At 65.4% G+C, this 56,017-nt stretch carries 54 protein-coding genes, 1 other RNA gene and 2 pseudogenes (1 of these 57 cut by a window edge); 35 read left to right on the top strand and 22 right to left on the bottom strand.

All coding sequences use genetic code 11. The features are described 5' to 3' along the window. Together FG93_RS21975 and FG93_RS21970 are read right to left on the bottom strand one after the other, a co-directional pair. Positions 1–652, bottom strand: the start of a protein-coding gene (locus FG93_RS21975) for an acyl-CoA synthetase (RefSeq protein ID WP_043238470.1). 977 nt of this gene lie to the left of the window's left edge; the window shows 652 of its 1,629 coding nt (coding positions 1–652); it begins with the start codon at positions 650–652; its stop codon lies off the left edge, out of view. Positions 653–861: 209 nt separating this feature from the next. Beyond that, positions 862–1,626, bottom strand: coding sequence for a sulfite exporter TauE/SafE family protein (locus tag FG93_RS21970; protein WP_043238469.1), 765 nt, complete (start codon positions 1,624–1,626; stop codon positions 862–864). A gap of 165 nt (positions 1,627–1,791) precedes the next feature. On the opposite strand from FG93_RS21970, the gene FG93_RS21965 reads away from it, so the two are divergent. From FG93_RS21965 to FG93_RS21955, 3 genes are all read left to right on the top strand, one after another. Then, positions 1,792–3,708 (top strand): propionyl-CoA synthetase, encoded by a 1,917-nt coding sequence (locus FG93_RS21965; protein ID WP_043238467.1) that lies wholly within the window; start codon positions 1,792–1,794, stop codon positions 3,706–3,708. A gap of 151 nt (positions 3,709–3,859) precedes the next feature. Further along, positions 3,860–4,108 (top strand): hypothetical protein, encoded by a 249-nt coding sequence (locus FG93_RS32535; RefSeq protein WP_152579561.1) that lies wholly within the window; start codon positions 3,860–3,862, stop codon positions 4,106–4,108. Between the two features lie 22 nt (positions 4,109–4,130). Beyond that, positions 4,131–5,834, top strand: coding sequence for a methyl-accepting chemotaxis protein (locus tag FG93_RS21955; RefSeq protein ID WP_052514033.1), 1,704 nt, complete (start codon positions 4,131–4,133; stop codon positions 5,832–5,834). 48 nt (positions 5,835–5,882) lie between these two features. On the opposite strand, the gene FG93_RS21950 is transcribed toward FG93_RS21955, so the two are convergent. From FG93_RS21950 to FG93_RS21940, 3 genes are all read right to left on the bottom strand, one after another. Continuing rightward, positions 5,883–6,764: an MBL fold metallo-hydrolase gene (locus FG93_RS21950; protein WP_200878140.1), complete on the bottom strand. Its 882-nt coding sequence runs from the start codon at positions 6,762–6,764 to the stop codon at positions 5,883–5,885. 43 nt (positions 6,765–6,807) lie between these two features. Further along, a complete protein-coding gene (locus tag FG93_RS21945) occupies positions 6,808–7,533 on the bottom strand; it encodes a DUF1013 domain-containing protein (RefSeq protein ID WP_043238461.1) in 726 nt (241 codons plus the stop codon). Positions 7,534–7,789: 256 nt separating this feature from the next. Then, on the bottom strand, positions 7,790–8,791 hold the full coding sequence (locus FG93_RS21940; protein WP_200878139.1) for an NAD(P)H-quinone oxidoreductase: 1,002 nt from the start codon (positions 8,789–8,791) through the stop codon (positions 7,790–7,792). Positions 8,792–8,911: 120 nt separating this feature from the next. On the opposite strand from FG93_RS21940, the gene FG93_RS21935 reads away from it, so the two are divergent. Beyond that, entirely contained in the window at positions 8,912–9,112 is a 201-nt protein-coding gene (locus FG93_RS21935; protein ID WP_043238458.1) for a DUF1192 domain-containing protein, read from the top strand. A 419-nt stretch (positions 9,113–9,531) separates the two neighbouring features. After that, the gene (locus FG93_RS21930; RefSeq protein WP_043238456.1) at positions 9,532–10,062 is read left to right on the top strand and encodes a DUF1465 family protein; all 531 of its coding nucleotides are present in this window, start codon (positions 9,532–9,534) and stop codon (positions 10,060–10,062) included. Positions 10,063–10,180: 118 nt separating this feature from the next. Here FG93_RS21930 and rpmE read toward each other — a convergent pair whose 3' ends face one another. Beyond that, positions 10,181–10,414 (bottom strand): 50S ribosomal protein L31, encoded by a 234-nt coding sequence (rpmE, locus tag FG93_RS21925; RefSeq protein WP_043238453.1) that lies wholly within the window; start codon positions 10,412–10,414, stop codon positions 10,181–10,183. A gap of 145 nt (positions 10,415–10,559) precedes the next feature. On the opposite strand from rpmE, the gene FG93_RS21920 reads away from it, so the two are divergent. Next, positions 10,560–12,338 (top strand): ABC transporter transmembrane domain-containing protein, encoded by a 1,779-nt coding sequence (locus FG93_RS21920; RefSeq protein WP_043238451.1) that lies wholly within the window; start codon positions 10,560–10,562, stop codon positions 12,336–12,338. Between the two features lie 456 nt (positions 12,339–12,794). Next, positions 12,795–14,384: an EAL domain-containing protein gene (locus tag FG93_RS21915; RefSeq protein WP_043238448.1), complete on the top strand. Its 1,590-nt coding sequence runs from the start codon at positions 12,795–12,797 to the stop codon at positions 14,382–14,384. 12 nt (positions 14,385–14,396) lie between these two features. On the opposite strand, the gene FG93_RS21910 is transcribed toward FG93_RS21915, so the two are convergent. Further along, positions 14,397–15,839, bottom strand: coding sequence for a PLP-dependent aminotransferase family protein (locus tag FG93_RS21910; protein WP_052514032.1), 1,443 nt, complete (start codon positions 15,837–15,839; stop codon positions 14,397–14,399). An 85-nt stretch (positions 15,840–15,924) separates the two neighbouring features. On the opposite strand from FG93_RS21910, the pseudogene FG93_RS21905 reads away from it, so the two are divergent. Continuing rightward, positions 15,925–16,583, top strand: a pseudogene (locus FG93_RS21905) (GNAT family N-acetyltransferase). A gap of 92 nt (positions 16,584–16,675) precedes the next feature. Here FG93_RS21905 and FG93_RS21900 read toward each other — a convergent pair. The 6 genes from FG93_RS21900 to FG93_RS21875 form a co-directional block, all read right to left on the bottom strand. Then, a complete protein-coding gene (locus FG93_RS21900) occupies positions 16,676–17,692 on the bottom strand; it encodes a peptidoglycan -binding protein (protein ID WP_043238446.1) in 1,017 nt (338 codons plus the stop codon). Positions 17,693–17,749: 57 nt separating this feature from the next. Beyond that, the gene (locus FG93_RS21895) at positions 17,750–18,769 is read right to left on the bottom strand and encodes a flagellar motor protein MotA (protein WP_348270492.1); all 1,020 of its coding nucleotides are present in this window, start codon (positions 18,767–18,769) and stop codon (positions 17,750–17,752) included. A 187-nt stretch (positions 18,770–18,956) separates the two neighbouring features. Beyond that, positions 18,957–19,745, bottom strand: coding sequence for an inositol monophosphatase family protein (locus FG93_RS21890; protein WP_043238440.1), 789 nt, complete (start codon positions 19,743–19,745; stop codon positions 18,957–18,959). Between the two features lie 71 nt (positions 19,746–19,816). Beyond that, positions 19,817–20,752 carry a tetratricopeptide repeat protein gene (locus FG93_RS21885; RefSeq protein WP_052514031.1) on the bottom strand — a complete coding sequence of 312 codons (936 nt, stop codon included), beginning with the start codon at positions 20,750–20,752 and terminating at the stop codon, positions 19,817–19,819. Next, on the bottom strand, positions 20,749–21,396 hold the full coding sequence (locus tag FG93_RS33660; protein ID WP_052514048.1) for a thiamine phosphate synthase: 648 nt from the start codon (positions 21,394–21,396) through the stop codon (positions 20,749–20,751). The genes FG93_RS21885 and FG93_RS33660 overlap by 4 nt, the downstream gene beginning before the upstream one ends. Positions 21,397–21,398: 2 nt before the next feature. Next, positions 21,399–22,553, bottom strand: coding sequence for a benzoate/H(+) symporter BenE family transporter (locus FG93_RS21875; RefSeq protein WP_043238434.1), 1,155 nt, complete (start codon positions 22,551–22,553; stop codon positions 21,399–21,401). A gap of 209 nt (positions 22,554–22,762) precedes the next feature. Here FG93_RS21875 and FG93_RS21870 point away from each other — a divergent pair, with 209 nt between their 5' ends. Then, positions 22,763–24,772 carry a PhoX family phosphatase gene (locus tag FG93_RS21870; RefSeq protein WP_043238633.1) on the top strand — a complete coding sequence of 670 codons (2,010 nt, stop codon included), beginning with the start codon at positions 22,763–22,765 and terminating at the stop codon, positions 24,770–24,772. 242 nt (positions 24,773–25,014) lie between these two features. On the opposite strand, the gene fba is transcribed toward FG93_RS21870, so the two are convergent. The 6 genes from fba to tkt all read right to left on the bottom strand — a co-directional run bounded on the left by fba (position 25,015) and on the right by tkt (position 31,327). Next, positions 25,015–26,097 carry a class II fructose-bisphosphate aldolase gene (gene fba, locus FG93_RS21865; RefSeq protein ID WP_043238430.1) on the bottom strand — a complete coding sequence of 361 codons (1,083 nt, stop codon included), beginning with the start codon at positions 26,095–26,097 and terminating at the stop codon, positions 25,015–25,017. A gap of 219 nt (positions 26,098–26,316) precedes the next feature. Then, positions 26,317–26,508 carry a hypothetical protein gene (locus tag FG93_RS21860; RefSeq protein ID WP_043238427.1) on the bottom strand — a complete coding sequence of 64 codons (192 nt, stop codon included), beginning with the start codon at positions 26,506–26,508 and terminating at the stop codon, positions 26,317–26,319. Then, positions 26,505–27,695, bottom strand: coding sequence for a phosphoglycerate kinase (gene pgk / locus FG93_RS21855; protein WP_043238425.1), 1,191 nt, complete (start codon positions 27,693–27,695; stop codon positions 26,505–26,507). Before pgk ends, FG93_RS21860 begins: the two co-directional genes overlap by 4 nt. Beyond that, positions 27,692–28,153 carry a hypothetical protein gene (locus FG93_RS21850; protein ID WP_152579559.1) on the bottom strand — a complete coding sequence of 154 codons (462 nt, stop codon included), beginning with the start codon at positions 28,151–28,153 and terminating at the stop codon, positions 27,692–27,694. Before FG93_RS21850 ends, pgk begins: the two co-directional genes overlap by 4 nt. A 69-nt stretch (positions 28,154–28,222) precedes the next feature. Then, positions 28,223–29,233, bottom strand: a complete 1,011-nt coding sequence (gene gap, locus FG93_RS21845) for a type I glyceraldehyde-3-phosphate dehydrogenase (protein WP_043238422.1) — start codon at positions 29,231–29,233, stop codon at positions 28,223–28,225. A 96-nt stretch (positions 29,234–29,329) separates the two neighbouring features. Continuing rightward, positions 29,330–31,327, bottom strand: a complete 1,998-nt coding sequence (tkt, locus tag FG93_RS21840) for a transketolase (RefSeq protein ID WP_043238421.1) — start codon at positions 31,325–31,327, stop codon at positions 29,330–29,332. A 272-nt stretch (positions 31,328–31,599) separates the two neighbouring features. Here tkt and FG93_RS21835 point away from each other — a divergent pair, with 272 nt between their 5' ends. From FG93_RS21835 to FG93_RS21820, 5 genes are all read left to right on the top strand, one after another. Then, positions 31,600–31,887, top strand: a complete 288-nt coding sequence (locus FG93_RS21835) for a DUF4164 family protein (protein WP_348270491.1) — start codon at positions 31,600–31,602, stop codon at positions 31,885–31,887. Positions 31,888–31,901: 14 nt separating this feature from the next. Next, positions 31,902–32,270, top strand: coding sequence for a cell division protein ZapA (locus FG93_RS21830; RefSeq protein WP_043238417.1), 369 nt, complete (start codon positions 31,902–31,904; stop codon positions 32,268–32,270). Positions 32,271–32,360: 90 nt separating this feature from the next. Beyond that, a non-coding RNA gene (ssrS, locus tag FG93_RS32005) (6S RNA) lies at positions 32,361–32,515 on the top strand. An 8-nt stretch (positions 32,516–32,523) separates the two neighbouring features. Beyond that, the gene (locus tag FG93_RS21825) at positions 32,524–33,102 is read left to right on the top strand and encodes a 5-formyltetrahydrofolate cyclo-ligase (protein ID WP_043238414.1); all 579 of its coding nucleotides are present in this window, start codon (positions 32,524–32,526) and stop codon (positions 33,100–33,102) included. Positions 33,103–33,157: 55 nt separating this feature from the next. Then, complete coding sequence (locus FG93_RS21820) at positions 33,158–33,985, top strand: TIGR00282 family metallophosphoesterase (protein ID WP_043238412.1); 828 nt, start codon at positions 33,158–33,160, stop codon at positions 33,983–33,985. A gap of 19 nt (positions 33,986–34,004) precedes the next feature. On the opposite strand, the gene FG93_RS21815 is transcribed toward FG93_RS21820, so the two are convergent. Further along, positions 34,005–35,330 carry a globin-coupled sensor protein gene (locus tag FG93_RS21815; RefSeq protein ID WP_043238624.1) on the bottom strand — a complete coding sequence of 442 codons (1,326 nt, stop codon included), beginning with the start codon at positions 35,328–35,330 and terminating at the stop codon, positions 34,005–34,007. Between the two features lie 289 nt (positions 35,331–35,619). Between FG93_RS21815 and FG93_RS21810 the strand changes: the two genes are divergently transcribed. After that, a complete protein-coding gene (locus FG93_RS21810) occupies positions 35,620–36,366 on the top strand; it encodes a YebC/PmpR family DNA-binding transcriptional regulator (RefSeq protein ID WP_043238409.1) in 747 nt (248 codons plus the stop codon). A gap of 219 nt (positions 36,367–36,585) precedes the next feature. Here the strand turns inward: FG93_RS21810 and FG93_RS21805 are convergent, their stop codons facing one another. Beyond that, positions 36,586–37,365: a sulfite exporter TauE/SafE family protein gene (locus FG93_RS21805; protein ID WP_052514028.1), complete on the bottom strand. Its 780-nt coding sequence runs from the start codon at positions 37,363–37,365 to the stop codon at positions 36,586–36,588. Between the two features lie 362 nt (positions 37,366–37,727). On the opposite strand from FG93_RS21805, the gene ruvC reads away from it, so the two are divergent. The 6 genes from ruvC to FG93_RS21775 are packed head-to-tail and all read left to right on the top strand — an operon-like array spanning position 37,728 to position 41,477. Next, entirely contained in the window at positions 37,728–38,243 is a 516-nt protein-coding gene (ruvC, locus tag FG93_RS21800; RefSeq protein WP_043238407.1) for a crossover junction endodeoxyribonuclease RuvC, read from the top strand. Between the two features lie 40 nt (positions 38,244–38,283). Beyond that, on the top strand, positions 38,284–38,901 hold the full coding sequence (ruvA, locus tag FG93_RS21795; protein WP_043238403.1) for a Holliday junction branch migration protein RuvA: 618 nt from the start codon (positions 38,284–38,286) through the stop codon (positions 38,899–38,901). Next, complete coding sequence (locus tag FG93_RS21790; RefSeq protein ID WP_043238401.1) at positions 38,898–39,386, top strand: N-acetyltransferase; 489 nt, start codon at positions 38,898–38,900, stop codon at positions 39,384–39,386. Before ruvA ends, FG93_RS21790 begins: the two co-directional genes overlap by 4 nt. After that, entirely contained in the window at positions 39,383–39,892 is a 510-nt protein-coding gene (locus tag FG93_RS21785; protein WP_043238398.1) for a hypothetical protein, read from the top strand. Before FG93_RS21790 ends, FG93_RS21785 begins: the two co-directional genes overlap by 4 nt. After that, a complete protein-coding gene (gene ruvB, locus FG93_RS21780) occupies positions 39,889–40,938 on the top strand; it encodes a Holliday junction branch migration DNA helicase RuvB (RefSeq protein ID WP_043238392.1) in 1,050 nt (349 codons plus the stop codon). Before FG93_RS21785 ends, ruvB begins: the two co-directional genes overlap by 4 nt. 8 nt (positions 40,939–40,946) lie before the next feature. Then, positions 40,947–41,477 carry a DUF3828 domain-containing protein gene (locus tag FG93_RS21775; protein WP_161783864.1) on the top strand — a complete coding sequence of 177 codons (531 nt, stop codon included), beginning with the start codon at positions 40,947–40,949 and terminating at the stop codon, positions 41,475–41,477. 9 nt (positions 41,478–41,486) lie between these two features. On the opposite strand, the gene FG93_RS21770 is transcribed toward FG93_RS21775, so the two are convergent. Beyond that, on the bottom strand, positions 41,487–41,996 hold the full coding sequence (locus FG93_RS21770; protein WP_043238387.1) for a hypothetical protein: 510 nt from the start codon (positions 41,994–41,996) through the stop codon (positions 41,487–41,489). A 152-nt stretch (positions 41,997–42,148) separates the two neighbouring features. On the opposite strand from FG93_RS21770, the gene ybgC reads away from it, so the two are divergent. The 14 genes and pseudogenes from ybgC to FG93_RS32000 form a co-directional block, all read left to right on the top strand. Beyond that, on the top strand, positions 42,149–42,553 hold the full coding sequence (gene ybgC, locus FG93_RS21765; protein WP_043238385.1) for a tol-pal system-associated acyl-CoA thioesterase: 405 nt from the start codon (positions 42,149–42,151) through the stop codon (positions 42,551–42,553). A gap of 52 nt (positions 42,554–42,605) precedes the next feature. Continuing rightward, on the top strand, positions 42,606–43,247 hold the full coding sequence (locus FG93_RS21760; protein WP_043238382.1) for a TetR/AcrR family transcriptional regulator: 642 nt from the start codon (positions 42,606–42,608) through the stop codon (positions 43,245–43,247). A gap of 92 nt (positions 43,248–43,339) precedes the next feature. After that, entirely contained in the window at positions 43,340–43,783 is a 444-nt protein-coding gene (locus tag FG93_RS21755; RefSeq protein ID WP_043238380.1) for a DUF2852 domain-containing protein, read from the top strand. Positions 43,784–44,180: 397 nt separating this feature from the next. After that, complete coding sequence (gene tolQ, locus FG93_RS21750; protein WP_043238377.1) at positions 44,181–44,891, top strand: protein TolQ; 711 nt, start codon at positions 44,181–44,183, stop codon at positions 44,889–44,891. Between the two features lie 11 nt (positions 44,892–44,902). Beyond that, the gene (gene tolR / locus FG93_RS21745; protein ID WP_043238373.1) at positions 44,903–45,352 is read left to right on the top strand and encodes a protein TolR; all 450 of its coding nucleotides are present in this window, start codon (positions 44,903–44,905) and stop codon (positions 45,350–45,352) included. Between the two features lie 27 nt (positions 45,353–45,379). After that, positions 45,380–46,579: a cell envelope integrity protein TolA gene (gene tolA / locus FG93_RS21740; RefSeq protein WP_043238369.1), complete on the top strand. Its 1,200-nt coding sequence runs from the start codon at positions 45,380–45,382 to the stop codon at positions 46,577–46,579. Between the two features lie 5 nt (positions 46,580–46,584). Beyond that, positions 46,585–47,943 (top strand): Tol-Pal system beta propeller repeat protein TolB, encoded by a 1,359-nt coding sequence (gene tolB / locus FG93_RS21735; RefSeq protein WP_081881721.1) that lies wholly within the window; start codon positions 46,585–46,587, stop codon positions 47,941–47,943. Positions 47,944–48,133: 190 nt separating this feature from the next. Beyond that, positions 48,134–48,637, top strand: coding sequence for a peptidoglycan-associated lipoprotein Pal (gene pal, locus FG93_RS21730; protein WP_043238367.1), 504 nt, complete (start codon positions 48,134–48,136; stop codon positions 48,635–48,637). Positions 48,638–48,836: 199 nt separating this feature from the next. Continuing rightward, on the top strand, positions 48,837–49,700 hold the full coding sequence (gene ybgF / locus FG93_RS21725) for a tol-pal system protein YbgF (RefSeq protein WP_244448685.1): 864 nt from the start codon (positions 48,837–48,839) through the stop codon (positions 49,698–49,700). Continuing rightward, the gene (gene tilS, locus FG93_RS21720; protein WP_052514027.1) at positions 49,697–50,752 is read left to right on the top strand and encodes a tRNA lysidine(34) synthetase TilS; all 1,056 of its coding nucleotides are present in this window, start codon (positions 49,697–49,699) and stop codon (positions 50,750–50,752) included. Before ybgF ends, tilS begins: the two co-directional genes overlap by 4 nt. 111 nt (positions 50,753–50,863) lie before the next feature. Then, positions 50,864–52,789: an ATP-dependent zinc metalloprotease FtsH gene (gene ftsH, locus FG93_RS21715; RefSeq protein WP_043238363.1), complete on the top strand. Its 1,926-nt coding sequence runs from the start codon at positions 50,864–50,866 to the stop codon at positions 52,787–52,789. A 300-nt stretch (positions 52,790–53,089) separates the two neighbouring features. Then, positions 53,090–54,433, top strand: a complete 1,344-nt coding sequence (gene glmM, locus FG93_RS21710; RefSeq protein ID WP_043238362.1) for a phosphoglucosamine mutase — start codon at positions 53,090–53,092, stop codon at positions 54,431–54,433. Positions 54,434–54,755: 322 nt separating this feature from the next. Continuing rightward, on the top strand, positions 54,756–55,625 hold the full coding sequence (locus tag FG93_RS21705; protein ID WP_052514026.1) for an outer membrane protein: 870 nt from the start codon (positions 54,756–54,758) through the stop codon (positions 55,623–55,625). Between the two features lie 235 nt (positions 55,626–55,860). Beyond that, positions 55,861–56,017 (top strand): annotated as a pseudogene (locus FG93_RS32000) (S-(hydroxymethyl)glutathione dehydrogenase); the annotation flags it as partial.

Raw genomic sequence — 56,017 nt, 5'->3', positions numbered from 1 at the left:
CGACATTGGAGGTCGCGAGCAGATTGGCGCCGCGATGATGATAGACCACACCCTTCGGGTCGCCGGTGGTGCCGGATGTGTAGTTCAGCGAGATCGCGTCCCACTCGTCGACCGGTAGCGTCCAGGCGAAGTCCTGGTCGCCGCTCGCAAGGAAACCCTCGTATTCGACGCTGCCAAGCCGCTCGCCGCTGCCATCATAGACCGGGTCGTCGTAGTCGATGACCAGCGGCTTGACCTTGCAGAGTTCCAGCGCCGCCTTGACCGTGCTCGAGAACTCGCGGTCCGTGATCAGCACCTTGGCCTCGCCATGGTCGAGCGAGAAAGCGATGATGGCGGCGTCGAGCCTCGTGTTCAGCGTGTTGAGCACGCCGCCGGTCATCGGCACGCCGTAGTGACATTCGAGCATGGCGGGAGTGTTCGGCAGCATCGCTGCGACGGTATCGCCCCTGCCGATGCCGTATTTCGCCAGCGCGGAGGCAAGCCTGCGCGATCGCGCATAGAATTCGGCATAGGTCCGGCGCAGCGGGCCGTGGATGATCGCAACATGATTGGGGAAGACGGCGGCGGCGCGTTCGAGGAAGGCCAGCGGCGTCAGCGGCTGGAAATTGGCCGGGTTGCGGTCGAGGTCGATGTCATAGGGCGAGGTCTTCATCGGGGCGCCTTCTTCCGTCGCGTCGCCTTCGGATCTAAAGCATCGGCCCGAAAAGTGGATTGCGGTTTTCGGAAAAGCCGATGCAAACACAGAAGGCCAGATCATCGAACCGGATACGATATCCGGTCCGATGATCTAGCCGGTCCCGCGCTCTCCCGTAATCCATCCCTTTTTCCGATGCGGCGCAATCGACGCAGCTGGACTCGGGGTCAGGGATGGAGGCGCAGCGTCAGGAGCCCGTCGATGATCAGCTTGCTGCCGACGGCAATCAGCAACCAGTAGATGATGGTATAGAAGCGTTCCGCCGGCACGCGGCGCACCAGCCAGACGCCGGCGATGGTTGCGAGGATCGCGACCGGAAACAGCGCCGCCGACGCGGCAAGGTTATCGCGGGTGAACTGGCCGAGCGCGATATAGGGTCCGACCTTCATGAGATTGAGCAGCGCGAAGAAGATCGCGCCCGTGCCAACGAAGGTCGGTGGCGAGAGGCGCTGCGGCATGACGTAGATCTGAAAGGGAGGGCCGCCGGCATGGGCGATCATGCTGGTGAAGCCGCAGACCGCGCCCCAGAAGCTGCCGGGCGCGAAAGCGGCCGTCGTGACCGGCAGCTGAGCCTTGCGGTCGGCGAAGAGCCGGCGGGCCGCGAAGGCAACCGAGATGATGCCGACCGAAAGACCAACCGCGGCATCGGAAACCCGCGATGCCAATGCATAGCCCGCGAGCACGCCGAGGAGGGCGCCGGGCAGCATTGTCGCGAGGTTGCGTCTGTCGAATTCGCGGCGATAGGCCCAGACGCTGACGATGTCCTGCACGATCAGGATGGGCAACATGATCGCGGCCGCCTGGATCGGTGGAAGCACGAGAGCCATCAGCGGCAGCGAGAGCAGGCCCAGGCCCGAGAAGCCGCCCTTGGCGAGCCCGACCAGGATGACGGCAGGCACCATCGCGGCGAGATAGGCTGGATCGAAGCTCATGGCTGTCCGGGGGCGAGGGCGACAGCGGTCGTGCGCAGATGCGTAGCTAAAGTCTGACGGTGGCGTGCTTGCGCGGGCGGGGGAGAGTGAGCACGATCCCGCGCAAAATCGCCCCGACCCGCTTTCCGGGTCTAGGCCAGAACCAGGCGAAGAGGAACGCGTCCGATGAATGCCACGCATGCAAGCCGCTATCGCGAAACCTATGCGCGCTGGCAGGCGGATCCGATCGAGTTCTGGCGCGAGGCGGCAAGCGAGATCGAATGGGTCAAGCCGCCGCAGGTGATCTTCGACGCCGAGGCCGGTGTCTATGGGCGCTGGTTCCCGGATGCGAGCTGCAATACCTGTTTCAATGCGCTCGATCGGCATGTGCGTGACGGGCGCGGCGAGCAGACGGCGCTGATCTATGACAGCCCCGTCACCGGAACCAAGGCGAGCTACAGCTATCGTGAGCTGCTCGGCGAGGTCGCGACGCTTGCCGCCGTGCTGGAGGATCTGGGCGTCGGCAAGGGCGACCGCGTCATCATCTACATGCCGATGATCCCGGAGGCAGCCTTTGCCATGCTGGCCTGCGCCCGGATCGGGGCCGTGCATTCGGTGGTGTTCGGCGGCTTTGCCGCCAAGGAACTGGCGACGCGCATCGATGACGCCAGGCCAAAGGTCATTCTGACCGCGACATGCGGCATCGAGCCGACACGCATCGTCGAATACAAGCCGCTGCTTGACGGCGCGATCGCGCTCGCTGCCCACAAGCCGGAAACCTGCGTCGTGCTGCAGCGTCCCCAGGCGGATGCCTCCATGCATGTCACCCGCGACCGGAACTGGCGGGCGCTGGTCGCGTCAGCCACGGCCTCGGGACGCCAGGCTGATTGCGTCGAGGTCGCCGCCACGGACCCGCTCTATGTGCTCTACACATCAGGCACGACGGGGCGGCCCAAGGGTGTGGTCCGTGACAATGGCGGCCATATGGTTGCGCTGAAATGGACGATGGAGAACCTCTACGGCGTGAAGCCGGGCGAGGTTTTTTTCACCGCATCCGATGTCGGATGGGTCGTCGGCCATAGCTATATCGTCTACGGCCCGCTGCTGCATGGCGCGACTTCGGTGCTCTACGAGGGCAAGCCGGTCGGCACGCCCGATCCCGGCGCTTTCTGGCGCGTCATTTCCGAGCACAAGGCGGTGGCGATGTTCACGGCGCCGACGGCGTTTCGCGCGATCCGGAAGGAGGATCCGCAGGCAACCCATCTCGCACGCTACGATCTGTCGCATTTCCGCACGCTCTTCCTCGCCGGCGAGCGGGCTGATCCCGATACGTTGAAATGGGCCGAGGAGGTGCTGAAGGTCCCAGTCATCGACCATTGGTGGCAGACCGAGAGCGGCTCCTGCATGGTCGGCAATCCGGTTGGGCTGGAGCTCCTGCCGGTGAAGCACGGTTCGCCGACCGTGCCGCTGCCGGGCTATGACGTGCACTGCCTCGACGAGGCCGGGAAACCCGTGTCGGCCGGCACCATGGGGGCGATCGTGGTCAAGCTGCCGCTGCCTCCTGGCGCCCTGCCGACGCTGTGGCAGGACGACGAGCGGTTCCGGCAATCCTATCTCACGGCCTTCCCGGGCTATTACAACACCTCGGATGCCGGCTACATCGACGAGGACGGCTATGTCTTCATCATGGGCCGCACCGACGACATCATCAACGTCGCGGGTCACCGGCTCTCGACCGGCGGCATGGAGGAGGTGCTCGCCTCGCATCCGGCCGTGGCGGAATGTGCCGTGGTCGGTATCAGGGATGCACTGAAGGGCGAGCAGCCCTGCGGGTTCATCGTGCTGAAATCAGGTGTGACGCAGAGCCCGGCCGAGGTCGAGAAGGAGCTGGTCGCGCTGGTGCGCGACAAGATCGGCCCGGTCGCGGCCTTCAAGCTCGCGGTCACCGTGGCACGCCTGCCGAAGACACGCTCCGGCAAGATCTTGCGCGCGACGATGAAAAAGATCGCCGATGGCGAAGACTATGTCATGCCGGCGACCATCGACGATCCAGCAGTACTCGACGAGATCGGGGAAGTTTTGAGGGCGAGGGTAGCAACCTGATCCGCAAAAGAGGGTGCGGTAGTATTCACAATTTTACATTGAATTAACCGATGGATGCGACATTTCGCTAGCGTATAGGCGCTTGATGGAGCCATTTGCGATCGCCCGGGATGTCGTCAGACCAGTCGCTCTCGGACTCGCGGCCTTCGCGATGCCTGTTCTCCTGGTCATGGCACCGCGCGATCGTGCCAGCGTTATCGTGTTTGCCTCGAGCAGCGAACGCGCTGCCGAGGCGGTGGCACTGGCCGGCGGCGCGATCCTGTCGCGCTTTGGCGAATTCGGCCTCATTGCCCTGTCGGAACAGCCCGGCTTCGCCGGCCGCCTCTACGGCGCAGGTGCCTCGCTCGTCATCGACGCGGCCGGGCGTGGCGGCTGCCTGCCGCAATCCAAGCGTTCATGAACCGCCCGCGAGGACATCATCGATGAGCCGCAGCCTTGACGCGATCCGCCACGCCTTCACGACGCCTCTCATGCTCGGGCAATGGGCTCTGGTCCCGCTGGCGACAGCTATCGCGTGGTTTGCCGGCCACCCCGCTGCGATCCCGATCGGCATCGTCTCGGCCCTGCTCGCTGGAGCCGGTGCACTGTCCTGGTCACGAGACAGGACCGGCCTTGCCACCCGGGTCACATCGACGGTTGCGCTTTGTGGACAGGTCGCGCTGCTCGTCTTCGCATGCGAGGGCACGCGCTACCAGATCGACATGCACATGGCTTTCTTTGCCGGGTTGGCGATCACGACGGCCTGGTGCTGCTGGCGGGCGATCCTGACCGCGACTGCGGTCGTGGCCGTGCATCATCTCGTCCTGAACATGCTCTACCCGCTTGCCGTCTTTCCGGACGGCGCGGAATTTGCGCGCGTGGTCGTGCATGCGCTGATCCTGCTTGCCGAGGCAGGGGCTCTGACCTGGTTGGCGCTGCGTCTGGAATGGGCGCTGAGCGTGGCGGATTCGGCGACTGACGCCGCTATCGCGAACCAGGAGCGCGAGGGCGAGGTTCGTCGCGAGGCGGCTGAGGCAGACGAGCAGCGCACGCTGGTCGAAGATCGGCTGCTGGCGGCGGTTGAAGGGGTGGTGCAGGCCGCCAGGCGCGGAGATTTCTCCGTGCGCAGTGCGGAGACCACAGAGCTTGGCCGCCTGAGCTCACTGGTTCAGGGCATCAATGAACTGACGCTGACCTGCGAAGGCTTTCTAGACGAAACGGATCGCGCTCTATCCGCGCTTGCAGCGGGTGATCTGACCGCGCGCATGGCGAGCGATTTTGAAGGCCGGCTGGCCGATGTCGCCGGCAACTTCAATCGCTCGACCGAGACCTTGGGGCACGCGCTGGAAGCGGTCGCGCGAAACGCCTCTGCCACCCACCAGGCCGCGGACGAGATTCTTTCGGCAACACGAGATCTGTCGGACCGCAGCGAGAGCCAGGCCGCGTCCCTGGAGGAAACCTCCGCGACCGTCGAGGAAATCGCCGCCACGGTGCGCCAGACGGCCGGGATGGTCTCGGACGCAGCACGCAAGGCGCGCGCCACGGCCGACAATGCCGATAGCGGCGTCGCAGTGGCCGCTCGTGCGGTCGAGGCGATCGACCGCGTCGACGAGCAGGCCAAGCGGATCGTCGATATCGTCGGCGTGATGGACGGTTTGGCGTTCCAGACCAATCTGCTCGCGCTCAATGCCTCGGTCGAGGCGGCGCGCGCCGGGGAGGGCGGGCGCGGCTTCGCCGTTGTCGCGACCGAGGTCCGGCGCCTGGCCCAGCAATCGGCCGATGCTGCCCGCGACGTGCGTGTCCTGATCAGCGACACGAAGCTCCATGTCGACGAGGGCGTGAAGCTGGTCCGCGAAGCGGGGCAAAGCTTGAACGTGATCTCCCGGGAGGCGGGAGCTGTGGCGCAGGTCTTCGCGGATATCAGCGAGGCCACACGCGAGCAGTCGCAAGGCATTGGCGATGTCGAGCGCGCCTTGCAGCAAATGGATGTCCTGACGCAGGACAATGCTCAGGTGGCGGCCCGAACCGCGGCGGCCGGCGGCAACATGGTCGAGACGGCGGACGCGCTGGAGCAACTGACCACCCGGTTCACGCTCCGAAGCGGAACACTTTCGGATGGGCCGGCGCGGATCCGCCGGGCGGCGTGAAAGGAAGCGCTCCCGCCAGAGCGATTTTCAGGTCGGCTGCGGCGAGATTCAAAAAGCTAGCGTCGCGCCGCCCCAGCGCAGCAGCCGAGCCCCGACATCCAGCGCCATCAGGTCTTCGCCGACGATGAGTGGGCCGGCATAGCCTGCGGCTCTGATCTCGCCGGCCAGGGACGCGGTGTCGGCGCCGGGCGGGACGAGATGCGTCAGGGCGAGCATTTTTGCGCCAGCCTCGACCGCGAGCCGCGCCACCACGGCGGGCGTCATGTGATAGGCCTGCACGGCCGCGACAGTCTCGGCCGAGCGAATCCCGGCGACGACGGGCATCTGGCTGTCGATGAAGACTTCGCAGACGAGGAGGTCGCAGTCCTGCGCGGCCCGTTCGAGCGAGGGCGTCAGCCGCGTATCGCCCGAGAACACAAGCCTGCTGCCCGCAAGTGAAATCTTGAGGCCGAAAGCGGGCTCGACGGGCCGGTGATCGACCAGGAAGGCATCGATCGCGAGCTCACCCAGCCCGACGATGCCCTCGTGCAGTTCCTCGAATATCACATCGAGTCCCGTGGCGTCGGGCCGTTTCTCGAAGGCAATGCGCAAGGCACGTTCGCGGGCAAAGCCCTCGTACTGCGCGCGCATATTGGCGAGTGCAGGCGCAGGGGCCAGCACGCGCCAGGGGCGGGCGCGGCCCTGATGCCAGGACGAGACTACGAGCTGGTAGAAATCGACCAGATGGTCGGAATGCTCATGTGTGACGATGAGCAGGTCGATATCGGCGCCTCGATGGCCGGCGGCGACCAGGCGCTGGCTCACGCCCGAACCGCAATCGATCAGGACCTTGCGGCCGGCTCCCTCAACGAGATGGGATGGGCCGGCCCGCCGCAGGCTGACCGGCGGTGCGCCCGTGCCGAGAAAGGTGAAGGCAAGATCGGATGCCAAGGCCATTCTCCGCGACAGGCAGGCCGGTCGGTCTTCAGCGTCCTCAGATGTCGTCATCCTCGTCGGCCGGGCGCTTGAGCTGCTTCAGCTTGGCGAAGACGGAATCGACGTCGATGGCCGCTTCCTGCTCGCGCTTGGGCTTGCTCATGTCGGCGAAGGGCTGGCTTGCAGGAGCCGGCTCCCGCGCGGTGGTCTCCTCGGCCGGGAGCAGGGTCGAGCCTGCTTCCGCAAGCGCGGCAGGGCGGTCCTTGGCGGCACGGCCGACCTCGAAGTCGAGATCGATCTGCGAGCTGAGCCCGAGGCTGACCGGGTCGACCGGAGTCAGGGTCTGCGCGTTCCAGTGGGTGCGGTCGCGGATCTGGGCGATGGTCGACTTGGTCGTGCCGATCAGGCGGATGATCTGCGCGTCCTTGAGCTCAGGATGGTTGCGCAGCAGCCAGAGGATCGCATTCGGGCGGTCCTGGCGCTTGGAAACGGGGGTGTAGCGCGGCCCCTTGGCGCGCTTGATTTCGGGCACCTTCACCTTGCGCTCGGCGAGCTTGAGGTGGTGGTTCGGGTTCTTGGCGGCGCGCTCGAGCTCCTCGCGGGTGAGCTGGCCGGAGGTGATCGGGTCGAGGCCCTTGATGCCGGCGGCGACTTCGCCATCGGCAATGCCGCGCACTTCGAGCGGGTGGAGTTTGCAGAACTCGGCGATCTGCTCGAAGGTCAGCGACGTGTTTTCCACGAGCCAGACCGCAGTGGCTTTCGGCATCAGCGGGGGTTGTGACACGGCATCGTCTCCTGGATCTCGAAGGCCGGCGGCTTACGCCGGATCAGGGTCGCGGACAAAAGCTCTCATGCGCCGACCGGCCTCCTCGGCCGGCCATCCAAATCATCAGCGATGAGCAGGATGCGGGCGTTATATTCAAAGCCATGGAAGCTGTCCAAGAAAAAGCGCGGAAGGGGCCGGTGCCTCGGACAGCCGTACGATCGGCCCCATGACGCCCGTCGGCGATGCGACCACTGACATCGCGACTGCGGGAGACTCACACCGTCAGCACGATCTTGCCGATATGGGCGTTGCTCTCCATCAGGCGATGCCCGGCCGCGGCCTCTGCCAAGGGGAAGGTCGAATGGATCACGGGTTTGCAGCGGCCCTGGGCCAGCAGCGGCCAGACCCTGGCTTCCAGTTCGGCGGCAATCGCTGCCTTCTCGGCGATGGTGCGCGGGCGCAATGTCGAGCCGGTATGGGTCAGGCGCTTCATCATCAGCCGACGGAAATCGACCTCGGCCTTGGGGCCGTTCAAAAAGGCGATCTGGACGATGCGACCGCTCTCGGCCGCGGCCTCGTAATTGCGTGAGATATAGTCGCCGCCGACCATGTCCAGGATCAGGTCGATGCCGCGCCCGCCGGACGCTTCCTTCGCTGCGCCGACGAAATCGCGCTCCCGGTAATTGATTGCGAAATCGGCACCAAGCTCGAGGCAGGCGGCGCATTTCTCATTGGAGCCCGCAGTTGCGACGACAGTTGCGCCAAACGCCTTGGCGAGCTGGATCGCCGTGGTGCCGATACCCGAGGTGCCGCCATGGATCATGAAGCTCTCGCCGGCCTTCAGCCCGCCGCGTTGGAAGACATTGGTCCAGACGGTGAAATAGGTCTCGGGAATAGCGGCGGCTTCGATCAGCGACAGCCCGACGGGGACCGGCAGGGCGTTGCTTTCGTGGACGCTCGCATATTGTGCATAGCCGCCGCCGGCGACGAGGCCGCAGACCCGGTCTCCAACCGCAAAGCGGCCGACGCCATTGCCGACAGCCACGACCTGGCCTGCGATCTCGAGGCCCGGAATATCCGAGGCGCCGGGCGGCGGAGCGTAGCCGCCGAGCCGTTGCAGGACATCGGGCCGGTTGATGCCGGCGGCCGCGACCTCGACGAGAACCTCGCCTGCGGCTGGTTTCGGCACAGGACGTGTTTCAGGGCGCAGCACGTCGGGGCCTCCGGGGGCCGTAAAGCCGATGGCGGTCATCATCTCGGGAAGAGCTGGCATCACGTCTGGTCGTCCTTCGTTGGTCGTTGGGCGTCCGCATCTGACGCCTGCTTCGCAGAGATAGTGGCCTTGCGGCGGCGAGCCGGCTAGTCTCCGCCGTCGCGTTTCGAAAATGAGGCAGCCATGTCGATATTTTCAGAGGATGACCGCCCCGCGCCGCAACCCATTCACCAGATCGGGCAGGATCTCGCGATGCTGTCGCTCGCGGAGATTGATCAACGCATCGAGGCGCTCAAGACCGAGATCGCGCGCCTGATGGAGATAAGGGCCAAGAAAGATGCCTCGCGTTCGGCTGCGGATGCCTTTTTCCGCAAGATGGGCTGAGGCAGGGAACTCGCGGCGCGAATTGCTCAGCCTTTGCCGTGTCAGCCTTGCTGGACCGCACATCGACACGGCCGACCGGTTCGGGAGGAGGGCGATTGTCGCCTGATCCTGCCGTATCCTTGCGCAAATATGGAGGTGCGGCGTTGTTCTTAACCGCTCCTTAACGATTCCAAAGTATGAATCGGATCATCCAGTTTCTCTGGATGTCGAGTGGCTCCTGCCCACTCTGTTTGACGCCTCCCTGTTGACCTTCGAGCCGCCTTCGGGGCGGCTCTTTTTTGGCCTTCATGGCCTGTTAAGGTTAACAACATCTTACCAGAGTCTCGACAATGCAACGGCGCTATTCTTGCCGCTGTGACGGTATCAATCCGTGGCGCGTCCCAGACGCACACGCCTTTGTGCCGATTGGAGACGTCGCGATGACCGATATGACGCTGCTGAAGTCCGGGCCGGATGAAGGCGCACTTTCCTTTGCAAGAGGCTTCGTCAAATCGGACGGCTTCATGCTGCTGTTTCGCGAGGGCATGGCGCTGGTCGAGCAGACGGCAACCTATCTCGACAGCGACGGCCGCGCCGAGTCGGCGGCGCTCCCGCGCGATGTTGCACTGACCTATGCGACCGAAAGCATGCGCCTGACGACGCGGCTGATGCAGATCGCCTCCTGGCTGCTGGTGCAACGCGCCGTGGCCGAGGGCGAGATGACCGCAGACCAGGCTCGATCGGAGAAGAACAAGGTCAAGATCGCCGAGCCGATGCTGTCGCCGGTGCAGGAGGAGGCGATGCACCTGCCGCAGAGGCTGCGCGATCTGATCGCCCACTCCATCCGTCTGCAGGATCGCATCCGTCATCTCGAAGGGCTGATGTCCGGTTCAGAGGCGTTCGAGATCACTCCGAACCCTGTCCAGAGCCAGATCCGGAGCCTGCAATCGCGGCTTGCCCGGCTCAATTGAGCCTGATGCGCGGGCTCGCGTCCGCGACCAATCGCCGCCCGACAAGCAAAAAGCCCGGCCGCAAGGCCGGGCTTTCGTGTTTGGTATACTGCGCCGATCGGGGCGAGCGGCGGCCGAATTACTTCTTGCCGAGCGCGCTGAGGGCGCCGAAGCGCGAATTGAAGCGCGAGACGCGGCCGCCGCGGTCCATCAGCTGCTGGGTGCCGCCGGTCCAGGCCGGGTGGGTCTTCGGGTCGATGTCGAGATTGAGGGTGTCGCCCTCCTTGCCGAGCGTCGAACGCGTGAAGTATTCGGTGCCATCGGTCATGACGACCTTGATGGTGTGGTAGTCGGGATGGATGCCGGTCTTCATGGCGAAATCCTCAATCGTAAGCGGGCACGGTCGATAACCAGGCTAGCTGGCCGGCCCGTCGAACAATTCGTATGAGCCTGTCGTGAAGTCGCCAGCGCAATAGCGCAGGCGAAGCGACAGCGCAAGCATGACAGGACAGTGAAGCGTGGCCGAAGATAACGAAGACCGTAAAAAGACGCGCCCCGATTTCCATTCACTCTCCTCCTTCTGGCCCTATGCGCTGACCCAGAAGGGACGGATCGCGCTTGCCATCCTCGCCCTGATCGTCGCCTCGGGCGCGACACTGGTGCTGCCACTCGCGGTCCGTCGTGTCATCGATGTCGGGTTTTCCGGCGGCGACCAGGCGCTCGCCCACAATTATTTCATGCTGCTGATCGGGGTCGTCGCGGTGCTGGCGCTGGCGAGCTCGGCGCGGTTCTATCTGGTGATGACGATCGGCGAGCGCATCGTTTCCAGTCTGCGCGCCGATGTCTTCACCCATCTGACCCGGCTCGAGCCCGCTTTCTTCGATTCGAGCCGGGCCGGCGACCTCGTCTCGCGCCTGACGGCGGATACGACGCAGATCAAATCGGCCTTCGGTTCAGCTGCCTCGATCGCCCTGCGCAACGGGATCATGTTTCTCGGCGCGCTGGCGCTCATGGTCGTGACCAGCCCGCAGCTTTCGGCAATCGTCATCGCCGCGATCCCGCTGATCGTGCTGCCGCTGGTCTTCTCCGGACGCTCGGTCAGGCGCCGGGCGCGGGCGGCGCAGGATCGCCTCGCCGATGCTTCGGCGTTCGCCTCGGAGGCGGTGGGTGCGATCCGCACCATGCAGTCCTTCGGAGCCGAGCGGCAGACGGCACGGGCTTTCGAGAGTGCCTCGAACGACGCCTATGCCGCCTCGCGCTCGGCGACGCGCTCGCGCGCCATCCTCTCAGGCGTCGCAATCTTCCTGGTCAGCGCCAGCGTGGTCTGCGTGCTCTGGGTCGGCGCCATGGATGTCTTTGCCGGCCGGATGACCGGCGGCAGGCTCTCGCAGTTCGTGCTCTATGCGGTACTGGCTGCGAGTTCGCTGGGACAGCTCTCGGAGGTCTATGGCGAGATCTCGGCCGCCACCGGTGCAGCCGGGCGCCTCGGTGAAATCCTCGCCACCAGGCCGGCGATCACCGCGCCTGCGCATCCAACGCCGATGCCCGAGCCCTCGCTCGGCGAACTCGCCTTCGAAGGCGTATCCTTCTCCTACCCGGGACGTACGGCCTCGGCACTGCATGAATTGTCCTTCAGCGTCCGCCCTGGCGAGCGCATTGCGCTGGTCGGCCCTTCCGGTGCCGGCAAGAGCACGGTGCTGCAGCTCGCACTGCGCTTCTTTGATCCGGCCGAAGGCCGCATCCTGGTCGATGGCGTGACGGGGACCGACGCCGAACCTGAAGCCTGGCGGCAACGCTTCGCCCTGGTGCCGCAGGAACCGACCGTGTTCGGTGTCTCGGTGCGGGACAATATCGCCTATGGCCGCCCCGGTGCGAGCCGCGAGGAGGTCGAGGAGGCCGCCCGCCTTGCTGCAGCCGACGGCTTTATCCGCGCCCTGCCGCAGGGTTACGACACTGTCGTGGGCGAACGCGGCGTCACGCTCTCGGGCGGCCAGCGCCAGCGTCTGGCGATCGCGCGGGCGGTGTTGAAGGATGCGCCGATCCTGCTGCTGGACGAGGCCACCTCCGCGCTCGATTCCGAAAGCGAACGCGCGGTCCAGGATGCGCTCGACCGGCTGATGCAGGGCCGCACCACACTGGTGGTCGCCCATCGGCTTGCCACCATCCTTTCGGCGGATCGCATCCTGGTTCTGGACGAGGGCCGGGTGGTGGAAGAGGGCACCCATGGGGAACTCAAGGCGAGAGGCGGGCTCTATGCCAGGTTGGCTGCCCTGCAGTTCGGAATGGAGGCGGCTTAGGCGAGCACTCCGGGCGTAATCCGGGCCTCGTGCCGGGCATCCACGGACCGCGACGGGATGACCGCGGCGGCGCTGTGATCCCGCCTTGTCCCTTGTCCTTTGCCCTGTCCTCCGGCATGGGGGGCGGGAGCCACCGCGTCGGAATTGGACCGACCTCGACGCCAGCGCGCATCGGCGCGAGTTGCGGCGCGGGATAGCCGAGCGGCATCGCAAGGTGCGAGTAGAAGTTCCGCCTCCCGAGGTGAAACGGCTCGCTCGCGGAGATTTCCGATTGTTCGCGCGGGGCCAAACCTTCGGGGGATCGTAACGCCTGTGTCATTCCCGCAGGGCGTCGCGTCGATATTGCTACAGTTCGACAAGAATTGGTTCCGTTCTGTGACGCAAATTGCGCAGCAGTTCCGGAACCCCTACGCTCCACTCGTTGATGGGGGGCACGCCATTGGCGAAGGCGCACGCGTGAAGCGTTTTCACATCATCCTTGTCGCGTCCGCGCTGGCCCTGGTCGGCGCAACGCTCCCGATCGCCGTGATGCTCCATATTTCCTGGACCCTTGCCGTGCGCGCTGAGCAGGCCCGGCTGGAGCTGTTTGCCAAACGGGTGATCGTGCGCGCGGAGACGGCCTTCGCCGGAGCCAGCGAGGCTCTGCGGACCATCGCCCGCACTCCGTACGAGCCTTGCACCGAGGAGCATATCGCCGCGATGCGCAGGCTCGCCGTCAACAACCGCTCGATCGATGAGGTCGGGTATTTTCGCGACGGAATCCTGAAATGCACATCCTGGGGTCAGACGGCTGAGAGGATCGCCCACTCTTCCGGCGATTACGTGACCCCAGACGGCATCGAGGTTACCGCCAGGATGAGGCCGCTGGTGAGCGGTGGCGATGCCAGGATGGCGCTGCACTACGGGGACTACAACGTCCTGATCGACCCGGTGCGCCTCGTCGACGTCATCGTCGACCCCGGCATCAAGATCGCCGTCGGCAACGACCGGGGCGTACTGATCGGTGCCCTGAACGATCCTGATCCCGGGGTGCTGCGCAACCTGCTCGCCAATCCGCGCACGGGCATGGATGATCACAACGTCTTTGCCGCCGCCCGTGCACAAGGCTGGGTCGCGGTGGCGGCCCAGTCGCGCGACAGCCTGCTGAAGCCCCTCCGGCGCGAGCGAATGCTGCTTCTACCGGTCGGGGCCTTCATCGCGGCCTTCGTCGTCGGCATCATCATCTGGCTGTCCCGCAAGCGCCTGTCTCCGTTGGGGGAATTGACGATCGCGGTGCGCAATCGCGAATTCATCGTGCACTATCAGCCGATCATCGAGCTCAAGACCGGCATCTGTGTCGGTGCCGAGGCTCTCGTGCGCTGGCGGCGCCCCGATGGCTCCCTGGTGCAGCCGGATCTCTTCGTTCCGCTTGCGGAGGAAAGCGGGCTGATCATGCCGATCACCGATCAGATCATGGACGCGGTGATCCGCGATCTGAAAGTGCTGCTGGTGGCCGACCGGTCCCTGCACATCGCAATCAATCTTTGTGCGGACGATATCAGGACCGGGCGGATTCTGTCGTTCATCCAGACGGTGCTCGAACCGACGGGCATAAGGCCGCAGCAAATCTGGCTCGAGGCGACCGAGCGCGGTTTCATCTGTATCGATCCGGCGCGGGAGACAATCGTTCAGGCCCGCAAGCTCGGTCACTCCGTCGCGATCGACGATTTCGGGACGGGCTATTCGAGCCTGCAATACCTGCAGGGCCTGCCGCTGGACGCCCTCAAGATCGACAAATCCTTCATCGATACGATCGGCCGGAACACGGCGACCAGTTCGGTGACCTCTCACATCATCGACATGGCGAAGACGCTGAATCTGTTCATCGTCGCAGAAGGCGTCGAAACCCGGGAGCAGTTGGATTACCTGCTCGATCACGGCGTGCATTTCGCCCAAGGCTGGTTCTTTGCAAAGCCGCTCCCCGCCAAGGAGTTCATCGCCTTCTATCACCACAGGCAGGAGAGCCACGGTTCGGGGCCGGATGTCATACGGCACGCCGCCGCCTGAACGGTCTCGCGGCTACTCCCGGAGCAAGCGACCCAGTTTGGCGACAACCTCCTCGACCGTGTCGGAGGTCACGCGTGAGATGCCGAAGACGAGCCCGGGCCGTGGCGGACCAAGATGGAAACGCGACATGGGCTGCATGGCAAAGCCATGTGCGTTGAGGTGGTGAGCCGTGGCACGATCATCGACCCGCTGATCCTTGAACCATGTCGCGAGCTGGAGGCCACCTGCACCGCTGCTGAGGCGCAAGGCATGACCACAATGACGGCTGAGCGCCGCCATGCTCATGGCCATGCGCGCCGCATAGGCGGTGTTCATCCTGCGGATATGGGCGCGCAGCCGCCCCTCGCGGATGAAATCTGCGAGCGCCGCCTGAATGTGGATCGGCACAACCGCGCCCCGGAGTTGCAGACCGGCAGTTGCGTCTTCCAGCAGCCACGGGGGAACAATCGCGTAGGCGACACGCACACCGGGTGCCAGAACCTTCGAGAACGTGCCGAGATAGGCGACGACATTATTCCGATCGATGCCCTGTAGCGCCGCGATCGGGCGGGATGCGTACTGGAACTCGCTGTCGTAGTCGTCCTCGATGATGAGAGCTCCGCTGGTCTGCGCGACCTCCAGCAAAGCCAGTCGTCGTTGCAGGCTCATCGTTACGCCGGTCGGATACTGATGCGAGGGCGTGACGTAAATCAGCCGCGCTGGCGGGCCGGAAGCCTTGCTGACATCGATCCCTGCGCTGTCGCAGGGCACTGGGACGATGCGGGCTCCGGCCGCCTGCAGCAGGGCCCGTGCCGCGGGGTAGCCGGGCTCTTCCATCCAGGCGATGCTGGCATCGCGGGCGTCGGGTTGGATCCGGATCGAGGCGAGCAGGCCGATCGCTGCTCTGGTCGAGGGAACGACGAGAACTTGCTCAGGCCGCGCGACGACCCCGCGCCGGTCGGCGACATGGGCGATGATCGCTTCCTGTAACTCGCGGATGCCACCGGCGTCACCGTAGCCGAGATCGTGAATCCGCAGCGCGCGGGATCGGGCGCCCAGACATCGCGCCCAGGTTGCATGCGGAAAGTCGGCCAGGTCCGGGATGCCGGGCTCGAAGAGCTTCTGGGTCGGTTCGGGAATCGGCCATGGAGTGGTGGGCGCCGTGCGATCCGGGCCCGGTGAGGGTAGCTTCGCAACGGGGGCAACGCGGCTGGCCGATCCTGGCACAGTCTCAAGATATCCTTCCGCCTTGAGCCGGTCGTAGGCCAGGACGATGGTCGAACGGGCGACACCAAGCGCGTTGGCCAGAACGCGCGTCGACGGCAGGCGCTGACCCGCAAGCAATTGTCCTTGCAGGATGCGGTTCCGTACCGCCCGATAGACCTGTCCTTCAAGATCCCCTGCGGTCCGGTTCAGCTGCGACCACACGGGCGCAGCTGTCGTCGCGACTCCCAAAGTGGTCTGATGAAAATCCATGAAGTGGCAGTTTATGTCCTACCGCCAATCCCGGCAACTGACGCCTGTCTCGGTCTTCAACCAGGTTCGCCATCAGGAACTCGTCATGGATCTCTCACATTGGAAGGGCGTGCCGCGCCCGGAGCGCATATCGCTGGACGGGCGCTATACCCGGCTCGAGCCGCTCGATCCCGCGCGGCACGGCAAGGATCTGCTCGTCTCGGCCCAGCAGCCGGGTGCGGAGGATCGCTTCCGCTACCTGTTCGAGGAGGCGCCAGCCGATCTGGCCGCCTTTAATCCGTGGCTCGAGAAGGCCTCAACCTCGCCCGATCCTCTGTTCTTTGCCGTGATCGACAAGAGGACCGGCCGGGCTGAAGGGCGTCAGGCGCTGATGCGGATCGAACCCGCACATGGCGTGATCGAGATCGGTAACATCCTGTGGGGCCCGCGATCGCTCGCAGCCGCGTCGCGACCGAAGCGCTCTATCTCTTTGCCGACCATGCCTTCGACACGCTTGGCTATCGCCGCTTCGAGTGGAAATGCAACAATCTCAACGAGCCCTCGAAGCGCGCTGCGCAACGCTTCGGCTTCACGCCGGAGGGCGTGTTCCGCCAGCACATGGTCACCAAGGGGCGCAATCGCGATACGGCCTGGTTCGCGGTGATCGATGGCGACTGGCCGCGCCTGAAGGCCGGCTACGAGGCCTGGCTCAGCCCGGATAATTTCGATGGGGACGGCCAGCAGCGCTCGAAGCTGGCATTCTGAGCGCGGGACAGCGCTCTCGCGTGCCTCTCCGGCGAAGGCGCTGGGCTGGATGGGCACGATATGGTTGGGGAGGCCGCAAGGTCGGCCTTCCCCTACCGCTCCGTGATCTTGAACTCGATCCTGCGATTGCGGCGGTAGGCGTCGTCGTTGCTGGCGAGGTCGAGGGGTTGGAATTCGCCGAAACCAGTTGCCGCGATGCGGTCGGCGGGGAGGCCGCGCGTGATCAGATACTCGACAACCGCGACCGCGCGCGCCGTCGACAGGCTCCAGTTGGACGGGAACTGCGCGGAGCGGATCGGACGGGCGTCGGTGTGGCCGTCGACGCGCAGGATCCACGGGATGTCGGGTGGCATCTCATGGCCGAGATCGGTCAGGATGGTGGCGAGCTTGTCGAGTTCGGCCTTTCCTTCGGGCTTCAGCACGGCTTGGCCGGCATCGAAGAACACCTCCGACTGGAAGACGAAACGATCGCCGACGACGCGGATATCGGGGCGTGTGCCGAGCACCTGCCTGAGACGGCCGAAGAAGTCGGAACGGTAGCGCGCCAGCTCCTGCACGCGCTGCGCGAGAGCGACATTCAGGCGCGAACCGAGATCGGCAATGCGGGCCTGCGATTCCTTGTCCTTGGCCTCGGAAGCCTCGATGGCCTGCTCGAGCGCGGCGAGCTGCCGGCGCATCGCCTGGATCTGCAGGTTGACTTGCTCGACCGTCGCCTGGGCCCTGGCCGAGAGCTGCTTCTCCGCGTCGAGCGCCTTCTGAGCCTCGGCGAGCTGGGTCGGGCCGTTTGTCGCCTGTGCTTCGAGCGTACCCTGCAAGCGGCCGCGCTCGCTCTGTTCGCGCGTCAGGGTCGATTGCATCAGGAGCAGGTTCTCCCGGGCCTGCCGGTTCGAGACGCGCTCCAGCGCAAGCAGATCGGACAGTTCGGAGATCTGGCGATTCAGGCGTTCCAGCGCCGTGTCCTTGCCGGTCAGTTCCTGCGACAGGAAGAACTGTCCGAGCACGAAGACCGAGAGCAGGAAGACGATGCCGATCAGCATCGTCGAGAGGGCATCGACGAAGCCGGGCCAGAAATTCAGCTGCTCACGGCGATAGGTGCGGGACAAAGCCATGGCTTCAGGCCTCCCTCGTCTTGGCGCAGGCCAACGTCAACGAGTCCCATGTCCGGGTCATGGCTCGGAGACGCCGTTTGCGGTCAGCCGCTCGATCAGGCGCTTCAGATCCTTCTCGCGGGCAGCCTGCGCCTCGACCCAGTCGCGGATCAGCTGTTGTTCGGTGCGCATGTGCTGGACCAGCCCCTGCACGCCCTCGGCGAGGTTCGAGATCGCCTGAGTGGCGGCGCGGTTATTGGGGCCGTCCGCCAGGGCAGCGCTGAGCCGGTCGAGCTTGTCGCCGAGATTGCGGCCGATATCGGGGCTGTAGCCGGGAGCCGCAACCGGGGAGGCGGCCTCCCGGGTGCACGAGCCGAGCCAGCTCTCGATTTCGTTGCGGAAGCGACGCTGCGCCTGGCCGAGCTGCAATTCCAGGAAGCCGAGGATCAGCGAGCCTGCGATGCCGAAGAGTGAAGATGAAAACGAGAGGCCCATGCCGGCGAGCGGCGCGGCAAGGCCGGCCTTGAGCTCGTCGAAGAGCACGCCGGCTTCCGCGCCGGTGCGCAGGCTCTTGATGACGTTGCCGACCGAACTCACGGTTTCGAGGAGGCCCCAGAAGGTGCCGAGCAGGCCGAGGAAGACGAGGAGACCCGCGAGATAGCGCAGCACCTCGCGACCGTCATCGAGCCTGACCGCAATCGATTCGAGCACGGAGGCCGCTTGAGTGGGCGCCAGGGAACCCTCATCGAGGGCCGACAGCACGGGACCGAGCGGGGCAATGACCTGGCCGCGCTCGATATCGGCGAGCCCGGGTGCCGCGGCGAGGCGGCTCGCAGCGGCCGCTTCGCTGTTGACGCGCCAGAGTTCACGCAGTGCGATCAGCGCTCCGACAAAGAGCGTACCGAGGATGAGCCCGTTGAGACCGGGATTGGTCATGAAGGCCGTGACGAGCCCGCCCTGGAGGATGAAACCCAGGAAGCCGATCAGGGCGAGGAACAGGATTGCGCGGATCGCGTAGCGCAGCGGCCGCGAAAAGCGGGTGGTTTCCCGTGTCGTCGCGACCGTGCCCATCTCGGCCGCTGGGACCTCTCTGTCCATGCCTCGTCTTCCGTTCGCCTGGAGCCTGCCACTCCCGGGTGATCCCGAGCCGGCGTCGCTCATCAACCATCCCGCCGTGAGCGGGGTGGACCCGAATCCGGTCACCACTGTCCACGACCGCAGCGCTGGAGGGAGACTGTCGCCTCCCGCTGCGCCATGATCAAGCGTGAAAGATCAAAGCTGTATGTCAGCCAGCCGTCTTGAGCGCGGCGCGGAGCGCCTGTTCACCGACTTCATTGCCGCAGATGATATCCTTGGCGCTGGTCGGCTGCTTGCCATCGAGTGTGCCGAAGGTGCCGCCCGCCTCGCGGATCATCACGGCGCCCGCCGCGAAATCCCAGGTGTTGAGGCCGCGCTCCCAGTAAGCGTCCATGCGGCCGGCCGCGACATAGGCGATGTCGAGCGCGGCGGAGCCCATGCGCCGGACATTGGCAAAGCGCGTCATGACGGCGCCGAGCTCGCGCAGAAAGAGCGGGTGACCGCCCTTGCCGATATGCGGCACGCCCATGCCGATCAGCATATCGGTCGGCTCACGGCGGCCGGAGACGCGCATCCGGCGGTTGTTGACATAGGCGCCCTTGCCCTTCTCGGCGATGAAGAGTTCGTCCTTCGCTGCGTCATAGACAATGCCGGCGACGAACTGGTTATCGCGCTCCAGCGCCACCGAGATGTTCCAATGCGGGATGCCGCGCAGGAAGTTATGGGTGCCGTCGAGCGGGTCGATATGCCAGCGGTTGCTCTCGTCGGTGCCGTGGACGACGCCGCTCTCCTCCATGACGAAGCCGTAGCCGGGCCTGGCCTTCTCCAGCGATTCGCGCAGGATGCTCTCGGCCTTGTGGTCGGCCTTCGAGACGAAATCGCCCGGGCCCTTGGCGAGCACCTGCAGATTCTCGATTTCGCCGAAGTCGCGCTTCAGCGAACGGGACGCCTTCATCACGGCGTCGGTCATCACGGTCATCAGGGGGGAGCGGATCATCTAAAACCTCATGCGCGCCTTGAACGCGAGAAGGCCGGCAGCGCCATCGCTCCGGCCTGGAAATTCTGCCGTCACTTGCTCGGCTGGCTCGGCGTAGTCAAGGCCGTGCCCTCGATCCGGTCGGCGGCGACGCGTGCGATCCGGCTCATTTGCTCAGGTGTCATGCGATCGAGCACCTGGTCGAGCATGGGATCGTCGAGGCCCTGTGCCCTGGCGGCGAGATGCCAGGCAGCGGCCTCGGCACTGTCGGGAGCGATGCCGCGGCCAGCCAGATAGAGACGAGCGATGCGGTTCTGCGCAATCGCATTACCCTTGTAGGCGGCGCGCAGGAAGAGCTTGGCGGCAGCTGTTTCGTCCTTGGCGACGCCTTCGCCATTGAACAGCATGATCGCATATTCGATCTCGCCCGCGACATTGCCGCTCTCTGCTGCCTTTGCCATCCAATCGGCGGCCTTCGCATTGTCCTGCGGCACGCCGCGACCCTGCTTGCAGAGCACGCCCAGCGCGTGTTCGGCATCGCCGATATTGGCCTTCGCAGCGATCTCCAGAGCGGCAACGGCGCGCTTGTCGTCAGCCTCCTTGCCTGTCGCCAGCAGCGCCAGGGCCAGGTTGTAGTTGGCGGCCGGATGGCCGGCCGCTGCGGCACGTTCCAACAACACGCCGGCCTTGGCGGGATCGCGCTTGCTGCTGCGCTGGTCGAGCAAAGCGATGGCGAGCGCATAGACGGCGTTGATGTCGCCACGCTCGGCTGCGCGCTCATACCATTCGGTGGCGGCTGTGGTGTTTTCGGGGACGCCGAGACCCTGGCGATAGATTTCGCCGAGCAGTGTCATGGCAGCAGCGTCAGTGTTGTTCGCCTCGATGCGCTTCAGCGCCTCTTCCTGAGCCCGGCGATAATGGCCAGCCTGGTAGGCGCCATAGGCCAGGTCGATTTCGGCGGCCGAGGCAAGGTCGGTTGGCGCGAGCGCCAGCCCGACGAGCAGCAGGCTGCGCCGAAGGCGTCTCACCGGCCGGCCTTCCGGGTTGCGCAGGCGGCAATCGCGGCATTGGCGGCCTCGACAAGGGCGCGGATGTCCTGATCTTCGCCAAAGGCCCACTCGCCGAGCGCGACGAATTCGGCGCCGGTTTCGACAAGTGCCGGCACGGATGCCGCGTCGGGCGCATAGGCGACGCATGGGGTCTCGAAGATCTCCGCCCACCAGGTGGCGCGCTCGACGACTGCCGGCAAGGGCGGCATCGAACCGTCAGGCCGCGGTTCGCCGAACATCACGTAGTCGACGCCAGCCTCGCCGACATCCATGGCGTCGTGACGGGCGCGCAGGCCGCCGGCGCCAATGATGCGCTCATCGCGCAGGCTGGAGCGAGCCTCGCGGATCGCCTCGGGGCCCTCGACCAGGTGCACGCCATCGGCGCCACCGCGCGTCGCGATCAGCGCCGAGCCCTCGACGACGAGCGCGACACTATTGGCTTGAACGGGGCCGGCAATGCGCTTGACGCGCTCGATCCGGCTGCGGTCGTCGCCCTCGGTGAGGCGTAGCAGCACGGCGGCGACGTCGCCGCCGGCGAAGGCCTGCATCAGGCGGAATGACATGGCCTCGGCATCCGCGACGGGCGGAGTGACGAGCATGAGACGGGTCTGTGAAGATGTCATGGTCATGATCTTGCGCGCAAACGGCCTGTGAGAGCGTCCAATGTCAAGACCGCAAGCCCGGCGACCAGGCTCCAGAAGGCGGAACCGACGCCGAAAAGCGAGAGGCTGGACGCCGCGACGGCGAAAGTGATGACGGCGGCGAAGCGTTCGGAATCCTTGGCCATGGACTGGCCGAGCGCGCCTGTCAGCGAGCCGACGAGGCCGAGCCCCGCGACGGCGACGATCAGCGCCTTGGGCATGGCGGTGATGAGCGCGAGCAGCAGCCCGGCGGTCGCGGCGATCGCAAGCCAGAACAGGCCGTAGGCAATGCCGGCCTTCCAGCGCTGCTTGGGGTCGGGATGAGTGTCGGCGCCCGTGCAGATCGAGGCGCTGATCGCTGCGAGATTGACCATATGCGCGCCGGTCGGCGCCGTGATGAAGGACATCAGGCCCGTGACGAACAGGCTGGGCGCGGTCGGCGGGTGATAGCCGGCTGCGCGCAGCACGGCGAAGCCCGGCAGGTTCTGCGCCGCCATGGTGACGAGATAGAGCGGAATGCCGATGCCGATGATCGCGGTCAGGTCGAAGCGTGGCCAGGTCAGGATGAGTTCGGTCAGCGCCACGTCGCCGCTGGGCAGGGTTGCGAGCCCCGCTCCAAAGCTCAGCGCCAGGCCGGCGGCGAGCGCGGCGATGACGCCGAGAAACGGGTTGATCAGGCGTGCGACCAGGAACACGGCGAGCAGCGTCAGGACGAGGGCGGGCTGCAGCTTCATCTCGTCGAAGACCGCGACGACGAAGCGGAAGATGACACCGGCAAGCATGGCCGAGGCGATGGTCATCGGAATCCGCTCGATCAGCGCGCCGAGAGGCCGGAAGGTGGCGGTCAGCATCATCAGGGCCGCAGCGGCGAGGAAGCCGCCGATCGCGGCTGCGAGATCAAAGCCGCTTGCCGCCGCGATCAACGCTGCGCCGGGCGTCGACCAGGCGCAGATGATCGGCATCCGATGGCGCCAGGACAGCCAGATGCTGGCGAGCCCCTTGGCGATCGCGAGCCCGACGATCCAGGACACGGTCTGTCCTTGCGTCGCGCCAATGGCCTGTGCGGCGGCAAGCACGACGGCGACGGAGGCGGCAAAGCCGACAAAGGCCGCGACCAGCGCGGAAAAGACGATCGACATCGGGCGCTACCGCGGCAGGGAGGCAAGCCGCGCAGGAAGCGCGCGGCCAGACGGGCTTTCCCTTGAACCAGAAAAGCGCGGCGCCCGGAAGGGCAGGGGCGAAACCGGCTCATGTCCGCGGCGCCTGTCACGGAGTTGTCAATCCGAAGGCTTATTTCTGGATTCGATCTAATGTGAAGCTCGCTGGCGAGCGATCGAGGACGATGAGCATGAGCGCCGACGATATTTTCGAAACACCCTTCGGCGCGAGCATGCTGGAAGCGGCTGATGCGCCGCCGCAGAACGTGAGCGACAACCCGACCATGGGCGAACTGATCGGCCGGCGCTTCTCGCGCCGTGGCCTGCTCAAGGGCGCGCTCGCGGTTTCCGCGATCTCGGCGACGGTTGGGACCGCGGCGCTGGCCACGGCTGATGCCGTGCGCGCGCAGTCCAAGGGCAGTGGCTCGGCCTTTTCCTTCAAGGAGGTCGAGGTCGGGGTCGACGCCGACCACCATGTCGCCGAGGGCTATGACGCCGATATCCTGCTGCGTTGGGGGGATCCGCTCTTCCCGGACGCTCCGGAGTTCGATCCGCTGAAGCAGACGCCGGAGGCCCAGGCTCGGCAGTTCGGCTATAACAACGACTATGTCGGCTACACCCCATTGCCGGGCGCTGCCGACCCGTCGGTGCATGGCCTGCTCTTCGTCAATCACGAATACACCAACCCGCATCTGATGTTCCCGGGCGTGGTGACGATGAAGGACGGCAAGGCCGTCATGGCGAACGCCACCCGGGAGCGCGCCGCGATCGAGATGATGGCGCATGGTGCCACGGTCGCCGAGATCCGCAAGACCAACGGCAAATGGGCCCTGGTCCGGGATTCGAAATACAACCGCCGCATCACCGTCGCCACCGAGATGCAGCTCTCCGGCCCGGTCGCCGGAACCGACCGCGTCAAGACCAATGCCGACCTGAGTGGCAAGAAGGTGTTCGGTACACTCAACAATTGTGCCGGCGGCCTGACACCCTGGGGCACTTTCGTCAGCGGCGAGGAGAATTTTCACGGCTACTTCTCCGGCACCTTGCCGGAGGGCCACAAGGAGGCAGCAAATTACAAGCGCCTGGGGCTGCCCTCTCCGCCGTATGGCTGGGGCCGGTTCGAGGAGCGTTTCGACATCAGCAAGGAACCCAACGAGGCAAACCGCTTCGGGTGGGTCGTCGAGGTCGATCCGTTCGATCCGAATTCAGTCCCAAAGAAGCGCACGGCGCTTGGCCGCTTCAAGCACGAGGGTGCCGAGAGCATCGTCGCCAGGGATGGGCGCGTCGTCTTCTATCTCGGCGACGACGAGCGCTTTGACTATGTCTACAAGTTCGTGACGGCCGGGAAATTCGATCCGAACAACCGTGCCGCCAACATGGACCTGATGGATTCCGGCACGCTTTATGTTGCGAAGTTCGCGGCCGATGGCAGCCTCGAATGGCTGCCGCTGGTCTTCGGCCAGGGGCCGCTGACGGCGGCGAATGGTTTCGCGAGCCAAGCCGACATCCTGATCGAGACCCGTCGCGCCGGCGACCTGCTCGGCGCCACCAAGATGGATCGTCCCGAGGACATCCAGCCGAACAGCGTCACCGATCGAGTCTATGTCATGCTGACCAACAACACGAGCCGCACGGCCGAGCAGGTCGATACTGCCAATCCCCGCGCCAAGAACGCTTTCGGGCACATCATCGAGATCGTCGAGGATGGCGGCGACCACACGGCGACCAAGGGCAAATGGGAAGTGCTGCTGAAATGCGGCGACCCGTCCGTGGCCGCGGTCGGTGCCTCCTTCTCGACCGAGACGAGCAAGAACGGCTGGTTCGGGATGCCGGATAATTGCGCGGTCGACTCGGCCGGGCGGCTCTGGGTCTCGACTGACGGCAATGACATCAAGGCGACCGGCCGTACCGACGGGCTCTGGGCGGTCGACACCCAGGGCGAGGCCCGGCAGACCTCGAAACTGTTCTATCGCGTGCCACATGGAGCCGAGCTTTGCGGCCCCTGCTTCGCGCCGGACGACCAGACGGCATTCGTGGCCGTGCAGCATCCGGGCGACGATGGCCCCGACTGGCCGGAATTTGGCCGCCGTTCCTATTACGAGGATCTTTCGACCCGCTGGCCGGACTTCAAGCCCGACATGCCGGTCCGCCCCTCCGTGGTGGCGATCACCAAGAAGGGCGGCGGCAAGATCGGCGTGTGACGCAAGCTGTCACGGCCGGGTTTGAACCGGCTGTCTTCTGAAAGCGAAACGCCCGGCGAAATGCCGGGCGTTTGTGTTCGATGGCCGGTGCTTTCGGCGTAGATGAGGTCGAGGCCTACGCGGGCCTCTCGCATATCATCCCGGGCAACCGATGGAGACGCGGGATCCATTCGGGAACGGTTCAGAGATGGATCCCGGTCGGGAAGGCAGTCTCCCGCATCAGTTTCTCAAAACGCGGCGCCTTAAGCCGCGTTCTTGCCCGCAAAAGTCGGGTCGAGCTCGCCCTTCGCATAGCGCTTGGCCATCTCGGCGGTGGTCGCGACGCGCTTGATCTTCGAGGCCTGGCCGGCGGTGTTGAACTCCTGCAGGCGCAGCGTGCAGAGCTTGGTCATCGCCTCCATGGCGGGCTTCAGATACTTGCGCGGATCGAATTCGCCGGGATGCTCCGAGAGGATCTTCCGGATCTGGCCGGTCATCGCCATGCGGTTGTCGGTGTCGATGTTGATCTTGCGCACGCCGTGCTTGATGCCGCGCTGGATCTCTTCGACCGGTACGCCCCAGGTCTGGGGCATCTTGCCGCCATACTGGTTGATGATGTCCTGCAAATCCTGCGGCACGGAGGAGGAGCCGTGCATCACGAGATGCATGTTCGGTAGTTTCTTGTGGATCTCCTCGATGACATGCATGGCGAGGATCGCGCCATCGGGCTTGCGCGTGAACTTGTAGGCGCCGTGCGAGGTGCCCATGGCGATGGCGAGCGCATCGACCTTGGTCTCGGCGACGAATTTCACAGCTTCCTCCGGGTTGGTCAGGAGCTGGTCATGGGAGAGCTTGCCCTCGAAGCCATGGCCGTCCTCCTTCTCGCCTTCGCCGCTTTCCAGCGAACCGAGCACGCCGAGTTCGCCCTCGACCGAGATGCCGCCGAGATGAGCCATCTCGGTCACCGTCTTGGTCACGCCGACATTGTAGTCCCAGTCGCCTGGGGTCTTGCCGTCGGCCTTGAGCGAGCCGTCCATCATCACCGAGGTGAAGCCGGCCTGGATCGCTGTCATGCAGGTCGCCGGCTCGTTGCCGTGGTCGAGATGAACGCAGACCGGGATATGCGGATAGATCTCGGTGACGGCGTCCATCATGTGCTTGAGCATGATGTCGTTGGCGTAGGAGCGGGCACCGCGCGAGGCCTGGATGATGACGGGCGCATCGGTCGCGTCCGCTGCGGCCATGATCGCCAGTGCCTGTTCCATGTTGTTGATATTGAAGGCGGGCACGCCGTAATCGTTCTCGGCGGCATGGTCGAGCAGTTGGCGAAGCGTGATGCGGGCCACTTTGGTACTCCTTTTGGGCGTAGAAGCGTTCCGGCAGGATTTAGTGCGGATGGCCTGCGATGGCAAAGCGAAAGCGGCCGCAGCGTGAATGCAGGTGCGCGGTCATGCGTCCCAATCACGGCGCATCCGCTCGGCGAAATCGCCGGTCTGGCCTTGGCCATCATGGTCAGTCCCGCGGTGTCGCGCTTCTGACTGCGGACGAACTCTCCCCAGGTGTACTCAGCCGAACATGCGCCTATGGATGGTTGAAGCGCAGTGATTCACCCGGCCCGCAGCCAGAAGCGCGACGATGCCGATCGGCAACCAGCGCGGCCCCGGCCAGCCGACGACGTCGGCAAGCCCGTAGACTGCGAGCCCCGCCAGACCTGCTGTGCAGACATGGAGCAGGAAGATGAAGGCGTTGCGGCTCACCGCGCCCGGAGTGCCTCGACGCCCGGCAGGGCCTTGCCTTCCATCCACTCGAGGAAGGCACCTCCCGCCGTCGAGACATAGGACAGGTCGTCGGCGACGCCGGCATGGTTCATCGCAGCGACAGTGTCGCCGCCGCCGGCGACGGCCACGAGCCGGCCGGCCTTGACGCGCTCGGCCGCAGCTTTGGCGACGGTGACCGTCGCCGTGTCGAAAGGATGCAGTTCGAAGGCACCGAAGGGGCCGTTCCACACCAGCGTCCTGACGGTGTCGAGCTTGAGCACGACCTCGGCGACGCTGAGCGGGCCGGCATCCAGGATCATCTCGTCGGCGGTGACCTCGGTGATCGGCACGACGCGATGTCCGGGGTTGGCCTTGAACTCACGAGCGACCAGCGCATCGACCGGCAGCATGATCTCGCAGCCGGCGGCCCTGGCCTTCTCCTCGATCTCGCGGGCGGTGCCGAGGAGATCATGCTCGCAGAGCGACTTGCCGACATCGACGCCGCGAGCCGCCAGGAAGGTATTGGCCATGCCGCCGCCGATGGCGAGGACGTCGACCTTCTTCACCAGATTGCCAAGCAGCTCGAGCTTGGTCGAGACCTTGGCGCCGCCGACGATCGCCATCACCGGGCGGGCGGGATTATCGAGCCCGGCGCTGAGCGCTTCCAGTTCGGCCTGCATGGTGCGGCCGGCATAGGCCGGCAGGACATGGGCGAGGCCCTCGGTCGAAGCATGGGCGCGGTGGGCGGCGGAGAAGGCGTCATTGACGAAGATGTCGCCATTGGCGGCGAGCGCCCGGACGAAGGCGGCGTCGTTCTTCTCGTCGCCCGCATGAAAGCGGGTATTTTCCAGCAGCAGGACTTCGCCGTTCTTGGCGGCGGCGACGGCCTTGGCGGCGTCATTGCCGATGCAGTCATCGACGAAGATCACCGGCTGGCCAAGCCGATGGGCGAGCGCCATGGCGACCGGCTTCAGCGAATCCTTGGGGTCGCGCCCCTTCGGCCGGCCGAAATGCGCGAGCAGGACGACCTTGCCACCCTTCTGCGCGATCTCGCGAATGGTTGGCAGGACCCGGTCGATGCGTGTCGTGTCGGTGACCTTGCCGGCCTCCATCGGCACGTTCAGATCGACGCGGACAAGGACGCGCTTGCCGGCGAGATCGGCGTCGTCGAGCGTGCGGAAGCTCATCGCGGCAGCAGTCCCGAAAACAGGCCCGGCACGCCGAACTTCAGCACCAGGATGGTGAGCAGCACGGTGAGAACGGCGGTGACTAGGGCGGTGGTGAACAGGGTCGCCGAACGCGGCGTCGCGTCGACGCGTTCGCGCAGCGCCGCGACCTCCTGGCGGATCCCGGCGAAATCCATGGCGCCAGTTGCGCTCTCAACCTTGGCGGCACTGCGCTCCAGCGACGCCTCGGCCCGCGTGAAGACGGCCTCGTAGCGGGCAAATTTCTCCTCGATGCGCGCCGCCTTGTCCTCGATGCGAGAAAGCTGGTCGAGCTTGCGCGGCTCCGCGGTCGGCGCCGCCTCCTCGGCCCGGCTGGCTGCGGAAAGAGCTGTCACCGTTGCTCCCGATGCGCTGGGCGCAGCGATGAAGGGCTCGGATGGGCTCGCCGGCGCGCCGACGGTCGGCTCGATCTTGGTCATGCGCTTTCCGTTCATTCGAGAAGGGTCAGGCGGGGCCCGGCAGTGGGCCGGGTCCCGCCGGCCGTTGCGTCAGATGAGCTTCGCCATCGCGACGGCAGTGTCGCTCATGCGGTTCGAGAAGCCCCACTCGTTGTCGTACCAGCTCAGGACGCGGACGAACTTGTCGTCCAGCACCTTGGTCTGGTCGAGCGCGAAGGTCGACGAAGCCGGGTCGTGGTTGAAGTCCATCGAGACGTTCGGCTGGTCGGTGACCGCGAGGATGCCCTTGAGGGGACCGCGTTTCGCGGCCTTGAGGATGGCCTCGTTGATCTTCTCGACCGTGGTCTTGCGCTTCGAGATGAACTTGAAGTCGACGACCGAGACGTTCGGAGTCGGAACGCGGATCGAGGTCCCGTCGAGACGGCCCTTCAGTTCGGGAATGACGAGGCCGATCGCCTTGGCGGCGCCGGTCGAGGTCGGGATCATCGACAGTGCGGCAGCACGGCCGCGGTAGAGATCCTTGTGCATCGTGTCGAGCGTCGGCTGGTCGCCGGTATAGGCATGGATCGTGGTCATGAAACCCTTGTCGATGCCGACAGCGTCCTGCAGCACGCGCACGACCGGCGCGAGGCAGTTCGTCGTGCAGGAGGCGTTCGAGACGACGAGATGGTCCTTGGTCAGGGCGTTGTTGTTGACGCCGAAGACCACCGTCAGGTCGGCGCCGTCGCAGGGCGCCGAAACCAGCACGCGCTTGGCGCCGGCGGCGAGATGGGCGGCCGCCTTGTCGCGGGTCGTGAAGATGCCGGTGCATTCCAGCGCGATGTCGACGCCGAGCGCCTTGTGCGGCAGGTCCTTGGGATCGCGGATCGCAGTGACCTTGATCGGTCCCCGGCCGACGTCGATCGTGTCGCCGGAGACTGTCACGGTGCCGGGGAAACGGCCATGGACGGAGTCGAAGCGGAAGAGATGAGCGTTGGTCTCGACCGGGCCGAGATCGTTGATCGCCACGACCTCGATATCCTTGCGCTTCGACTCAATGATCGCGCGCAGAACGTTGCGCCCGATGCGGCCGAAGCCGTTGATCGCCACCTTAACCGTCATCTCAATCCTCTCCTTCGCCGATTCACGGCGCGTTGGCCGTTATTCACGCGGGCAAATCGGCCAAAGCATGGCCAAACGCAAGTGTCTGCATGAAACTCAGCCGTTATGCCGCTTCAATGCGGCTTCGACCACTGCGTCGGGCGTAATGCCGAAATGCTTGTAGACGTCCTTGTAGGGGCCGCTGGCGCCGAAGGAGGCCATGCCGACGAAGATGCCGTCATGGCCGATCACCGCGTCCCAGCCGAAGCGGACGGCGGCCTCGATGGCGATCTTGACCGGGGCCTCGCCGATGATCTGGCTCTGCGTCGCCTCGTCCTGAGCGAGCAGCAGTTCGAGCGAGGGCACGGAGACGACACGGGCGCGGACGCCCTTCTCGGCCAGAAGCTTGCGGGCCGCAACGGCGATCTCGAGTTCTGAGCCGGACGCAAAGAGCGAGACCTGCGCCTTGCCGCCCTCGGCCGCCTGCAATTCATAGGCGCCCTTGGCCGAACGGTTGGTCGTGGTGCCATCCGTGCGGAGCTGAGCGAGATTCTGGCGCGAAAGCGCCAGCACGGTCGGCCCCTGGGTCCGCTCAAGTGCGATCTGCCAGGCTTCCGCCGTCTCGATCGCGTCGGCCGGGCGCAGCACGCGCATGTTCGGCATCGAGCGAAGCGAGGCGAGATGCTCGACCGGCTGATGGGTCGGGCCATCCTCGCCCAGGCCGATCGAGTCATGGGTCATGACATAGACGACCGGAAGGCCCATCAGGGCTGCCAGACGCATCGCGGGGCGGGCATAGTCGGCGAAGACCAGGAAGGTGCCCCCGGCGGTGCGGAAGCCACCATGCAGGGTGATGCCGTTCATCGCGGCAGCCATGCCGTGCTCGCGGATGCCGTAACGGATGTAGCGGCCCTTCGGGGTCTTGAGCGTGAAGTCTTCCAGCCCCTTGGCCTTGGTGTTGTTCGAAGGCGTCAGGTCGGCCGAGCCGGAGACCAGTTCCGGCATCACCGGCACGATGACGTCGAGCGCGAGCTCGGAGGCCTTGCGGGTCGCGACGGTGACCGGGCTGGCGGCAAGAGCCTTCTTGTGGGCGACGATCGCCTTGTCGAGCTTGCCCGGAATCGTGTGGGCGAGACGGCGCTCGAACTCGGCGCGCTTGCGCGGCGACAACGCCTCGAAGCGGACGAGCCAGTCCTTATGGGCGAGGTGGCCGGCCGAGCCGAAGCTGCGCCAGCTCTTCAGGACGTCGGCGGCAATCTCGAAGGCTGCGCCGGTGATGCCGAGCTTGGCCTTCGCGGCTGCGAGTTCCTCGGCGCCGAGCGGCTCGCCATGGGCCTTGGAGGTGCCGGCCTTCTTCGGCGCGCCGAAGCCGATCACCGTCTTGCAGGCGATCATGGTCGGCTTGTTCGACTTCTGGGCGCGGCGGATCGCGGCCTCGATCGCGTCGGGATCATGGCCGTCGACGCGCTCGGAGCGCCAGCCGCAGGCCTTGAAGCGGGCGACCTGGTCGACCGAGTCCGAGATCGAGAGCGGGCCGTCGATCGAGATGCCGTTGTCGTCCCAGAGCACGATCAGCTTGTTGAGCTTGTGATGGCCGGCAAGCGCGATCGCTTCCTGGCTGATGCCTTCCATCAGGTCGCCGTCGGAGGCCAGGACATAGGTCTTGTGGTCGACGACCTTCTTGCCGAATTCGGCGGCGAGCATGCGCTCGGCCATTGCCATGCCGACAGCGGTGGCGAGACCCTGGCCGAGCGGGCCGGTGGTGGTCTCGACGCCGACAGTCATGAAGTTCTCGGGATGCCCCGGGGTCTTCGACTCGAGCTGGCGGAACTTCTTGAGGTCGTCGAGGCTCAGGCCGGGCGTGCCCGTGAGGTAGAGCAGGGCGTAGATCAGCATCGAGCCGTGACCGGCCGAGAGAACGAAGCGGTCGCGGTCCGGCCAGCGCGGATCGGAGGCGTCGTAGTTCATGACGCGGGTAAACAGCACGGTTGCGACGTCGGCAGCGCCCATCGGCAAGCCGGGGTGGCCGGACTTCGCCTGCTCGACGCCATCCATTGCCAGGGCGCGAATGGCGTTGGCGAGCTTGTCGTGCTGGGCGCGGTCGATCGTGGTCATGGTGTCATTGGCTCCGGCGGGCGGAAGGGCGCGTCCCGCGTCCGAACCATGCCGGAAAGGCAGGAGGGCGACGGTCCGGTAGGCTTTCGGGGCATCGTTTTCGTGCGGGTGCTCGATAGGATGCCCGCTCTCCCGGAGTCAATTCATCAGGGGGGCGTTATGGCAGTTGAGAGCTGCGAATATCTGCCCAAAAGCGTTTCCCACTTGCTCACATCCTGCTTTAGGCTCGCGAATCATGGAGCCGGCTTCGAGCTGAAAGGGAGGAGACGACCGTGGCGAGCCTGATGCTGGACAATGCGCTGGCGCGACTCGATAGCGCACTCGCGCAACTCGAGGCGGCTGCACGCCGACGCATCGAGGCGGAGCGCGGACGGGCCAATCTCGAAACCGAGCTGACCTTGATGCAGGACGACAGGGCCCGGCTCGCAGCGGAGCTCGATGGCGCGATCGCGCGCGTCGGCCAGGTCGAAACCGCGGCAGGCGATGTCGAACGCAGGCTGGAGAAGGCGATGGGCGCGGTGGGCGATGTGATCGCCCGCGCCGAGGCGCGCGAGCACTGAATACGGAGGGCGTGATGCCGCAGGTGAATGTCACGATCGCGGGCAAGGCCTATCGCATGGCCTGTGGCGACGGCGAGGAAGCCCATCTCGAAGCGCTCGCCAATCTCTATGACGGCAAGATCGACGAAATGCGCCAGGCTTTCGGCGAGATCGGCGACATGCGTCTGCATGTGATGGCCGCTCTGATGGTCGCCGACGAGGTGTCGGAGCTCAAGGAGCGCGTCGCGACGCTGGAGAGCATGCTCTCGGCTGTGCGCGGCGATGCGGGCTCGGCCGATCAGCGCCTCGGCGAGGTCGAGGAGCGCGCCGCGGAAGCACTGGTCACAGCGGCAGAGCGCATCGAAAGCGTGGCTCGCAGCCTGATTCCGAGCCCAGTCGGCTGAAGCCCCCCGCCTGACCGACGCTGACCTCAAACCGCGGTATCGTCACAATCGCCTCTGGCGCTTTGCCGGCGAGCGTCCTACATAGCTCTGGCGGGGCTGCCCGGTGCGTGAGAGTATGTATTCCCGGGCCCATACGATCTCCTCGGGAGCTGTCCCTGACTGGGTCCCTGGACCCGGACATATGGCGCCCACCTACTTAGTAGGTGTCCCGGGATCGAAAATTCCACGGCCAAGGTGGCTCCGCACTTTCCCCATGCGCACTGACCTTCAAACGACGCCGCCCCGCGGCAAGAGCGAGCTGCGGATCGAAGCGCTCGCGCGCCGTGACGCGCTTGAGATCGATGACCGCCTCGAATGGGACAAGGCCATCGTCGCCGGTGTCCTGGCGCTGCCGGCGTTGGCCGGAGGAGGGCCTGTCTCGGCCTATTGGCCGATGCGCTCGGAGGCGGATCCCCGCCCGGTTCTGGAAGCCCTGCACGCGCAGGGCGTTCCGCTTTGCCTGCCGGCCATCGTGAATGGCACGATGATCTTTCGGAGCTGGACGCCGTGGGAGCCGATCGTGCCCGGCGGCTTCGGCACGCTGGTGCCCGAACCGCAGCAGCCGCAGGCAAGGCCGAGCATCCTGCTCGTGCCGCTGGCGGCCTTCGACCGTCGCGGCTACCGCATCGGCTACGGCAAAGGCTATTACGACCGCACGCTCACCGAACTCGGGGCGGTCACCGCGATCGGCCTCGCCTATGGCGCGCAGGAGATCGCGACGGTTCCCGATGAGCCACATGACCGCAAGCTCGACTGGATCGTGACCGAGCGCGAAACCATCCGCTGCGGTTGATTCGCGTTCGCGTTCGCGTCAGTGAAGCGCTCCTTCTTCCTTCAGGGTTCCCGTCATGCGTTTTCTTTTCCTCGGCGACGTCGTCGGTCGCCCCGGTCGCATTGCGGTTCAGGAGCGCCTGCCCGGCCTGCGTGAGCGCTGGAAGCTCGACTGCGTCGTGATCAATGGCGAGAACTCGGCCGGCGGCTTCGGCATCACCGAGGCGATCTGCGACGAGTTTCTGGCCGCCGGCGCCGATGCCGTGACGCTCGGCAATCATTCCTGGGACCAGCGCGAGGCGCTGGTGTTCATCGAGCGCCAGCCCGCATTGGTCCGCCCCGCCAATTATCCGCCTGGAACGCCCGGCCGCGGCGCGACTGTGATCGAGGCGCGCAACGGCGCGCGAGTGCTGGTCGTCAATGTGATGGGCCGGCTGTTCATGGACCCGCTCGACGATCCCTTTGCCGCGGTCGAACGCGAACTCGCAGCCTGTCCGCTGCGTGAGGTCGCCGATGCGGTCATCATCGATATCCATGCCGAGGCGACCAGCGAGAAGCAGGCCATGGCCTATTTCGTCGATGGCCGCGCCAGTCTCGTGGTCGGGACCCATACCCACGCCCCGACCGCCGATACGCGCATCCTGCCCGGCGGCACCGCCTACCAGTCCGATGCCGGCATGTGCGGAGACTATGATTCCGTTCTGGGCATGCACCGGGAGGAGCCGGTTCGCCGCTTCCTGCAGAAGGTTCCGGGCGCGAGGCTGGAGCCTGCAACCGGACCCGGAACGCTGTCCGGCGTTGCGGTCGATATCGACGACGCGACGGGCCTGGCCCGGGTGGTCTGGGCCGTCAGGCTGGGGCCGCATCTGAGCGAGGCCATGCCGGAGGCGTGGGAGCGGGGCTGATCACCCTGCCCTGAATTGCTCAGGCGGTGCGGCCCTGACGGGCGAGGTTCTCGAAGGCGGAGGTGAGCGAGGAAGCTTGCTTTGCCAGGTTTTCCGCGACACTCAGGACATCCGAGACATTGGCGCCTGCCGTCTGCGCCATCTCGCTGACCCCGCTGGCGGCCTGCGCGACCTCCTGCGTTCCGAGTGCTGCCAGGTTGACGCTGCGTGCAATTTCCTGCGTTGCGGCGCGCTGCTCGTCGATCGAGCCCGCGATCGTCACCGTCGTCCGCTCCATCTGCGTGACGAAGGCAACGATGCTCTCGATTGCCGCAACTGCCTCGCGCGTCGCCGCCTGCATCGCCGGCACCTGTGCCGCGATCTCGTCGGTCGCCTGGGCCGTCCGGGCCGAAAGCTGCTTGACCTCATTGGCGACGACGGCGAAGCCGCGTCCGCTTTCGCCGGCGCGTGCTGCCTCGATCGTGGCGTTGAGCGCGAGCATGTTGGTCTGGGCGGCGATCGTCTTGATCATCTCGACCACGGCGCCGATGGTTTCGGCCGAATGCGCCAGGCTCTTGACGATGATGTCGGTCTTCATCGCGGCCGCATTGGCGTCATGCGCCATGTTCGCCGCGCGCGAGATTTCGGACGAGACATCGTTCAGTGAAATGGAGAGCTCTTCGGCCGCGCTGGCGACGTTCTGGACATTTGCCGATGCTTCGTCGGAGGCCTGCGCGGCGACGACGGCCTGCGTGCCCGTATCCTGCACGACATTGCTGACGGCGCGCGCCATGGTCTCGACGCGGTTCGCGCCGGCGTTCACGGTGTCGACCACGCCGCGAACCGTGACTTCGAAGGCCTCGATCTCGGCGCGGGTGCGCTCGCGGATTTCGCGCTGGACCTCGGCATAGGTCTCGAGCAGCAGCTCGAGATCCAGTTGCACGGCCTTGTTGAGCGCGGCCCGCATGGCAATGCCCCGAACGAAACGCTTATGCTGCCAGAAGCCGTTCAGCTTCTGGAGCCCATTGCGGTCGACACCAAGCTCGGCGCCGATCGCGTTCGAGACAATGGTGTGGCAGATCGCGACCGCATAGACCGGGACGCCGTGGCGGTAAAAGGCAGCGGCGAGGCTGCGGGCGGATTCGAGGTAGCCATCCCTGAGATCGCCCGAGGCGAGCCTGATCCAGTGCGCCAGCCTGAGTTCATGAACCTCGGGGGTTTTCAGCGCGCGGCTGGTTTCCGGCCAGGGATCGAATTCAGCGTGCAGTTCCTGCAGCAACCCCGGTAGTCTCGTCTTGGCGAAGGCGGATTGCTGGCGCAACAGGGCGAGATCGTCGGCGCCGATCTGGAACGCGCGGAAGCGCATGTCCTGTTCCGCGATGGCTATGCTGGACACAGATTTCATGAGGTCGGGAGAACCGGCAATCTGGCGAGAGGGACTGATTTGAAATAACCCTGAACCAGTTCGGCAAAGATTGGCTTAACGTTTCGCTTGCCGCGCTTCTGCCGCGGAAACGCATTAGGAGCATCGTCATTCAGGGCGGGCCGGCGGCTTGCCTGCCGGCAAAAGCCCCGCTTATAAGGCGCGGATTGCCTCGCCGGGCCCGCTTTGGTCCGCCTTGGCAGGTCCACAGTGACAAAAGAGGCTGACCTCGATGGCCGGGCATTCCCAGTTCAAGAACATCATGCACCGCAAGGGCAAGCAGGACGCGGTGCGTTCCAAGCTGTTCTCGCGGCTCGGGCGCGAAATCACCGTCGCGGCCAAGATGGGCATGCCTGACCCCAACATGAACCCGCGTTTGCGCATGGCGGTGCTCGCCGCGCGCGCGGAAAACATGCCGAAGGACAATATCGAGCGCGCCATCAAGAAGGCGGCCGGCAACGAGGGCGAGAACTATGATGAGGTGCGCTATGAGGGCTATGGCCCTGGCGGTGCTGCCGTCATCGTCGAGGCGCTGACCGACAACCGCAATCGCACTGCTTCGGCCATCCGCTCCTATTTCACCAAGGCCGGTGGAGCCCTCGGCGAAAGCAATTCCGTCTCCTTCATGTTCAACCGCGTCGGCGAGGTCACCTACCCGCCAGAGGCCGGCGATGCTGACAAGGTCATGGAAGCGGCGATCGAGGCCGGCGCCGACGATGTCGTCAGCGACGAGAACGGCCACACCATCCTGTGCAGCTTCGATGCGCTGAACGAAGTCTCCAAGGCACTCGAGGCCTCGCTCGGCGCGCCGGCTTCGGCCAAGCCGGTCTGGCGCCCGACGACGACCGCTCCGCTCGACGAGGAGAAGGCCGCCTCGATGATGCGGCTGATGGAGGCGCTCGACAATGACGACGACGTACAGAACGTCTTCGCCAATTTCGAGATCGCCGACGAGATCATGGCGAAGCTCGGCTCGTAAGGAGCCAATCCGTCTTGCCGGTCATGATCGGGCTTGCCCGGCCATGATGGCTGCCCCAAGAGCATGCTGCGAAAAAGTGGCAACGGTTTTTCGCATAAAGCATGCTCTGAACTATGAGCGTCGATCACGCTGCGTTTTGACGATTTCGTCCAAACGCAGCGTGATCTGTATCGCGTGACGCAAGACGTGGCTGCTTGCCCGCGAGGGCGAACACGGCGTTCAGCGCCCCAGCATTCCATCCCATAGCGGCAGGCTGATCAGCGCGCTGAGGAAGATCACGAGATAGGCGATGCGCCGGAACGTCTGCTCGGAGGCGATCCGGAAGGCGTGGGTGCCGACCCAGAGCCCGGCGCCGTAAATGGCAAACAGCGGCAGCGCCATCGCGAGCGACGCGGCCGTGATGATGCTCTTCAGCCAGAGCAGGACACCGCTGACCACGGTCGACAGGCCGAAATAGGTCTGCAGGTTGGCGCGGGCCTTGTGCCGGTCGTTGCGCTGGGCGCCGAGCCAGAACACGGCCAGCGGCATCCCGCCGATGCTGGAGAGGCCGTTGAACAGGCCCGACAGCGAACCGACGCCGAGCGAGAGCGGGATGCCCGGCTTGCCGTGATAGCGCCAGCCCGAGGCCATCAGCGTCACCGCGGCGAGAACGAGCAGGGCGACGATCCAGCGCATCGTCCTCGGTTCCAGCCAGGTCAGCAGCCAGAGCCCGAGCGGCAGCGTCAGCGTCGCTGCGATCAGCAGCGGGATGACCTCGCTCCATTCGGCGCGCTTGGCCGAGCGGGCGGCGATCGGCAATGCGAAGGGCAGGTCGATCACCCAGATCAGGCCGAGCGCCGCGACGGGGCCCAGCACCAGGCTCGCCAGCGGCATGAAGACCATGGCGAAGCCGAAGCCGGTGAAGCCGCACACCAGGCCGCCGAGCAGCGTTGCGCCGAGAAGGGTGGCGATCCCCGAGAGGGTGAGGCTGGGGAACAGCGCAGAAAGCAGGTCGGTCATCGGTCCGGGGAGGTCAGGCAGGCGGGGCGACCCACCATCACTCAAGTCCTGGCGCGATCAACTCTTTCCTTGTGATGGCATCGATGCGTGCACGTCATCGATGCCACGAGGCCGCGCCCCGAGATGCCGTGAGCCGCTACGTGTCCGAGTGTTCTTCCCGCCATCCGTTCTCGGCCAGTTCTCGCCCCGGCGGGTACAACAACGGAGCCCGCCGGCATGTGGGCAAGGCTGCAGATCATCCGTGTCGAGTCCGCCCGCCGTGGCGACCTTCCGGATCAGCTTGCCTGCTGCAGCGGCCGGCCGCGCTCCTCAGCGGAACCACGGTAATGGAGTACAAACCGTGTCCAGACTAGTGTGCGGACATGGCACAAGCGATTCGGATTCTCGGCCTCGATCCCGGTCTCAGGAAGACCGGCTGGGGCATCATCACCAGCGAGGGCACCAAGCTCTCCTTCGTGGCCTGCGGCTGCGTCGAAAGCGACGGCGCGAGCCCGCTCTCGGAGCGGCTGAAACAATTGCATGACGGCATCGCGCGGGTGATCGGCTCGTTCGACCCCGACGAGGTTGCGGTCGAGGAGACGTTCGTGAACCGCGATCCGCAATCGGCGCTGAAACTCGGCCAGGCGCGCGGCATTGCGCTGGTGGTGCCGGCGATCGCCGGCCTCAGCGTTGCCGAATATGCGGCCAATCTCGTCAAGAAGACGGTGGTCGGCGTCGGCCATGCGGACAAGAAGCAGATCCAGGCAATGATCCGCGTGCTTCTGCCGAAGGCCGAGACAAAATCGGCCGATGCGGCGGACGCGCTGGCGGTGGCGATCTGCCATTCGCAGCATCGCGGCATGAGGGCGTTGGTCGCGCAGATGCGCGCGGCCTCGTGAGGCGCTACAGCTTGGACATGCACATGCGACGGAGCCTCTGATGATCGGCAAGCTCAAGGGGCTGATCGATTCCTATGGCGAGGATTTCGTGATCCTCGACGTGCAGGGCGTCGGCTATGTCGTGCAATGCTCGTCGCGCACCTTGCAGCGGCTGCCAAAACCCGGCGAGGCGGCGGCGCTGGCGATCGAGACCCATGTCCGAGAGGACGCCATCCGGCTTTATGGCTTCCTGTCCGATGTCGAACGCGACTGGTTCCGGCTGATGCAGGTGGTACAGGGCGTCGGAGCCAAGGTGGCGCTCGCCATTCTCTCGACGCTGGACCCCGGCGCACTCGCGACGGCGATCGCCACCAACGACAAGGCGGCCGTGGCGCGCTCTCCCGGGGTTGGCCCGAAGCTGGCCCAACGGCTTTGCGCCGAGCTCAAGGACAAGGCGCCGGCCTTCGGCCATATCGATCCCGGCGTGGTGCAGCTCGCCGGTGCCCTGGAAGACAGGAAGCTGCCGCAAGCGGTGGCGGACGCGGTCTCTGCGCTCTCCAATCTCGGCTATCCGCAGGCGCAGGCCGTGGCGGCGGTCGCGGCGGCCTCGAAGGCGGCAGGCGAGGGGGCAGGGACGGCGCAGCTGATCAAGCTGGGCCTCAAGGAACTGGCGAAGTGAGCAATGCCGATGTCCTGATCGTCCGCGTCGTCGAGGATAAGAGCGAGCTGCTGCAGCTGATGCTGGCGGTCTGGGGCTCGCACAAGATGATGATCGACCTGCACACCTACGATGTCGCCGAGATCGATGCGCTCGGCCTGTTCACGGCGGCGGGCGAGACGGCGGCGCTGGCGAGCTGGACCCGCCGCGACGAGACCGCCTATCTCTGCGCCCTGCATTCGCTGCGGCCGGGAGAGGGCGTGGCAATCCAGATGCTCGCTGCGGTCAAGACGGCCGCCCGGGAAGCGGGCGCGAAGAAGCTCAAGGCGATGCTGACCAATGACAACATGCCCGGGCTGACCTTCTATCAGCGCCAGGGCTTTCGCCTCTCCGGCCTCTATCTCGAGGCGATCGATCATTACCGCTCGGTGATTCCGACGATCATCAAGACCGGCTACAGGGATATCCCGGTGCACGACGCATTGGAGCTGGAGATCGGGTTGTGAGCGAGACTGGGCTCTTAAAATCGGGATGGACCTATCGCCTCGAAGACGTGGTGCTTCACGCAATCTGCTTTCTCGTGTTTGGCCCCTCAGTGGTGCTGTTTCTGCTGGGCTGCCTTGAGGGCATCAAGTCATTGTACCAAGAGGGCTGGGCCAGTGCGTCGGCCGTCTTGCTGAACCTCCCTGCCATAATGACATCGGTTCTCTTGGCCTTGGCATGGCTCACCGCAGGGCCTGTAATGGCGATAAGCGGAGCGATCGTTTCTGCGGTTTCGAGGATCCTTCCGGACGAACGATTGCTCGCGGTCGCGGCGTTTGGCATTGCCGCTGTCATCGGCGTTGTTCTGATGCCTCTATTTGACCAATCAGGATCGAGGCTCGTGCTATCGTGGGGGATTGCCGAGGCCGTGCTGGTGGGCGGCTGCGCGGGAGTCTTGATGACCCGGGCAACAGGATTTTTGAGACGCTGGCGCACACGGCAGCTCGACGCTAGCGGTAAGGTATCATGAACACGGCGCGACCCGGCCTTCTCTCTTCTGCCAAGCGCGACGATGACAGCGAGACCTCGCTACGGCCGCTGTCGCTGTCCGATTTCACCGGCCAGGCGGCGGCGCGCGCCAATCTCCAGGTCTTCATCAATGCGGCGCGCGCGCGCGGCGATGCGCTCGACCATGTGCTCTTCGTCGGCCCGCCGGGCCTCGGCAAGACGACGCTGGCGCAGATCGTGGCGCGTGAGCTCGGCGTCAATTTCCGCTCGACCTCGGGCCCGGTCATTGCCAAGGCCGGCGACCTCGCAGCGCAGCTGACCAATCTCGAAGAGCGCGACGTGCTCTTCATCGACGAGATCCACCGTCTCAACCCGGCGGTCGAAGAGATCCTCTATCCGGCAATGGAGGATTACCAGCTCGACCTGATCATCGGGGAGGGGCCGGCGGCGCGCTCGGTCAAGATCGACCTGCCCAAGTTCACCCTGGTTGGCGCCACCACTCGCGCCGGCCTGCTGACGACGCCGCTGCGCGACCGTTTCGGCATTCCGATCCGCCTGCAATTCTACACGGTCGAAGAATTGCAGGGCATCGTCGCGCGCGGCGCCCGTGTGCTCGGCATCGGCATGTCGGATGACGGCGCCAACGAGGTCGCCCGGCGTTCGCGCGGGACACCGCGCATCGCCGGCCGGCTGCTCCGGCGCGTGCGCGATTTCGCCATCGTCGACGGCGATCCGGTGATCACCCGCTCAGTCGCCGACAAGGCGCTGCACCTGCTCGATGTCGACGGCATCGGCCTCGACCAGATGGACCGGCGCTACCTCACCACGGTCGCGATCAATTTCGGCGGCGGCCCGGTCGGGATCGAAACCATCGCCGCGTCGCTCTCCGAACCGCGCGATGCGATCGAGGAGATCATCGAACCCTTCCTGCTGCAGCAGGGCTTCATCCAGCGCACGCCGCGCGGGCGCCTGCTGACGCCGCATGCGTTCCGGCATCTCGGCATGCCGGAGCCGAGCCGCGAGACGGGGCAATTCGGATTGTTCGGGGACGAGGCCGAGGGCGAGTGATGCTGGGAATGCTGCGGAACCTTGCGGTCGCCGTCCTCGTCACAGTCGTTGCCGGCTTCGCCGCGCAATGGGCTGCCGCGGCAGAGGCAACGCTAGAGGCGACGATCAAACAGGCCTATGCCGCGACGATCCGCAGCCTCGCCAGCACCGGCCCCAAGGCCGCACCGCCGGTATGGCGACCGCCGCACCGCGATACGCTCTTGAGCAAGAGCCTCGCCGCGCTCTTCGCCCGCGACGATCTTTATCAGGATGAAAGCGGCGAGATGGGCAATATCGGCGCCGACCCCTTCCTCAACGGCCAGGACGGCGAGGTGAAGAACCTACGCATTGCGGTGACCGGGAAGCCGGCGGACGGGCGGGCCCTTGTGACGGCCAGCTTCCAGAGCTTCGGAAAGCTGGTGAAGGTGCCGTTCCGGATGATCTGGGAAGGCGGTGCCTGGCGTATCGACGACATCGGCAATGGTAGCGACAGCATCCGCCAGGCGCTGTCGCTACCCTATGAGTGCGGCTCCTTCATGAAGAAGCCCTGCACGCGCTGAGGCCTGCTGCTACCGCGCGAATTTCGATCGGTGCATGGCCGAGCGTTGGCCCGCATGGTCGAGCGAGCCGGATTTCCCGGCCTTGCTGCTCGGGACGGACTTCATGCCTTTGCCGGCCTGCCGGCTCGCGGGCTGCTTCTTGGCGGCAGCCTGGCGCTGCTTCAGCGCCAGCGCCTTGCGGGCAAGGCTGCGCTGGCTCGGAGCGTGCAGCTTCTCGGTGCGGCGCGTCCGCTCGGCTCCGATGCGCTTCAGGGCCGAGGTCAACATGTCGGCCTTTGCCTTGGTGCCGCTGTTGTCGGAGGCAGGGCGCGCGCCCTGCGGCTCGGATTTGCGGCGCATCTCGCGCCTCTGCTGGCTTGCGATCGAGCGAGCCCGGTCGCGACGTTCGCGCAGCTGGACCGAAAGCTCCTTCAACTCGGCATCGCTGGCGCTGCCGATGGTTCGGCGCTGGGTGCGGGCAAAGAGCTCGTATTCCGACTTGTCGAGAAGGCGCTCGATTGCCTTGGACGATTGGGCCATGCCGTTTCTCCTTGTGAGGATGTCGGTGAAGCAAGCTTAGCGGCAGCGGCAGGTTCCGGGTAGGGCTGCGTCATCATGGCTGTGGCGGTTGTTCCGGCTGCCACGCCCGGTCTAAAGGTCGGGGAAACATCATCACGGAATCCCGAAGCGACATGAGCGCCGTCCACCAGCTTCCCGTCCGGGTCTATTACGAGGACACCGATTTCTCCGGCGTCGTTTATCACGCCTCCTATCTGCGCTTCATGGAGCGCGGCCGTACCGAGTTGATTCGCGCGCTCGGCATTGAACAGCGCGAGCTGTTCGACGGGGATGCGGCGTTGGGTTTCGCGGTGCGCCGCATGACGATCGATTTCCTCAAGCCCGCCGTCATGGACGACATGCTGACCGTCGAGACGGTAGCAAGGGACGCGCGCGGCGCGACGATGAATATCGCCCAGCGCGTGCTGCGCGGCGAGGAGGTTCTGATCACTGCCGAGGTCAAGGTCGCCTGCGTCGGCGGCGGGCGGGCCAAACGCATTCCCGACACGCTACGCCTCCGGCTGGGGCTTGAGGCGTGATGGGCGGTGAACACCGTCGACGCCATTCACCCGCTATGTTAGCGCTCCTTACATGATTGGACGGCGGCCGGATTCGGAGCGACGCGGCTATCACCACGGCAACCTCAAGGAGGAACTGGTGAAGGCGGCGCTCGAGCTGATCACGGAGAAGGGCGCGAACGGCTTCACCGTCGCCGAAGCCGCACGGCTGGCCGGGGTCAGCCCGACGGCGCCCTACCGGCACTATCGCGACAAGGTCGAACTGATGGCCGATGTCGCGACGCGCGGCTTCCAGGCTTTCGAGGCGGCGCAGTCGCGTGCCTGGAACGAGGGCAGACCCAATCCATGGGCTGCCTTCCAGCGCTTGGGCCAAGCCTATATCGCCTTCGCTCATGAGCAACCGGCCTATTATTCCGCGATGTTCGAGGCCGGCGTACCGCTTGATGCCAGCCCGGAATTGCGTCTCGCGGCGGATCGTTCCTTCCAGATGCTGCGCGCGGCCTGCGAGGCCTTGATCGCGACCCTTCCTGCGGGCCGCCGGCCGCCGTCGCTGATGATGGCGCTGCATGTCTGGGCGATGTCGCATGGCGTGGCGGCCCTGTTCGGGCGGGCCGATGCAGGCCGTCGCTCGCTGCCGATGTCGGCAGCCGAACTGCTGGAAGCCAATATGCTGATCTATCTGCAAGGGCTCGGCCTGTCGGCGCCAGGGAATTGAAACCCGGGCGTCCGCCGCTTGACAGGCGTTGGCCGCGTTCCCATAATGTATATGTGACTAACATACACACTCACTGATATCGCGAGGGATCGATGCCGATCGTTGCGAGGCTTGATGAATATGGAAGAGGAGCCTGGTTCGCCTTTGCGGTGCTGGGCTTCATCGTGTGGTGGCCGCTCGGTCTTGCGACCCTGGCCTTCATGTGGGGGAGTGGACGCATGTCTTGCGGATATGCCGGTGGAAACCGGTTCGAACACCGGATGAGCCGTCTTCAGGAGAAGATGGATCGCATGCGGGAACGTATGGGCGAACGCGGCGGCCATGGTGGCGGCTGGGGTCGTTGGGGTGGCCCGCCGTCCAGCGGCAACCATGCCTTCGACGAGTACCGTGCAGAAACCCTGCGCAGGCTCGAGGACGAGCAGCGCGAGTTCCAGGACTTCCTGGGGCGGCTGCGCATGGCCAAGGACAAGGCCGAGTTCGACCAGTTCATGGCCGATAGGCGGCCGGGCAGCCAACCTGACCAGGACGCGGCCTGACGCCTACGCCTGAAACCTGACGCCAGACTATGGCCCGCCTCGGCAACGAGGCGGGCCATTTTGCGTTGGGGACGCTCCACTTGCCGGGGTGGCTCAGTGCATCCGCTCGCTCCGCTCCGAAGCCCGCAACAGCGGCGCGCCGTTCGATTCGTTTCGCTGTCAACCCGGCATTAACCTTGCTGGGTGCTTAACTCGACCAGCACGAGTCGCTGATGAAGAAAACCCCGGATGCGCCCATCTTTCGCCGGATTCGAAGGCAATTGACAGGAACGGCATGTTCCCCAGTTCGCAAATTCGATGGTGGCGCGAGGTATTCGTGGCCTCGGTCATCGATTTGGTCGGCGGGAGATTGGATCAGCAGCGCTCGATCGCGCTGACCGTCTGAAAGGATGACAGAATGAACCCCGCCGAGGTTGCGCAGGCTGCGCCACAGATCGACATGTCGTTCTGGACGTTGTTCTGGCACGCCCATATCGTCGTCAAGCTGGTCATGATGGGCCTGCTCGGCGCGTCGGTGTGGTGCTGGTCGATCATCATCGACAAGACGCTGCTCTATCGCCGCACGCGCCGCGACATGGATGCCTTCGAGGAGGTGTTCTGGTCCGGTCGGTCGCTGGAAGAGCTTTATCGCGATCTCGCGAGCAAGCCGGTCAACGACATGGCGGCGGTCTTCGTCGCGGCGATGCGGGAGTGGAAGCGCTCCTTCGAGAATGGCGGCCGCTCCGTCGCCAGCCTCTCCGCACGTATCGACAAGGTTCTCGACGTCACCATTCAGCGCGAAACCGAGCGGCTGGAATCGAAGCTCCTCGTGCTGTCGACCATTGCCTCGGCCGCTCCGTTCATCGGCCTGTTCGGCACGGTCTGGGGCATCATGAACTCCTTCACCGCGATTGCGGTCTCCAAGAATTCCTCACTTGCCGTGGTGGCGCCCGGTATCGCGGAGGCGCTTTTCGCCACCGCGATCGGCCTGTTCGCCGCGATTCCGGCTCTGATGGCCTATAACAAGCTGCAGGCCGAGGTCGCCAAGGCCCAGAACCGCCTCGAAGCCTTCGCCGACGAGTTCTCCGCGATCCTGTCGCGGCAGATCGACGAGCGGCTGGCGGCGTAAGGGGCGGCACGATGGGCATGTCAGCAGCGACCGGCGCCAAGGCCGGAGGCAGGCGGGGCCGGCGCAGCCGCCGCCACAGCGCGATCGCCGAGATCAACATGACGCCGTTCATCGACGTCATGCTGGTGTTGCTGATCATCTTCATGGTGGCCGCGCCCCTGATCGCGACCGGCGTTCCGCTCGATCTGCCGCAGACCGGGGCGAAGCCGATCAATGTCGACCAGAAGCCGATCACCATTGCCATCGACAGCAAGGGCCAGATCTTCCTCCAGGACCAGCCGACGCTGGAGCCCGATCTGGTGACGAAGCTGCATGGCCTCGCCAAGCAGGGCTTCGACGAGCGCATCTATGTGCGCGGCGACCGTCAGGTCGATTACGGGCGCGTCGCTTCGGTGATGTCGACCATCACGTCGGCCGGGTTCAAGCGTGTGGCGCTCGTCACCGAGCCCGCGACGCGCTGACGACGTGAAGGCGAGGTATCTCCAGCCGTGAAGGTCTCCACCTCCGAACCGGGAATCGCGCTCTCCGCCCTCGGCCACGTGACGTTTCTCGTCGCGGGGCTGCTGGCGTTCTCGTCGCCGAATCCCCTGCCGGAGAACGAAGAGGCGATCGCCGTCGAGATGGTCGATCCGAGTGCGCTGAACCAGGTCACGCGTGGCGAGCGCAAGGCCGAGAAGGTGCAGGAACAGCCGGTCCAGCGCGCCGAGCGCCAGTCGGAGACGGTCGAGCGCAAGGAGGCGGGCGAGGCCAAGCAGGACACGCCTGCGCCGCCGACGCGGCCCGCAGAACTGAAGGCCGCGGATGACAATGCTTCGGCGCCGATGCCGCCGGCGCGCCCTGCGCTGCAGCCTCCGAAGCCGGAACCCAAGTCGGAGCCGGCAAGGCAGCCGCCACAGAAGGCAGAGGCTCCGGCTGAGCCAAAGCCGGATCTGCGCCGCGAGGAACTCGCCAAGCTCGCCGAGGAAGCCGAACTCGCCTCCAAGGCGAAGCAGGCCGAGGAGGATGCCAAGGCTGCCGCAAAGGTGAAGGCCGAAGCCGAGGCACAGGCCAGGGCCGAAGCGGCCGCCAAGGCCAAGGCGGAAGCGCAGGCCAAGGCTGCCGCAGCCGAGGCTGCCAAGGAAAAGGCTGAGGCGGAAGCCAAGGCGAAGGCCGAAGCGGAGGCCAAGGCCAAGATCGCGGCCGCCGCCAAGGCCAAGGCTGAAGCAGAGGCCAAGGCCAAGCGTGAGGCGGAGATCGCCAAGAACTTCAACCCGACCGATATCGCCAAGCTTTTGCAATCGAAGGAGCCGGCGCAGTCCTCGGGCTCGTCCGCGCCGCAGGTGAACCGCACCGCTTCGCTCGGCACCGAGCGCGGCTCCTCTCAGAAGCTCAGCCCCTCGCTGCGCGCGCAGCTTGTCGGGATCATTCAGGACCAGCTCCTGAAATGCTGGAACGTGCCGATCGGGCTCGCGAATGCGAAGGGCGCAGTCGTGCCTTCGGTGCGGATGAAGCTGAATACCGACGGCTCGCTCGCGGGCCAGCCGGGCGTGATCAACACGTCGTCCGATCCGCTGTTCCGAGTTGCGGCCGACTCCGCCCTGACGGCGACCCGCCGCTGCGCACCCTTGCGCATTCCTGCTCAATTTGCCGCTTACTATGACGACTGGCGTGATGTCGTCGTCAATTTCGACGCTAGGGACGTGCTGTGACCCCCATGTTTCGCAACTCCATGATCGAGGGCGCCGGTCTGACCCGTTCCGGGCTGACGCGCCGCCATGCGCTGACCCTTGCCGGTTCGGCCTTGTCCTTGCCGCTGCTGTTGCCCGCGGCTGCCCGCGCGGAACTGGTGATCGATCTGCGCAAGGGCACTTTCCAGCCCATGCCGATCGCCATCGCCGATTTCGGCGGCGAGGCCGGCGTGCTGGTCTCGGGCGTGATCACCAACAATCTCAAGCGCTCCGGCTATTTCCAGCCAATCGACAAATCGCGCCACCCCGACAAGAACCCGGCCTTCGATGCGGTGCCGCAGTTCGAGGCTTGGAAGGCTGCCGGCGTGCAGGGCCTGGTGACGGGCCGCGTCTCGCGTGATGGTGGGCGGCTTCGTGCGGAATTCCGGCTCTGGGACGTCGTCACCGGCGAGCAGATCGACGGACAGCAGTATTTCACCGACCCGAACAACAGCCGGCGGGTTGGCCATATCATCTCGGACGCGATCTTCACGAAGGTCACGGGCGTCGGCGGCTTCTTCGACACCCGCGTCGTCTTCGTCGACGAATCCGGGCCGAAGGAGAACCGGCGCAAGCGGCTCGCCATCATGGACCAGGACGGCGCCAATGTGCGCTTCCTGACCAATGGCGAGGTCTCGGTCGTGACCCCGCGCTATTCGCCGGTTGCGCAGGAAGTCACCTATATGGCGCAACGCACCGGCGAGCAGCCGCGCGTGCATGTGCTGAACATCGAAACCGGCCAGCGTCAGGTCGTCGGCAATTTCCCCGACATGACCTCGAGCCCACGCTTCTCGCCGAACGGCGCGAAGATCGCGCTCAGCCTGCAGCAGGGCGGCAATGCAAATCTCTACATGATCGATATCGGCTCGCGCACGACGACGCGGCTGACCTCGACTGGCGCGATCGACACCTCGCCCTCGTTCTCGCCCGACGGCACTCAGATGGTGTTCGAGAGCGACCGCGGCGGTTCGCAGCAGCTTTATGTGATGGCGATCGGCGGCGGGGAGGGCAAGCGCATCTCCTTCGGCCAGGGTTCCTATTCGCAGCCGTCATGGTCGCCGCGCGGCGACCTGATCGCCTTCACGCGCCAGGGCGGCGGCGGCTTCGCTATCGGCGTGATGCGGCCGGACGGCTCGGGTGAGCGTATCCTGACCGAAGGCTTCCACAACGAAGCACCGAACTGGGCCCCGAACGGCCAGTACATCATGTTCTTCCGTGATCCCGGCGGCCAGTCCGGCGGCAAGCTCTACATGGTCGACATCACGGGCCGGGTCGAAGTGCCGGTGCCGACACCGGCCTTCGCTTCGGATCCGAGCTGGTCGCCGCTGCTGACGACGGCGCGCTGAGGCGGCGGTCTGTTGCCGCTCTGCAACAGCGCGGAGAATGCTGCATTTCGCTGCAATTGGTTAACCATACGCCGCAATGCCGCCACTTCGCCTTGATTTGGCAAGGTCTCGTTTAGGTTGACACATCATTGATGTGTCTGAGTTTCACGACTTTCTGATTGCGGAACCTAGACCCGCCTGGAGAATCAACATGCTGCTTGCCTCGCTCGCCAGCCCGCGCACTGCCCGTTTTGCCGCTGCCATTGCTGCCACGCTCGCACTGGGCGCCTGCGCCAAGGACCAGAACGCCGAAGGCGGCTTTGGTGCCGGCGGCGCAGCCACCCCGGGCAGCGCCCAGGACTTCGTCGTGAATGTCGGCGACCGCGTTTTCTTCGAGACCGATTCGACCGACCTGACGCCGACGGCCGTCTCGACCCTCGACAAGCAGTCCTCCTGGCTGCAGCGCTACCCACGCTATACCTTCACCGTCGAGGGCCATGCCGACGAGCGCGGCACCCGCGAATACAACTACTCGCTTGGCGCCCGCCGCGCCCAGACGGTGCGCGATTACCTGACCTCGCGCGGCATCCAGGCCAACCGGATGCGCACGATCTCCTACGGCAAGGAGCGCCCGGTGGCGGTCTGCAACGACATCTCCTGCTGGTCGCAGAACCGCCGTGCCGTGACCGTGCTCGACGGCGCCGGCGGCGTCTGAGCATCCAGCTTTCTGAAATCCGTCGAGGCCGGCGCTTTCCCTGCGGAAGTGCCGGTCTTTTCATATTTTGGCCGCGGTGACAGCGTGTGATAACCCGTCGCTTGAGAGAAACAGTCCGGTCTTCATGATGGTTCGAGAATTTGCCTTTCTTCCCTGCCGGTCGCGACTGCTGGCTGCGGTCGCCTTCGGGGCCATTGCAATGGCTGCGCTGCCGGCCGTGGCGCAGGATGCGGCCGAGCTGACCGTGCGCACCGGGCGACTGGAAAACCAGGTTCGAGCGCTCTCCGGCCAGATCGAGCAGCTGCAGTTCGAGAACCGCCGGCTCACCGAACAGCTTCGCAAGTTCCAGGAGGATGTCGATTTCCGCCTGAACGAGCGCGGTGGCGGCGGCGCTCGCCCCGGTGGCGCTTCGCCGGGACCGGCTGCCCAGCCGCCGGTGACGCAGCCTGGTCGTCCGCGTCGGAATGATGCCTTCGACCCCTCCGCGCATCCGGGAGGCTCCGGGGCGCCGCGTCAGCTCGGCAGCATGGAGGGCATCATCGAGGATGAATTCGCCGGGGCGGGCGGTGGCCAGGGGCCGCTCGATCTGCAGGGCGTCGGTCGACAGGTCCCGCAAGGCGCGCTCCCGCAGGGCGGCCCGCGTGGCGGACCGAGCGTTGCCGCGACGGGCGCAGCGCCGAGCCCCAAGGATAGCTATGACGCAGCCTACGCTTATGTCCTGCGCAAGGAATACGAGCAGGCCGAGATGGGCTTTCGCCAGTTCCTGCAGAGCTATCCACGTGATCGTCTTGCCGCTGATGCCACCTTCTGGCTTGGCGAGAGCTATTTCCAGCGCCAGCGCTATCGCGAGGCGGCCGAGCAGTTCCTGAAGATCTCGCGTGACTACCCGCGCGCCGGCAAGGGCGCCGACAGCCTGCTCAAGCTCGGCATGTCGCTGAATGGGCTCGGCGCGCGAGACCAGGCTTGCGCGACCTATGCCAAGGTCGGCGTCGACTTTCCTTCCGCTTCCAATGCCGTCCGGCAGGGTGTCGAGCGCGAACGGCGCCGCGCTCGCTGCGCTTGAACGCGCTCGCTTCCAGCGATCCTGAGCATCTTCCGGTTTCAGCCGGCGAGGCGGCTGCGCTCTTCGCCGGGCTTGCGAATGAAACGCGCGTGCTGGTCGGCGTCTCGGGCGGCCCGGACTCGGTTGCGCTGCTTTCGCTGTTGAAGGAATGGTCGCAGCAGCCCGGTCGGCCCGCGCTCCATGCCGCAACGGTCGATCACGGCCTGCGCGAGACGTCCTCGAGCGAAGCGGAAGCCGTCGGCGCGCTCTGCTCCTTGCTGGGGGTTCCTCACAGGATCCTGTGCTGGGCCGGCCCGAAACCTGCGACCGGCATCCAGCAGCGGGCGCGAGAGGCGCGCTATGCACTGCTGGCGGCTTATGCAAAGGCTCTCGGTGGCGCGGTACTGGTGACGGCCCACACGCTCGATGACCAGGCCGAGACAATGCTGATGCGGATGGCGCGCGGTTCCGGGCCAAGCGGACTCGCCGGCATGCGAGCGAGCGTGCGCAAGGACAACACGGTGCTCGTGCGTCCGTTGCTTGCCGTGCCCAAGGCACGTCTCATCGCGACCGCCGAGGCGAGGGGGCTTTCCTTCATTCGCGACCCGAGCAATGCCGATCCGCGGTTTGAGCGCGCGCGTTGGCGGACCCTGCTGCCGATGCTGGCCGATGAGGGACTCACGGCCGAGCGCCTCGCCGTCCTGGCCGGAAGGCTGGCGCGGATGGACGCGGCGTTAGAACACCAGGTCGCCCTGCTGCTGCCGTCGCTCATGCTTGCAGGCGAGAAGGCGGGAGCGACGCGGCTGCGCTTCGGCGCGCTGGTCGATCTCCCCGAGGAAATTGCCCTGCGGGTCGTGGCCGAAGCGCTCACTCTGGCGCCTGGAGCGAGTGCCGAGTTGCCGCGCCTGGAGCGGCTGGAAGGGTGTGTGTTCGCGCTTCTGGAGGCGGCGCGGCGGGGCGCGGCCATGACGCGGACATTATCGGGGTGTGTACTGGCGCTTGATCGGGACGGTATCCTGACGCTGGCGCTGGAACCGGCGCGCAGACGGGGCGTTCACCCTGCGTCGCGATGAGCCTGGTTCGAATCTGCTGTTTCCCTTGGCAAGGGGCTTCGCCGCTCCTAGATTAACGCCTGAAACCCTTGGCCTTCTCCGGTTGGACCGGGCGGCCCGATCGGACAGAGAATGAATCCGAATTTCCGTAATTTCGCCCTTTGGGTGGTGATTTTCCTGCTGGTTCTGGCGCTCGTGACGCTGTTCCAGAGCCCGAGCCAACGCACCAGCACCAATGAAATCCCCTATAGCCAGCTCATCAACGAGAGCGAAGCGGGGCGGATTTCCAATGTTGTGGTCGCTGGCCAGGAGATTTCTGGCACGTTCTCGGACGGGCGCAGCTTCGTGACCTATGCCCCCTATGGCGACCCGGCGCTGCTGAAGACGCTGGCGCAGAAGGGTGTCCAGGTCGCGGCGCGGGCGCCGTCTGAGGGTACGCCCTGGTTCATGGCGCTTCTCGTCAATTCGTTGCCTTTCGTCATCTTCATCGGCCTATGGATCTTCATGTCCCGGCAGATGCAGAATGGTGCCGGTCGCGCCATGGGCTTCGGCAAATCGAAGGCCAAGCTGCTGACCGAGGCGCATGGTCGCGTCACCTTCGAGGATGTCGCCGGCATCGACGAGGCGAAGGAGGATCTGCAGGAGATCGTCGAGTTCCTGCGCGATCCCCAGAAGTTCCAGCGGCTCGGCGGGCGCATTCCCCGTGGCGTGCTGCTCGTTGGTCCTCCCGGCACCGGCAAGACGCTGACGGCGCGCGCTGTCGCCGGCGAAGCCAATGTGCCGTTCTTCACGATCTCGGGTTCGGACTTCGTCGAGATGTTCGTCGGCGTCGGTGCGAGCCGCGTGCGCGACATGTTCGAGCAGGCCAAGAAGAACGCGCCCTGCATCATCTTCATCGACGAAATCGATGCGGTCGGTCGTCACCGCGGCGCCGGTCTCGGCGGCGGCAATGACGAGCGCGAGCAGACCCTCAACCAGTTGCTCGTCGAGATGGACGGCTTCGAGGCGAATGAGGGTGTCATCATCATCGCCGCCACGAACCGCCCGGACGTGCTCGATCCGGCGCTGCTGCGTCCCGGTCGCTTCGATCGCCAGATCGTCGTGCCGAATCCGGACGTCGCCGGTCGCGAGAAGATCCTGCGCGTGCATGTCCGCAAGGTGCCGATGGCTCCGGATGTCGATCTCAAGATCCTGGCGCGCGGAACCCCCGGCTTCTCGGGCGCCGATCTGATGAATCTCGTCAACGAGGCGGCGCTGCTCGCGGCCCGTCGCGGCAAGCGCATGGTCACGCATGCCGAGTTCGAAGACGCCAAGGACAAGGTCATGATGGGCGCCGAGCGCAAATCCATGGCGATGTCCGAGGAAGAGAAGAAGCTGACCGCCTATCATGAGGCCGGCCACGCCATCGTCGGCTTGTATGTCCCGGCTGGCATCCCGGTCCACAAGGCGACGATCATCCCGCGCGGTCGTGCGCTCGGCATGGTCAAGTTCCTGCCGGAAGGCGATCGCTATTCGATGAAGTTCAAGGAGTTCACCTCGCAGCTCGCGGTGGCCATGGGTGGCCGCGTTGCGGAGGAGATCACCTTCGGCAAGGAGAACATCACCTCCGGGGCCACCGGCGACATCCAGCAGGCGACCAAGATGGCCAAGGCCATGGTCACGCAGATGGGCTATTCCGATGAACTCGGCCTGGTCGCCTATGGCGACAATCAGGAAGAGGTTTTCCTCGGCATGTCGATGGGCCGGACCCAGAGCGTGTCGGAAGCGACTGCGCAGAAGATCGACAGCGAAGTTCGCAAGCTCGTCCACCAGGGCTATCTGGATGCCAAGAAGATCCTCAACGAACACCATGAGGAATTCGTCCAGGTGGCAGATGCTCTGCTCGAGTTCGAGACGCTGACCGGCGACGAGATCCGTGACCTGATCGCTGGCAAGCGCCCGTCCCGCGATGCTGACGATACGCCGTCGGCGCCGCGTGGTTCGGCCGTGCCGAGCGCGGGCCGTGGCCGCAAGCGCGGCGAGCCCGACGCCGGTCTGGAGCCGCAGCCGCTGGTCTGAGCGGCCTCGGTCGGGCCTCACACATGAAGGCGGCCATGCCAGGCCGCCTTTTTCTTTGACTGCGATCAATCGTTGAGGCGGGGCTTTCGCGTGTGATCCAGTTGGGGACGAGACCGGCGCGATCGTTCCAGTCTTCGTCCTGGCGGTGTCGCCCATGATAAAATTCGTCATAAAACGTGAGAAGGCGGAACGCTTGTCCCGCGATAGAAGAACTCAACAAGGCCGGGAGCAGGCTGGTTGCAACCGCGCCCCGGTTGTTCGTAAAGCTCCCATCATGGCCGCCATCTGGATCGATTGGATATGACGCGCAAATATTTCGGAACCGACGGCATCCGCGGCCGCGCCAATGGCGTGATCACGCCCGATCTGGCGCTCAGGGTCGGCCAGGCCACGGGTATCGCGTTTCGGCGCGGCGAGTACCGCCACCGCGTGGTGATCGGCAAGGATACGCGGCTCTCGGGCTATATGATCGAGACGGCGCTGATCGCCGGCTTCACCTCGGTCGGCATGGATGTGCTGCAGCTCGGTCCGATGCCGACGCCGGCGGTCGCGATGCTGACGCGCTCGATGCGCGCGGATCTCGGGGTGATGATCTCGGCCTCGCACAACCCCTATGAGGATAACGGCATCAAGCTGTTCGGTCCCGACGGCTACAAGCTCAATGACGAGGTTGAGAGCGAGATCGCCTCCCTGATCGATTCCGACCTCGGAGCGCAGCTTTCGGAGGCTGCGATGCTCGGTCGTGCCAAGCGCATCGACAGCGCCCATGCGCGCTATATCGAGTTCGCCAAACGCACCCTGCCGCGCAATCTGAGCCTCGACGGGCTGCGCATCGTCGTCGATTGCGCCAACGGCGCCGCCTACAAGGTCGCGCCCGAGGCGCTCTGGGAGCTCGGGGCCGAGGTCATTGCCATCGGGGTCGACCCGGACGGCTTCAACATCAACAGGGATGTCGGTTCGACCAAGCCGGATGCCTTGGCGCAGAAGGTGCGCGAGCTGCGCGCCGATATCGGTATCGCGCTTGATGGCGACGCCGACCGCGTGCTGATCATCGACGAGCAGGGACACGCCGTCGATGGCGACCAATTGATGGCCGTGATCGCACGCAGCTGGCAGGAAGACGGCCGTCTCTCGGCGCCTGGCATCGTCGCGACCGTGATGTCCAATCTCGGGCTGGAGCGCTACCTGGCCGGCCTTGGCCTCAGCCTTGAGCGCACCGCCGTGGGCGACCGCTACGTGCTCGAGCACATGCGGGCGAACGGCTTCAATCTTGGCGGCGAGCAATCCGGCCATATCATCCTCTCCGACTATGCGACGACCGGCGACGGGCTCGTGGCGGCGCTGCAACTGCTCGCGGTGGTGAAGCGGATGGACAAGCCGGTCTCGGAAGTCTGCCACTGCTTCGAGCCGCTGCCGCAGATCCTCAAGAACGTGCGCTACAAGCAGGGCCAGCCGCTGAAGGAAAAGCCGGTCGTCAACGCGATCGAGGCCGCCAGGCAAATGCTCGGCGATAGCGGGCGCCTCGTCATCCGTCCGTCGGGCACCGAGCCGGTGATCAGGGTGATGGCCGAAGGCGACGACCGCGACCTGGTGATGCGCGCTGTCGACGACATCGTCGATGCCGTGACGAAGGCCGCGGCCTGACGCAGCCGGCGGGCTGCGTCTTTCATTAAAGATCATTCTGGAAGTTGGATCATCGGACCGGATATCGTATCCGGTCCGATGATCCAACTTTCTGTGATTGCAGCGGCTTTCCCGAAAACCGCAATCCACTTTTCGGGCCGATGCTTTAGGGCAGGTCCCGGCGCATTCCATCTTTGGAATGCGCCGGGTTTGCTCGTTCGTGCGAGATTTCGTGGTTAAGCGGTAAGGTTAAGCGTCATTTAAGGAATTCGTGCCAGGGTCCTTCCCGTCGGTAACACGCGCGAGCTGCGTATCGCGTCGCGCAAACTCGAGGGACTCTGCCATGGGCAGCCTGAAAATTCTCGCGCTGGCGGGCGCCATGGCCTTCGGAGGCTCCGCAGTGGCCTCCGCTGCCGACCTGGCTCCTCTGCTGCCCCCACCGCCTGAACCTGTTGCCCTGCGCGGAACGATTGGATCCGGCTGGTATCTGCGTGGCGATGTCGGGGTCGGCGTGCAGTCGATCGACAAGTTCTACCAGGAAGACGTTCAGGCCTTTGGCGGACAGTTCTTCGGGAAGACCGAGGAAACCGCCTTCTTCGGCGGTGTCGGCATCGGCTATCGCTTCAACAACTGGTTCCGCGTCGACGGCACCTGGGAATATCGCGGTGCCTCGCAGATCGGCATCAGCGACAAGCTTTTCAATCCCTTCGCCAATGGCAACCAGACCAACACCTATAAGGGCAACCTGTCCTCGATGGTGGCCCTGTTCAACGCCTATGTCGATCTCGGCACCTGGAACTGCCTGACGCCTTATATCGGCGCCGGTATTGGTGTCGCGCAGAACCGCATCAGCGGATTGACGGATCAGGGCATCGTTTTCGCCAATGAGCCGTTCGGGCCGGTCTCCTCGACGCTGGGAACGGCCGGCACCGGCACCAAGTCGGGCCTTGCCTGGGCACTCATGGCCGGTCTCGGCTATGAGGTGAACAAGAATCTGACGCTCGAATTCGGCTATCGCTACCTCAATCTCGGCGACGCGCAGTCGGGGATCATCCGGAACGCCTTCCTTCCGGAAACGGCCCGGCCGCTCAAGGCCAAGGATATCGACAGCCACGACTTCCGGATCGGCATGCGCTGGAATTTTGGCGATCCCGATTGCTGCGCTGCTCCGGCTCCGGTCGCCTATCAGGCGCCGGTCGTGCGCAAGTACTGACCAGCTGGTTCTCCAGTTTCGCAACGAACGGCGCGGATCAACGATCCGCGCCGTCTGCATTTCGGAATTCCGCAAATGCTGAGGCTCCGAGCCGGGGTTGCGTTGACAAAGCCTCCATCCCTTCGCCCTATTCGTGCTTGGCCGAGGCGGTTCGCAGTCGGGACACGCCTCCACGATCAGGCTTCCAGCCCACGCGCCATCGCCGCTCGCGCTGGCTTTCTGCAAGGATATGACCATGAAGACACGCGCCGCCGTTGCCTGGGAGGCCGGAAAGCCGCTGACGATCGAAACGGTCGAGATCGGCGGGCCGAAGGCGGGTGAGGTCCTTGTCGAGGTGATGGCGACCGGCATCTGCCACACTGATGCCTATACGCTGTCGGGCCTGGACTCGG

The organism is Allobosea sp. LC85 (genome assembly GCF_000735605.1).
Lineage (GTDB): Bacteria > Pseudomonadota > Alphaproteobacteria > Rhizobiales > Beijerinckiaceae > Allobosea.
This window is presented reverse-complemented; position numbering and strand designations above follow the sequence as displayed.

What these genes read in the sequence shown, in the direction of transcription:
- FG93_RS21970 (WP_043238469.1), bottom strand. Translation starts at nt 1,626, where the DNA reads ATGAGCTTCGATCCAGCCTATCTCGCCGCGATGGTGCCTGCCGTCATC.
- FG93_RS21965 (WP_043238467.1), top strand. Translation starts at nt 1,792, where the DNA reads ATGAATGCCACGCATGCAAGCCGCTATCGCGAAACCTATGCGCGCTGG.
- FG93_RS32535 (WP_152579561.1), top strand. Translation starts at nt 3,860, where the DNA reads ATGCCTGTTCTCCTGGTCATGGCACCGCGCGATCGTGCCAGCGTTATC.
- FG93_RS21955 (WP_052514033.1), top strand. Translation starts at nt 4,131, where the DNA reads ATGAGCCGCAGCCTTGACGCGATCCGCCACGCCTTCACGACGCCTCTC.
- FG93_RS21935 (WP_043238458.1), top strand. Translation starts at nt 8,912, where the DNA reads ATGTCGATATTTTCAGAGGATGACCGCCCCGCGCCGCAACCCATTCAC.
- FG93_RS21930 (WP_043238456.1), top strand. Translation starts at nt 9,532, where the DNA reads ATGACCGATATGACGCTGCTGAAGTCCGGGCCGGATGAAGGCGCACTT.
- rpmE (WP_043238453.1), bottom strand. Translation starts at nt 10,414, where the DNA reads ATGAAGACCGGCATCCATCCCGACTACCACACCATCAAGGTCGTCATG.
- FG93_RS21910 (WP_052514032.1), bottom strand. Translation starts at nt 15,839, where the DNA reads ATGGATTTTCATCAGACCACTTTGGGAGTCGCGACGACAGCTGCGCCC.
- FG93_RS21900 (WP_043238446.1), bottom strand. Translation starts at nt 17,692, where the DNA reads ATGGCTTTGTCCCGCACCTATCGCCGTGAGCAGCTGAATTTCTGGCCC.
- FG93_RS21895 (WP_348270492.1), bottom strand. Translation starts at nt 18,769, where the DNA reads ATGGACAGAGAGGTCCCAGCGGCCGAGATGGGCACGGTCGCGACGACA.
- FG93_RS21890 (WP_043238440.1), bottom strand. Translation starts at nt 19,745, where the DNA reads ATGATCCGCTCCCCCCTGATGACCGTGATGACCGACGCCGTGATGAAG.
- FG93_RS33660 (WP_052514048.1), bottom strand. Translation starts at nt 21,396, where the DNA reads ATGACATCTTCACAGACCCGTCTCATGCTCGTCACTCCGCCCGTCGCG.
- FG93_RS21875 (WP_043238434.1), bottom strand. Translation starts at nt 22,553, where the DNA reads ATGTCGATCGTCTTTTCCGCGCTGGTCGCGGCCTTTGTCGGCTTTGCC.
- FG93_RS21870 (WP_043238633.1), top strand. Translation starts at nt 22,763, where the DNA reads ATGAGCGCCGACGATATTTTCGAAACACCCTTCGGCGCGAGCATGCTG.
- pgk (WP_043238425.1), bottom strand. Translation starts at nt 27,695, where the DNA reads ATGAGCTTCCGCACGCTCGACGACGCCGATCTCGCCGGCAAGCGCGTC.
- FG93_RS21850 (WP_152579559.1), bottom strand. Translation starts at nt 28,153, where the DNA reads ATGACCAAGATCGAGCCGACCGTCGGCGCGCCGGCGAGCCCATCCGAG.
- gap (WP_043238422.1), bottom strand. Translation starts at nt 29,233, where the DNA reads ATGACGGTTAAGGTGGCGATCAACGGCTTCGGCCGCATCGGGCGCAAC.
- tkt (WP_043238421.1), bottom strand. Translation starts at nt 31,327, where the DNA reads ATGACCACGATCGACCGCGCCCAGCACGACAAGCTCGCCAACGCCATT.
- FG93_RS21830 (WP_043238417.1), top strand. Translation starts at nt 31,902, where the DNA reads ATGCCGCAGGTGAATGTCACGATCGCGGGCAAGGCCTATCGCATGGCC.
- FG93_RS21825 (WP_043238414.1), top strand. Translation starts at nt 32,524, where the DNA reads ATGCGCACTGACCTTCAAACGACGCCGCCCCGCGGCAAGAGCGAGCTG.
- FG93_RS21820 (WP_043238412.1), top strand. Translation starts at nt 33,158, where the DNA reads ATGCGTTTTCTTTTCCTCGGCGACGTCGTCGGTCGCCCCGGTCGCATT.
- FG93_RS21815 (WP_043238624.1), bottom strand. Translation starts at nt 35,330, where the DNA reads ATGCGCTTCCGCGCGTTCCAGATCGGCGCCGACGATCTCGCCCTGTTG.
- FG93_RS21810 (WP_043238409.1), top strand. Translation starts at nt 35,620, where the DNA reads ATGGCCGGGCATTCCCAGTTCAAGAACATCATGCACCGCAAGGGCAAG.
- FG93_RS21805 (WP_052514028.1), bottom strand. Translation starts at nt 37,365, where the DNA reads ATGACCGACCTGCTTTCTGCGCTGTTCCCCAGCCTCACCCTCTCGGGG.
- ruvC (WP_043238407.1), top strand. Translation starts at nt 37,728, where the DNA reads ATGGCACAAGCGATTCGGATTCTCGGCCTCGATCCCGGTCTCAGGAAG.
- ruvA (WP_043238403.1), top strand. Translation starts at nt 38,284, where the DNA reads ATGATCGGCAAGCTCAAGGGGCTGATCGATTCCTATGGCGAGGATTTC.
- ruvB (WP_043238392.1), top strand. Translation starts at nt 39,889, where the DNA reads ATGAACACGGCGCGACCCGGCCTTCTCTCTTCTGCCAAGCGCGACGAT.
- FG93_RS21775 (WP_161783864.1), top strand. Translation starts at nt 40,947, where the DNA reads ATGCTGCGGAACCTTGCGGTCGCCGTCCTCGTCACAGTCGTTGCCGGC.
- FG93_RS21770 (WP_043238387.1), bottom strand. Translation starts at nt 41,996, where the DNA reads ATGGCCCAATCGTCCAAGGCAATCGAGCGCCTTCTCGACAAGTCGGAA.
- ybgC (WP_043238385.1), top strand. Translation starts at nt 42,149, where the DNA reads ATGAGCGCCGTCCACCAGCTTCCCGTCCGGGTCTATTACGAGGACACC.
- FG93_RS21760 (WP_043238382.1), top strand. Translation starts at nt 42,606, where the DNA reads ATGATTGGACGGCGGCCGGATTCGGAGCGACGCGGCTATCACCACGGC.
- FG93_RS21755 (WP_043238380.1), top strand. Translation starts at nt 43,340, where the DNA reads ATGCCGATCGTTGCGAGGCTTGATGAATATGGAAGAGGAGCCTGGTTC.
- tolQ (WP_043238377.1), top strand. Translation starts at nt 44,181, where the DNA reads ATGAACCCCGCCGAGGTTGCGCAGGCTGCGCCACAGATCGACATGTCG.
- tolR (WP_043238373.1), top strand. Translation starts at nt 44,903, where the DNA reads ATGGGCATGTCAGCAGCGACCGGCGCCAAGGCCGGAGGCAGGCGGGGC.
- tolB (WP_081881721.1), top strand. Translation starts at nt 46,585, where the DNA reads ATGTTTCGCAACTCCATGATCGAGGGCGCCGGTCTGACCCGTTCCGGG.
- pal (WP_043238367.1), top strand. Translation starts at nt 48,134, where the DNA reads ATGCTGCTTGCCTCGCTCGCCAGCCCGCGCACTGCCCGTTTTGCCGCT.
- ybgF (WP_244448685.1), top strand. Translation starts at nt 48,837, where the DNA reads ATGGCTGCGCTGCCGGCCGTGGCGCAGGATGCGGCCGAGCTGACCGTG.
- ftsH (WP_043238363.1), top strand. Translation starts at nt 50,864, where the DNA reads ATGAATCCGAATTTCCGTAATTTCGCCCTTTGGGTGGTGATTTTCCTG.
- glmM (WP_043238362.1), top strand. Translation starts at nt 53,090, where the DNA reads ATGACGCGCAAATATTTCGGAACCGACGGCATCCGCGGCCGCGCCAAT.
- FG93_RS21705 (WP_052514026.1), top strand. Translation starts at nt 54,756, where the DNA reads ATGGGCAGCCTGAAAATTCTCGCGCTGGCGGGCGCCATGGCCTTCGGA.